The organism is Curtobacterium sp. MCLR17_044 (assembly GCF_003234435.1).
GTDB lineage: Bacteria > Actinomycetota > Actinomycetes > Actinomycetales > Microbacteriaceae > Curtobacterium > Curtobacterium flaccumfaciens.
Map to the genome: position 1 here is coordinate 1 of NZ_QKTC01000024.1, position 46,816 is coordinate 46,816.

The 46,816-nt window shown below is 71.4% G+C and carries 43 protein-coding genes and 2 tRNA genes; 29 read left to right on the plus strand and 16 right to left on the minus strand.

The window, feature by feature from the left end:
- Nucleotides 1-315: 315 nt before the first annotated feature.
- Genes DEJ04_RS15590 through DEJ04_RS15600 form a run of 3 tightly spaced genes read right to left on the minus strand, consistent with a single transcriptional unit; the run spans nucleotide 316 to nucleotide 2,861 of the window.
- Nucleotides 316-555, minus strand: a complete 240-nt coding sequence (locus DEJ04_RS15590; protein WP_111029838.1) for a MoaD/ThiS family protein — start codon at nucleotides 553-555, stop codon at nucleotides 316-318.
- 3 nt (nucleotides 556-558) lie between these two features.
- Nucleotides 559-1,611, minus strand: a complete 1,053-nt coding sequence (moaA, locus tag DEJ04_RS15595) for a GTP 3',8-cyclase MoaA (RefSeq protein ID WP_111047666.1) — start codon at nucleotides 1,609-1,611, stop codon at nucleotides 559-561.
- Nucleotides 1,612-1,616: 5 nt separating this feature from the next.
- Nucleotides 1,617-2,861 (minus strand): glycosyltransferase family 87 protein, encoded by a 1,245-nt coding sequence (locus DEJ04_RS15600; protein ID WP_181437854.1) that lies wholly within the window; start codon nucleotides 2,859-2,861, stop codon nucleotides 1,617-1,619.
- Nucleotides 2,862-2,930: 69 nt separating this feature from the next.
- Here DEJ04_RS15600 and DEJ04_RS15605 point away from each other — a divergent pair, with 69 nt between their 5' ends.
- From DEJ04_RS15605 to pheA, 4 genes are read left to right on the plus strand one after another with little or no spacing between them, the layout of a single operon-like run.
- Nucleotides 2,931-4,526 carry a molybdopterin-dependent oxidoreductase gene (locus DEJ04_RS15605; protein WP_181437855.1) on the plus strand — a complete coding sequence of 532 codons (1,596 nt, stop codon included), beginning with the start codon at nucleotides 2,931-2,933 and terminating at the stop codon, nucleotides 4,524-4,526.
- Entirely contained in the window at nucleotides 4,523-5,002 is a 480-nt protein-coding gene (locus DEJ04_RS15610; protein WP_111047669.1) for a hypothetical protein, read from the plus strand. Before DEJ04_RS15605 ends, DEJ04_RS15610 begins: the two co-directional genes overlap by 4 nt.
- A 28-nt stretch (nucleotides 5,003-5,030) precedes the next feature.
- A complete protein-coding gene (locus DEJ04_RS15615) occupies nucleotides 5,031-5,576 on the plus strand; it encodes a MarR family winged helix-turn-helix transcriptional regulator (RefSeq protein ID WP_017888293.1) in 546 nt (181 codons plus the stop codon).
- Nucleotides 5,577-5,615: 39 nt separating this feature from the next.
- A complete protein-coding gene (pheA, locus tag DEJ04_RS15620) occupies nucleotides 5,616-6,572 on the plus strand; it encodes a prephenate dehydratase (RefSeq protein ID WP_111047670.1) in 957 nt (318 codons plus the stop codon).
- A gap of 18 nt (nucleotides 6,573-6,590) precedes the next feature.
- On the opposite strand, the gene DEJ04_RS15625 is transcribed toward pheA, so the two are convergent.
- Nucleotides 6,591-7,661: a diacylglycerol kinase family protein gene (locus DEJ04_RS15625; protein ID WP_084741463.1), complete on the minus strand. Its 1,071-nt coding sequence runs from the start codon at nucleotides 7,659-7,661 to the stop codon at nucleotides 6,591-6,593.
- A 54-nt stretch (nucleotides 7,662-7,715) separates the two neighbouring features.
- On the opposite strand from DEJ04_RS15625, the gene serS reads away from it, so the two are divergent.
- The 5 genes from serS (at nucleotide 7,716) to DEJ04_RS15650 (ending at nucleotide 11,093) form a co-directional block, all read left to right on the plus strand.
- Complete coding sequence (gene serS, locus DEJ04_RS15630) at nucleotides 7,716-8,978, plus strand: serine--tRNA ligase (RefSeq protein WP_111038292.1); 1,263 nt, start codon at nucleotides 7,716-7,718, stop codon at nucleotides 8,976-8,978.
- Nucleotides 8,975-9,838, plus strand: a complete 864-nt coding sequence (locus DEJ04_RS15635; RefSeq protein WP_084741461.1) for an HAD family hydrolase — start codon at nucleotides 8,975-8,977, stop codon at nucleotides 9,836-9,838. The genes serS and DEJ04_RS15635 overlap by 4 nt, the downstream gene beginning before the upstream one ends.
- Nucleotides 9,839-9,921: 83 nt before the next feature.
- Nucleotides 9,922-10,006 (plus strand) — tRNA-Ser (locus DEJ04_RS15640).
- 14 nt (nucleotides 10,007-10,020) lie between these two features.
- On the plus strand, nucleotides 10,021-10,533 hold the full coding sequence (locus tag DEJ04_RS15645; protein WP_258371397.1) for a GNAT family N-acetyltransferase: 513 nt from the start codon (nucleotides 10,021-10,023) through the stop codon (nucleotides 10,531-10,533).
- Nucleotides 10,530-11,093, plus strand: coding sequence for a GrpB family protein (locus DEJ04_RS15650; RefSeq protein ID WP_111047672.1), 564 nt, complete (start codon nucleotides 10,530-10,532; stop codon nucleotides 11,091-11,093). Before DEJ04_RS15645 ends, DEJ04_RS15650 begins: the two co-directional genes overlap by 4 nt.
- 84 nt (nucleotides 11,094-11,177) lie before the next feature.
- On the opposite strand, the gene DEJ04_RS15655 is transcribed toward DEJ04_RS15650, so the two are convergent.
- Entirely contained in the window at nucleotides 11,178-11,873 is a 696-nt protein-coding gene (locus DEJ04_RS15655; protein ID WP_111047673.1) for an SDR family oxidoreductase, read from the minus strand.
- A gap of 84 nt (nucleotides 11,874-11,957) precedes the next feature.
- Between DEJ04_RS15655 and DEJ04_RS15660 the strand changes: the two genes are divergently transcribed.
- Entirely contained in the window at nucleotides 11,958-12,413 is a 456-nt protein-coding gene (locus DEJ04_RS15660; protein ID WP_111032919.1) for a helix-turn-helix domain-containing protein, read from the plus strand.
- 70 nt (nucleotides 12,414-12,483) lie between these two features.
- Here the strand turns inward: DEJ04_RS15660 and DEJ04_RS15665 are convergent, their stop codons facing one another.
- Both DEJ04_RS15665 and DEJ04_RS15670 read right to left on the minus strand, forming a co-directional pair.
- Nucleotides 12,484-13,497, minus strand: coding sequence for a LacI family DNA-binding transcriptional regulator (locus DEJ04_RS15665; protein ID WP_258371398.1), 1,014 nt, complete (start codon nucleotides 13,495-13,497; stop codon nucleotides 12,484-12,486).
- A 76-nt stretch (nucleotides 13,498-13,573) separates the two neighbouring features.
- Nucleotides 13,574-14,839 carry a Gfo/Idh/MocA family protein gene (locus tag DEJ04_RS15670; RefSeq protein WP_375334739.1) on the minus strand — a complete coding sequence of 422 codons (1,266 nt, stop codon included), beginning with the start codon at nucleotides 14,837-14,839 and terminating at the stop codon, nucleotides 13,574-13,576.
- A gap of 202 nt (nucleotides 14,840-15,041) precedes the next feature.
- On the opposite strand from DEJ04_RS15670, the gene DEJ04_RS15675 reads away from it, so the two are divergent.
- The 5 genes from DEJ04_RS15675 (at nucleotide 15,042) to DEJ04_RS15695 (ending at nucleotide 19,709) form a co-directional block, all read left to right on the plus strand.
- On the plus strand, nucleotides 15,042-16,016 hold the full coding sequence (locus DEJ04_RS15675; RefSeq protein WP_228516654.1) for a carbohydrate ABC transporter permease: 975 nt from the start codon (nucleotides 15,042-15,044) through the stop codon (nucleotides 16,014-16,016).
- Between the two features lie 11 nt (nucleotides 16,017-16,027).
- A complete protein-coding gene (locus DEJ04_RS15680) occupies nucleotides 16,028-16,969 on the plus strand; it encodes a carbohydrate ABC transporter permease (RefSeq protein WP_027466099.1) in 942 nt (313 codons plus the stop codon).
- A gap of 26 nt (nucleotides 16,970-16,995) precedes the next feature.
- Nucleotides 16,996-18,369: a sugar ABC transporter substrate-binding protein gene (locus tag DEJ04_RS15685; protein ID WP_071406555.1), complete on the plus strand. Its 1,374-nt coding sequence runs from the start codon at nucleotides 16,996-16,998 to the stop codon at nucleotides 18,367-18,369.
- 152 nt (nucleotides 18,370-18,521) lie between these two features.
- Nucleotides 18,522-18,992, plus strand: coding sequence for a BLUF domain-containing protein (locus tag DEJ04_RS15690; protein ID WP_051596847.1), 471 nt, complete (start codon nucleotides 18,522-18,524; stop codon nucleotides 18,990-18,992).
- A gap of 108 nt (nucleotides 18,993-19,100) precedes the next feature.
- Nucleotides 19,101-19,709, plus strand: a complete 609-nt coding sequence (locus DEJ04_RS15695; RefSeq protein WP_164941198.1) for a ScbR family autoregulator-binding transcription factor — start codon at nucleotides 19,101-19,103, stop codon at nucleotides 19,707-19,709.
- A 25-nt stretch (nucleotides 19,710-19,734) separates the two neighbouring features.
- On the opposite strand, the gene DEJ04_RS15700 is transcribed toward DEJ04_RS15695, so the two are convergent.
- The 3 genes from DEJ04_RS15700 to DEJ04_RS15710 form a co-directional block, all read right to left on the minus strand.
- The gene (locus DEJ04_RS15700) at nucleotides 19,735-20,163 is read right to left on the minus strand and encodes a BLUF domain-containing protein (protein WP_110865510.1); all 429 of its coding nucleotides are present in this window, start codon (nucleotides 20,161-20,163) and stop codon (nucleotides 19,735-19,737) included.
- A gap of 76 nt (nucleotides 20,164-20,239) precedes the next feature.
- Nucleotides 20,240-21,394, minus strand: coding sequence for an AI-2E family transporter (locus tag DEJ04_RS15705; RefSeq protein ID WP_111047677.1), 1,155 nt, complete (start codon nucleotides 21,392-21,394; stop codon nucleotides 20,240-20,242).
- A 10-nt stretch (nucleotides 21,395-21,404) separates the two neighbouring features.
- The gene (locus tag DEJ04_RS15710; protein ID WP_111047678.1) at nucleotides 21,405-22,622 is read right to left on the minus strand and encodes an MFS transporter; all 1,218 of its coding nucleotides are present in this window, start codon (nucleotides 22,620-22,622) and stop codon (nucleotides 21,405-21,407) included.
- 68 nt (nucleotides 22,623-22,690) lie between these two features.
- Between DEJ04_RS15710 and DEJ04_RS15715 the strand changes: the two genes are divergently transcribed.
- The 3 genes from DEJ04_RS15715 to DEJ04_RS15725 are packed head-to-tail and all read left to right on the plus strand — an operon-like array spanning nucleotide 22,691 to nucleotide 24,774.
- On the plus strand, nucleotides 22,691-23,458 hold the full coding sequence (locus DEJ04_RS15715) for an MSMEG_4193 family putative phosphomutase (RefSeq protein WP_111047679.1): 768 nt from the start codon (nucleotides 22,691-22,693) through the stop codon (nucleotides 23,456-23,458).
- A 33-nt stretch (nucleotides 23,459-23,491) separates the two neighbouring features.
- Nucleotides 23,492-24,019 carry a DUF3090 domain-containing protein gene (locus DEJ04_RS15720; RefSeq protein ID WP_071406497.1) on the plus strand — a complete coding sequence of 176 codons (528 nt, stop codon included), beginning with the start codon at nucleotides 23,492-23,494 and terminating at the stop codon, nucleotides 24,017-24,019.
- Entirely contained in the window at nucleotides 24,016-24,774 is a 759-nt protein-coding gene (locus DEJ04_RS15725) for an SCO1664 family protein (protein WP_111047680.1), read from the plus strand. The genes DEJ04_RS15720 and DEJ04_RS15725 overlap by 4 nt, the downstream gene beginning before the upstream one ends.
- A gap of 70 nt (nucleotides 24,775-24,844) precedes the next feature.
- On the opposite strand, the gene DEJ04_RS15730 is transcribed toward DEJ04_RS15725, so the two are convergent.
- Together DEJ04_RS15730 and DEJ04_RS15735 are read right to left on the minus strand one after the other, a co-directional pair.
- Complete coding sequence (locus tag DEJ04_RS15730) at nucleotides 24,845-26,863, minus strand: VWA domain-containing protein (RefSeq protein WP_111047681.1); 2,019 nt, start codon at nucleotides 26,861-26,863, stop codon at nucleotides 24,845-24,847.
- A complete protein-coding gene (locus DEJ04_RS15735; protein ID WP_111047682.1) occupies nucleotides 26,856-28,241 on the minus strand; it encodes an AAA family ATPase in 1,386 nt (461 codons plus the stop codon). Before DEJ04_RS15735 ends, DEJ04_RS15730 begins: the two co-directional genes overlap by 8 nt.
- Nucleotides 28,242-28,465: 224 nt before the next feature.
- Here DEJ04_RS15735 and DEJ04_RS15740 point away from each other — a divergent pair, with 224 nt between their 5' ends.
- From DEJ04_RS15740 to DEJ04_RS15755, 4 genes are all read left to right on the plus strand, one after another.
- Nucleotides 28,466-29,920, plus strand: a complete 1,455-nt coding sequence (locus tag DEJ04_RS15740) for an MFS transporter (protein WP_309148022.1) — start codon at nucleotides 28,466-28,468, stop codon at nucleotides 29,918-29,920.
- Nucleotides 29,921-30,089: 169 nt separating this feature from the next.
- Complete coding sequence (locus tag DEJ04_RS18620; protein ID WP_220035576.1) at nucleotides 30,090-30,770, plus strand: GntR family transcriptional regulator; 681 nt, start codon at nucleotides 30,090-30,092, stop codon at nucleotides 30,768-30,770.
- A 172-nt stretch (nucleotides 30,771-30,942) separates the two neighbouring features.
- A complete protein-coding gene (locus tag DEJ04_RS15750; protein WP_111047691.1) occupies nucleotides 30,943-32,259 on the plus strand; it encodes an LCP family protein in 1,317 nt (438 codons plus the stop codon).
- Nucleotides 32,260-32,767: 508 nt separating this feature from the next.
- Nucleotides 32,768-32,857, plus strand: a tRNA-Ser gene (locus DEJ04_RS15755).
- A gap of 65 nt (nucleotides 32,858-32,922) precedes the next feature.
- Here the strand turns inward: DEJ04_RS15755 and DEJ04_RS15760 are convergent.
- Nucleotides 32,923-34,113 carry an MFS transporter gene (locus DEJ04_RS15760; RefSeq protein ID WP_111047684.1) on the minus strand — a complete coding sequence of 397 codons (1,191 nt, stop codon included), beginning with the start codon at nucleotides 34,111-34,113 and terminating at the stop codon, nucleotides 32,923-32,925.
- Between the two features lie 127 nt (nucleotides 34,114-34,240).
- Here DEJ04_RS15760 and DEJ04_RS15765 point away from each other — a divergent pair, with 127 nt between their 5' ends.
- Nucleotides 34,241-34,690, plus strand: coding sequence for a MarR family winged helix-turn-helix transcriptional regulator (locus tag DEJ04_RS15765; protein WP_071406491.1), 450 nt, complete (start codon nucleotides 34,241-34,243; stop codon nucleotides 34,688-34,690).
- Nucleotides 34,691-34,768: 78 nt separating this feature from the next.
- Here DEJ04_RS15765 and DEJ04_RS15770 read toward each other — a convergent pair whose 3' ends face one another.
- Entirely contained in the window at nucleotides 34,769-35,773 is a 1,005-nt protein-coding gene (locus DEJ04_RS15770; RefSeq protein WP_111047685.1) for a LacI family DNA-binding transcriptional regulator, read from the minus strand.
- Nucleotides 35,774-35,889: 116 nt separating this feature from the next.
- Here DEJ04_RS15770 and DEJ04_RS15775 point away from each other — a divergent pair, with 116 nt between their 5' ends.
- The 5 genes from DEJ04_RS15775 (at nucleotide 35,890) to DEJ04_RS15795 (ending at nucleotide 43,027) form a co-directional block, all read left to right on the plus strand.
- On the plus strand, nucleotides 35,890-37,131 hold the full coding sequence (locus tag DEJ04_RS15775) for a Gfo/Idh/MocA family protein (protein WP_111047686.1): 1,242 nt from the start codon (nucleotides 35,890-35,892) through the stop codon (nucleotides 37,129-37,131).
- Entirely contained in the window at nucleotides 37,128-38,132 is a 1,005-nt protein-coding gene (locus DEJ04_RS15780) for a sugar phosphate isomerase/epimerase (RefSeq protein ID WP_111047687.1), read from the plus strand. The genes DEJ04_RS15775 and DEJ04_RS15780 overlap by 4 nt, the downstream gene beginning before the upstream one ends.
- A 202-nt stretch (nucleotides 38,133-38,334) precedes the next feature.
- A complete protein-coding gene (locus tag DEJ04_RS15785) occupies nucleotides 38,335-39,339 on the plus strand; it encodes a MoxR family ATPase (RefSeq protein WP_071406487.1) in 1,005 nt (334 codons plus the stop codon).
- Complete coding sequence (locus DEJ04_RS15790; protein WP_111047688.1) at nucleotides 39,339-40,670, plus strand: DUF58 domain-containing protein; 1,332 nt, start codon at nucleotides 39,339-39,341, stop codon at nucleotides 40,668-40,670. Before DEJ04_RS15785 ends, DEJ04_RS15790 begins: the two co-directional genes overlap by 1 nt.
- A 5-nt stretch (nucleotides 40,671-40,675) precedes the next feature.
- Nucleotides 40,676-43,027, plus strand: coding sequence for a DUF3488 and transglutaminase-like domain-containing protein (locus DEJ04_RS15795; protein ID WP_146248742.1), 2,352 nt, complete (start codon nucleotides 40,676-40,678; stop codon nucleotides 43,025-43,027).
- A 503-nt stretch (nucleotides 43,028-43,530) separates the two neighbouring features.
- Here DEJ04_RS15795 and DEJ04_RS15800 read toward each other — a convergent pair.
- Together DEJ04_RS15800 and DEJ04_RS15805 are read right to left on the minus strand one after the other, a co-directional pair.
- The gene (locus tag DEJ04_RS15800; RefSeq protein WP_111029886.1) at nucleotides 43,531-44,133 is read right to left on the minus strand and encodes a TetR/AcrR family transcriptional regulator; all 603 of its coding nucleotides are present in this window, start codon (nucleotides 44,131-44,133) and stop codon (nucleotides 43,531-43,533) included.
- Nucleotides 44,134-44,380: 247 nt separating this feature from the next.
- The gene (locus DEJ04_RS15805) at nucleotides 44,381-45,142 is read right to left on the minus strand and encodes a trimeric intracellular cation channel family protein (RefSeq protein WP_071406483.1); all 762 of its coding nucleotides are present in this window, start codon (nucleotides 45,140-45,142) and stop codon (nucleotides 44,381-44,383) included.
- A 69-nt stretch (nucleotides 45,143-45,211) separates the two neighbouring features.
- On the opposite strand from DEJ04_RS15805, the gene efeU reads away from it, so the two are divergent.
- On the plus strand, nucleotides 45,212-46,816 hold the full coding sequence (gene efeU, locus DEJ04_RS15810; protein WP_111047690.1) for an iron uptake transporter permease EfeU: 1,605 nt from the start codon (nucleotides 45,212-45,214) through the stop codon (nucleotides 46,814-46,816).

A 46,816-nucleotide genomic window follows, 5' to 3' on the forward strand; every position in this document is an offset into this window, starting at 1 on the left:
GGGCGCGGGGGTCGGGCTGGGCTGGCTGCGCCAGGTCGTTCCGGGCGTACCTGGTCGAATCGGGCGTACCTGGTCGGAAGTTCGCACCAGGTATGCCCGGAAACACAAGGCATCGCGGGTGTTCTGGGAAGGAACGGGCGCGCGGCGCGCGGCACGGGGTCGAGTCGGGCGTACCGGGTCGTTCCGGGCGTACCCGATCGAATCGGGCGTACCTGGTCGGAAGTTCGCACCAGGTATGCCCGGAAGCACCAGGTATCGCGGGCGTTCTGGGAGGGAACGGGCGCGCCGCTCAGCCGCCGAACTCAGCCGCCGAACTCAGCCCCCGGCGAAGGGCGGCATGACGTCGACGACCTCGACCCCGTCGAGCGAGGTCGCCCGGTCACGCGTCGTCACTCCGTCGACCAGGTACGAACAGCGCTCCTGCAGCGCACTCCATCGCGCAGGGTCCACGACGTCGATCGCGCCGAGGGCGGCCTCGATGGTGGGGCCCGACGTGGTCAGCGAGTCGACACCCACGGCAGCGCGGGCAGCGGCGAAGAACCGGATCGTGGTCATGCCTCAGCCGCCGATCGCGCTCATGCCGCGCGTCGGGTGCACGAGCTCGTCGCTGTCGTCACCGTGGTCGCGCGGCTTCGCCCACATCGCGAGCCGCCAGAGCTCGGCGACCTGGTCGTCGTCCGCCCCGGAGCGCATCGGCCCGAGCACGTCGGTCTCCTCGTCGGAGAACAGGCAGCTGCGCACGTGCCCGTCGGCGGTCAGCCGCGTGCGGGTGCAGTCCGCGCAGAACGACTCGGTGATGCTCGCGATGATCCCGACGGTGCCGAGGGGCTCGCCGGTGACGACGTCGTGCACGCGGTACCGCTCGGCCGGGGCGCCGTCGCGCGGGGCGTCGTCCGGCGTGAGCACGAACGACGTCGCCAGCAGCGCGCGGGTCTCGGCGGCGGTGATCATCTCGGTGCGGTCCCAGGCGTGGTCGGGGTCGAGGGGCATCTGCTCGATGAACCGCAGCTCGTAGCCACGCTCCAGGCACCAGCGGAGGAGTTCCGGGGCTGCCTCGTCGTTGATGCCGCGCAGCAGCACCGCGTTCACCTTGATGTCGAGTCCGGCGTCGTGCGCGGCCGACAGCCCGGCGATCACCTTGTCGAGGAACGGGCGGCGGGTCACGGTGGTGAAGACGTCGGGGTCGACGGTGTCGAGCGACACGTTCACGCGCCGCAGCCCGGCGTCGTACAGGCCCTGGGCGCGGTGCGCGAGGCCGATCGCGTTCGTGGTGAGCGACAGCTCCGGGGCGTCGGGCAGCGCGGCGCACCGGGCGATCACGTCGACCAGGTCGTGCCGGAGCATCGGCTCCCCGCCGGTGAACCGGACCTTGCGGACGCCGAACCGCGACGAGCCGATCCGGACCAGCCGCTCGATCTCGGTCGCCGTCATCAGGGTCTCGTCGGGGGCGAACGGCAGCCCGGCCGCGGGCATGCAGTACGTGCAGCGGAGGTTGCAGCGCTCGGTCAGCGACACCCGCAGGTCGACGGCGCGACGCCCGAAGCGGTCGACGAGCCCGGCGGGAGCCGGGTCCACGGAGCCGGTCGTGCCGAGCAGGATCGCGGGTGCCATGGTCGTCAGCGTACGTGTTCCACGCGCCGGAACGTCAGCCGCTCCCACCACCGTCGCCACTGCGACCGCTCCGTGCGCAGCAGCGTGACGACCACGATGACCGCCACGGCCGCGAGCAACCACCACCGGTAGGCGTCCGCCGACGGCCACACCCCGCGCAGGGCGATGGCGAGGCCGATCGACAACCACTCCCACCGCCCGGACAGCACCACGAACGGGATGAGCAGCAGCGCGTACCAGGGGTAGCGCGGCGTCACGGCGAGGAACGTCACGCCGATCATCAGGACCTCGCCGGACCACGGCCGCGCCGGGTCGGACAACCGCCACGCCACGAACGCCGCCAGCAGCACCAGGAGCCCCACCACCAGGGTCGCCGCGTCGCCCTTGACCACGAGCGACACCAGCGCGAAGCGGGAGCCGTCCTCGTAGCCCTCCTCGCTCAGGTAGCCGGGCAGGTACCCGAGCACGTCGAGCCCGGTCGTCAGCACGTAGGGCACGTAGAGCAATCCGAACACGGCGATGCCGATGGGGATCGCCCACCACGCCCGACCGCGGCCGAGCAACGGCGGGTACACGATGGCCGGGATGAGCTTCGTCGCGGTCGCGGCCCCGAGCGCGATCCCGCCCCAGATCGGCCGGCCGAACGCGACGAGCACGACACCGGCCGTGGCGAGTGCGGCACCGACGACGTCGACGTGCGAGTTGGTGACCGCCTCGGACGCGACGAGCGGCGACCAGGCCCAGAGCGCCGCCCACCAGGTCGGACGGCCGATCCGGCGGAGCACCAGGACGAGCCCGACGGTCACACCGAGCGACACGAGCAGTCCGGCGACCTGGAACGGCAGGTACTGCGCGGTCGCCGGCACGAAGAACCGCACCGCGGCGAACCACAGCTGCGCCATCGGCGGGTAGATCGTCGTGACGTCCGGCCGGTTGATCGCGGTGCAGTGCCCGTCCGCGCCGTCGCCGAGCCCGCGGAACCGGGGCTTCAGCGGATCGCACGTGCCGTCCACCTTGTCGGGGAACAACCAGTCGGGTCGGAGACCGGACAGTGCCGCGGACTGGGGGGTGTGCGCGTACGGTGAGACACCGGCATGCTGGACGATGCCGTCCCACGCGTACCGAGCGGAGTCGGTGCTCGTGTTCGGCGGGCCGACCAGCGCGGCGATGCCGATCACCACCGCTCCGCCGATGACCACGGTGGTCATCCACCGGACGGGCACGAAACGCACCGCGAGCACGGCGATCACGAAGACGGTCCAAGCGATCAGCGTCCACGCAACGAATGCAGAACGATGGCCCGATCGGAGGAACCCCAGATGCGTGACGCCGACGGCGATGACGCCCGACAGGGCGAGTACTCCCACGACGGCCAGCACCGTGCCGATCCGGGCGGCGGTGCCGTCGGCCAGGGACGGTCGGAAGGCACGCAGTCGGTCGCTCATGGTCCGTCGAGGCTATCCGGCCTCCAGCGCCTGCTGCACGACGGACGAGCAGCTCTGGCGTCCCCCAACCGCAACGCCCGCTCGGCCGTGGTGCTCGGGCGCCTGCTCGGCATCGCGTTCCTGATCTGCTTCGGTACCGGGATCTACAGCCACCTGCTGCAGGAACCGCTCGGCTGGATGCGGTTCCCGACCCGTCCGACACAGCTGTACCAGTTCACGCAGGGCCTGCACATCACGACCGGCATCGCGATCATCCCGCTGCTGCTCGCGAAGCTCAACACCGTCATGCCCGCCCTGGTGCAGGTTCCGCCGGTGCGCGGCGTGCTGCACCTGCTCGAACGGCTGTCGATCGCGGTGCTCGTGTCCGCGTCGATCATCCAGGTCGTCACCGGCCTGCTCAACACGTACCAGTGGTACCCGTGGCCGTTCCCGTTCCGCCAGGTGCACAACGCCCTGGCCTACGTGATCATCGGCTCGCTGGCCATCCACATCGCCGCCAAGCTGCCGGTCATCGCGCGCTACTGGCGGAAGCGCGACTCCTACGACGCGCACGGCCGGTTCATCGCGGACCCCGCGTCCGGCAGTGAGCTGCTTCCTCCTGGCCTGGAGGCCCGTGGTGCGTCCGCCCCGCACGCTGCGGTCGCCGAGACCGCCGGGTCCACCGCCCCCGGCCTGCTGGGCCGCGTGTTCCGCTGGATCGACGGCGTCGACGCCGCCCCCGGCGGCGCCGAGCCCCGTCCCACCGGACCGGACACGGCCCCGGAGACCCGCGAGGTGTCCGAGGAGCCGAGTCCCGCCCCGCCGACGGCCGACGCGCCGGAGGCGAGCCGGGCCTCCAGGCCGACGCCGGAAGCCGCCGGCGGACGACGCCAGCGCATCGCCCGACGCGGGTTCTTCGCCGGCGTGACGGCGGCGACCGTCGGTGTCGTCGCGCTCACGGCGGGGCAGTCCTTGAAGCTCGCGGAACCGTTCAACGTGTTCGGCGCCCGCGGTCGCGGCATCGGCGCGAACGGGCTGCCGGTGAACCGGACCGCGCGGGCGGCCGGCGTCCTCGCCACCGCGACCGCCGCCGACTGGACGCTCACCGTCGTCGGCCACGACGTGAGCCGGACGTTCGTCCGGGCGGAACTCGTCGCGCTCGGCACCGCGCAGGTCGACCTGCCGATCTCGTGCGTCGAGGGGTGGAGTCAGATGGCGACCTGGAAGGGCGTGCGGATGCGCGACCTGCTCGACGCCGTGCAGGCGCCGCAGGGGTCGCACGTGCGCGTGACGAGCCTGGAGCGGCACGGCGGCTACCGGATCATGGACATGGGACCGGAGTACGCCGAGGATCCGACGACGCTCGTCGCCCTCGAGCTGAACGGTGCGACGCTCGACCTGGACCACGGGTTCCCGGCGCGGATCATCGCTCCCGGGCGGCCCGGTGTGCTGCAGACCAAGTGGATCGAGAAGATCGAGGTGCTCCGGTGAAGGCCGCGCGGATCGTGCTCGTGGTGATCGGTGTGCTGGTCATCGCCTTCGGGGCGTACGTGCTCGTGACGTCCGTCAAGCCGAACCGCATCGGCGGGCTCGGGGTCTGGCTGCTCGCGGCGGTGGTGCTGCACGACGCGGTCCTGTCGCCGTTCGTGGTCGGTGCCGGGCTGCTGCTGCGTCGGGCCGGACGCTCGCTGCGGGCCTGGGTGCTCGTCGTCGTGCAGGCGGCGATCGTGCTCGGCAGCGTGCTCGCCCTGGTGGTCCTGCCGGAGATCGCGGCGAAGGACCACGGGCAGAAGAACCCCACCGTGCTGCCGTTCGACTACGGCACGCGGCTGCTGCTCGTCGAGGGGGCGCTGCTCGTCGTCGTGGTGGTCGTGCTCGTCATCGGGGTGGTGCGGTCGCGTCGCGCTGGCGGGCCGTCTGGTTCGGCGGGTTCGTCCGGATCGTCCGCCGTGCGCATCACTGGTTAAAGAGACAACCTTTCGGTATGATCAGGTCATGACCGACGAGACCCCGTGGCTCACCCGCGAGCAGCTGCGCGCGTGGATGAAGCTCGTCGCGGTCATGGAACTCCTGCCGGCCGCGCTCGACCAGCAGCTGCAGCGTGACGCCGACCTGACGCACTTCGACTACATGGTCATCGCGATGCTCTCCGAGACCGACACCCGGACCCTGCGGATGTCGGCGCTCGCCTCGGCCACGAACGCCTCGTTGCCGCGGCTGTCGCACGTGGTGTCCCGCCTCGAGAAGCGCGGGCTCGTGACCCGCTGCCCGTCGACCTCCGACCGCCGTGCCACCGACGTCCGGCTGACCGACGCCGGCTACGCCACCATCGTCGACGCCGCTCCGGACCACGTCCGCACCGCCCGCCGGGTGGTGATCGACGCGCTCTCCGACGAGCAGGTCGCGCAGCTCGACGGCATCGCGGCGTCGCTCCTGACGCGCCTCGACCCCGAGGGGCGGTTCGCGGCGCTGACCTACCCGCGCGAGGACGACGACACCGCGATCTGCGAGCAGCGGCTGACGGGTGCGGCGACGGACTGAGGCCGCCTGGCCTCCGCGTCCCTGCAATAGGCTCGCCGCATGACCCACCCCGCCGCGCCGTCCGACACGTACTCCTACCTCGGACCCGCCGGCACCTTCACCGAGGCGGCCCTGAAGCTCGTCGAGGCCGCCGCCGGCAAGCCCTGGCGGAGTGTCAACAACGTCGGTGAGGCCCTGGACGACGTCATGTCCGGCCGCTCGATCGGGGCCGTCATCGCGATCGAGAACAGCGTCGACGGCGGAGTCAGCGCCACGCAGGACGCCCTGGCCCGGATCCCCGGCGTGCGGATCGTGGGGGAGTACCTGGTCCCCGTCGACTTCGTGCTCGTCGCCCGACCCGGCACGACGCTGGCCGACGTCCGCACCGTGAACGCGCACCCGGTCGCCTACGCGCAGACGCACAACTGGCTCGAGGCGAACCTGCCCGGCCACGGCCACATCCCGGCGTCGTCGAACGTCGCAGCGGCCCTCGCCCTGCTCGAGGAGAACCCCACCGCCGACGCCGCCGTCGCGCCGCCCGGCATCACCGACCACCACGACGTCGTCGTGCTCGCGTCGTCCATCGGGGACAACGCCTCGGCGGTCACCCGGTTCGTGCTCGTGTCGAAGACCCTCGCCCTGCCCGAGCCGACCGGCGCCGACAAGACCAGCGTCATCGTCGAGCTGCCCGCCGACCACCCCGGCGCCCTGGTCGACATGCTCGAGCAGTTCGCGACGCGGGGCATCAACATGGGGCTGCTGTCGTCACGCCCGATCGGTGACGAGCTCGGCCGCTACCGGTTCGTCATCGACCTCGACGGGCACGTGCGCGACGAGCGGGTCGCGGACGCACTGCTCGGCCTGCGTCGGTTCAGCCCGCGCGTGACGTTCCTCGGGTCGTACCCGCGTGCCGACGGTGCCCGCCCCGAGGTGCCCGCGCGCTACTCGGACGCCGCGTTCGTCGAGGCGCGGGACTGGTTGCGCGCGATCGTGTCGGGCGAGCCCGGGGCGCGGTAGCGCCGGAACTGCCCCGGCTCAGGGCACCTGGCGCGAGCCGTGGCGGTCGTCCGCCGGGTCCGGCACGCGCACGGAGAGCCCCATCGGGTCGATGCGCGAACGGAAGGCGATGACCTCGCCCACCGGGTCGCCGTCGATCTCGAACTCGTCGGGCCGCTCGAGCCGCGCCGTGAACTCCTGCCCGCGCAGGTAGCGCAGGGGTCGTTCCTCGCGCGACTTCGAGACGATCTTCTTGCCGACCGCGGTCTTGCCCAGGTTCGACCGGCGGAACGCCCGCAGGATCCCGTTCTCCCAGAACACCCGGGCACCGATCCGCACCCAGCCGAAGAACCCGCGAGGACGCATCACGGCGATGTCGAACACGCCGTCGTCGATCTCGGCGTCCGGGAGCAGGATCGCGCCGGCCTGCAGCATGCCGCAGTTGCCGACGATGAGCGAGTGCGCTCGGAGCGAGTGGTTGCCGTCGTCGTCCAGCTGGTAGCGGAACTCGAACGCGTTGGCGTCGCGCACCGAACGGAACAGCGAGTCGACGTAGGCGAGCCAGCCGACCTTCTTCTTCAGCTCGGGGCGGGTGTTCACGAGCATCCGGGCGTCGAGCCCGAGGCCCGCCATCACCAGGAAGCCGAAGCGTTCGCGCTCGCCGCCGGGTCGCTCGACCTTGAGCATGCCGAAGTCGATCTTGCGGTCGTCGCCGTGGAAGATCGTCCGGACGCTCGCGGCCAGGTCGTCGAGGGGCAGCTTCATGTTGCGCGCGAGCAGGTTGCCGGTGCCGCTCGGCAGCAGCGCCAGCGTCGAACCGGACTCGTGCACGACCTCGGCGACCGCACGGACCGTGCCGTCCCCGCCGGCCGCAGCGACGACGTCGGCACCGGCCTCGATCGCTGCGCGGGCCATGCCGCCGCCCGGGTCTTCTTCGGAGGTCTCGAACCACAGGGTCTCGGCCCAGCCGGCCTGCTGCTGGTGTTCCTGCACCGTGCGCTTGAGGGTCGGCAGGTGGACCTTGACCGGGTTGTAGACCACCGCGGCCGTCCGCTGCTCGGTGGGGAGGGCGTCCTGGTCCGCGGGCGCGGTCTCCGAAGGGGTCGACATGCGTCCACGCTACCGATCGAGGCTGCGTGCGGTTGCCCCGTCTAGGATGGGGCGGTGATCGATCCACAGCTGCTTCGCGACAACCCGGACGTCATCAAGGCTTCACAGCAGGCGCGTGGTGCCTCAGTGGCCGTCGTCGACGAAGCCGTCGCCGCCGATTCCGCCCGCCGCAGTGCGATCACCTCGTTCGAGTCGCTCCGCGCCGAGCAGAACGCGTTCGGCAAGACCGTCGCCAAGGCCCCGAAGGACGAGAAGGCCGCGCTCGTGCAGCAGGCCCAGGCCCTCGCCGCGAAGGTGAAGGAGGCGCAGGCCACCGTCACCGCGGCCGAGGACACCTTCAACACCGTCGTCCGCGGCATCCCCAACGTCGTGCTCCCCGGTGTGCCCGAGGGCGGCGAGGACGACTTCGTCACGCTCCGCACCGTCGGCACCAAGCCCGAGTTCGACTTCGAGCCGAAGGACCACGCCGACCTCGGCGAGCACCTCGGCATCATCGACATCCCCCGCGGCGTGAAGGTCTCCGGCTCGCGCTTCTACTTCCTGCGCGGCATGGGCGCCCGGCTCGAGATCGCGCTGATGTCGCTCGGCCTCGACCGTGCGATCGCCGCCGGCTTCGAGCCGCTCATCACCCCGACGCTCGTCCGCCCCGAGACGATGGCCGGCACCGGGTTCCTCGGTGAGCACGCGGCCGAGGTCTACCGGCTCGAAGCCGACGACCTGTACCTGACCGGCACGAGCGAGGTCGCCCTGGCCGGCTTCCACGCCGACGAGATCCTCGACATCGAGAAGACCGCGCACCGCTACGCCGGCTGGTCGACCTGCTACCGGCGTGAGGCCGGGTCGGCGGGCAAGGACAACCGCGGCATCCTCCGCGTGCACCAGTTCAACAAGCTCGAGATGTTCACCTACGTGCACCCCGACGAGGCCGAGGCCGAGCACGAGAAGCTCGTCGGGTACCAGGAGCAGATGCTGCAGGACCTCGGGCTGCACTACCGCGTGATCGACGTCGCCGGCGGTGACCTCGGCACGAGCGCGGCGAAGAAGTACGACATCGAGGCCTGGGTCCCGACGCAGGGCACGTTCCGCGAGCTCACCTCGACGTCGAACTGCACGACGTACCAGGCCCGCCGCCTCGACATCCGCTACCGCACCGAGAGCGGCAAGACCGCCCCGGTCGCCACCCTGAACGGCACCCTCGCCACCACCCGCTGGATCGTCGCGATCCTCGAGACGCACCAGCAGGCCGACGGTTCCGTCGTCGTGCCGGAGGTCCTGCGCCCCTACCTCGGTGGCGTCGAGGTGATCGAGCCCCGATGAGCACCCAGGGACGGTTCGTGGACGGCACCGAGCAGGGCGCGGGCACCGACGCGCCCGCCCGCACCAAGCGCTGGCTGGTCGCGCTCGACATCGACGGCACCACCATGCGCGAGGACGGTGTCATCACCGAGGCCGTCGTGGCGGCAGTCCGTGACGCCGAGGCCGCCGGGCACGAGGTCATGCTCTCGACCGGCCGCAGCGAGGGCATGACCGTGCCCCTGCTCGAGACCCTCGGCATCCGGCCGAAGTACCTGGTCTGCGCGAACGGTGCGCTCATCCTGGCCCGCCGCGCCGACGGCTCCTACGTGCGCGAACACGTCGAGCGGTTCGACCCGTCCGAGGTGCTGCAGACCATCCACGGCGCGCTCGAGAACGCCGCGTTCGGCGTCGAGGACGAGACCGGTCACTTCCTGCTGTCCGGCAACTTCCCCGACGACACGATGACCGTCGAGGGCGAGCACGTGCCGTTCGAGCAGCTGCTCGGCGTCGAGGCCACCCGCGTCGTCGTCATCTCGCCCGGCCACGACACCGAGGACTTCCTGCAGATCGTCGAGCAGATGGGGCTGCACAAGGTCTCGTACTCCGTCGGCTGGACGTCGTGGCTCGACATCGCTCCGGAGGGCGTGACGAAGGCCACCGCGATGGAGCGCGTCCGCGAGTGGCTCGACATCCCGCGTTCCCGCGTCTTCGCCGCGGGCGACGGCCGCAACGACATCGACATGCTCCGCTGGGCCTCGACCTCCGGTCGCGGCGTCGTCATGGGGCAGGCCCCCGACGACGTCGTCGACGCCGGCAACGAGCTCACCGGCGGCATCACCGACGACGGCCTGGCAGCGGCGCTCGACTCCCTGCCCCGTTAGTCCGCGCTCGCGCGCACCCCTGCCTGGAGGCCCGGGTAGACTTCCCGGGACGCGATCACGTCTCGCCACGTGGTCGCGTCGCTGGAGGGTTGTCCGAGCGGCCGATGGAGCCTGTCTTGAAAACAGGTGGGCAGAGATGTCTCGTGGGTTCGAATCCCACACCCTCCGCGATGGACACACGGTTGCGCCCACTCCGCCTCGACGACGCGGCCGTCCTGGCTGCGGTCATCAGCGAGAACGCCGACCACCTGCGACCGTGGGAACCGGCGCGAGCGCCGTCGTACTACACGGAGTCCGGCCAGCGGGACGTCATCACGCAGGCCCTCGCCACGCAGCGCGCCGGCAACGCCGTGCCGTTCGTCATCGAGTCGACCGACGGGGAACTCCTCGGCCGCATCACGCTGAGCGGCGTCGTCCGCGGCGCCCTGCAGTCGTGCGCGATGGGGTACTGGATCCGCGCTGACCGCACGCGCCAGGGTCATGCGTCCCGCGCTGTCCGCGCGGCGGCCGATCACGCGTTCGACGTGCTCCGTCTGCACCGCGTGCAGGCCGAGACCCTGCCCGAGAACGTCGGCTCGCAGCGCGCGCTCGAGTCGGCGGGCTTCACCCGGTACGGCTTCGCGCCGGAGTACATCAAGATCAACGGGGTCTGGCGCGACCACGTCATGTTCCAGCTCCTCGCGCCGACGCCGTGATCGAGGTCGTCGAGTACCGGTCGTCCTGGCCCGAGCGGTTCCGGCAGCTCCACGACGCGTACGCCGCCGCGCTCGACGGCGCCGACGTGCCGTTCCGGAGCATCGAGCACGTGGGCAGCACGTCCGTGCCCGGCTTGGCAGCGAAGCCCGTGCTCGATGTCGACATCGTGGTGGACGCTGCCGACATCCCGGCTGCAGTGGCGGCGATGGCGACGATCGGCTTCGAGCCGCGCGGTGAACTCGGCGTCCCGGACAGGCAGGCGTTCCGGGCACCGGAGCGGTTCGCCCCGACGAACACCTACGTCGTCACGACCGGGTCGCTCGCGCTGCGGAACCACCTGGCCGTCCGCGACGTGCTGCGGGCGGACCCGGCGCTGCGCGACGAGTACGCCGCCGTGAAACGCCGGGCAGCCACCGAGGCCGAGGACATCGACGACTACATCGAGCGGAAGAGCGAGGTGCTGAGCCGGATCCTGCGCGCCGGCGGCTTGACCGACGACGAGCGCGCCGCCATCACCGCCACGAACCGTCGGATCACCGACCGCGGCGCGGGCGGCTGACGCGATCGGGGCGGGTGACGGTTCTGGTTCACGAACCCGGGTGTTCGTGAACCAGAACCGTCACCGTCCCGACGAGAACCGGCCTCAGGCGCTGGCGAGCATCGGGTAGAGCGCGGTGAGCGGGGCGCTCAGGCCGGCACGGACGTCGCGGCTGACCTGGTCGGCGAGGACCTCGTGCTCGCCGGCCTCGACCGCGTCCCAGATCGACCGGACGATGTCGGCGGGGTCGGACTTCTCGACGTCGAGGTCGGCGATCATGCCGGTGTCGGTGTAGCCGAGGTGGGCGCCGACGACCTGGGTGCCCTGGGGTGCGAGCTCGAGACGCAGGGAGTTCGTGATCGACCAGAACGCGGCCTTCGACGCCGAGTACGCGCCGGCGAGGGCGACCCAGCTCAGGGCGGAGTGCACGTCGATCAGCGCACCGTTGGCGATCGAGGGGGCGAAGGCCTTGGCGACGCGGAGTGCACCGAAGACGTTGGTGGCGAAGATGCGCTCGACCTCTTCGACGGAGACGTCGACGAGCGGGTCGGAGCCGGCGATCCCGGCGTTGTTCACGACGACGGTCACGTCGGCTGCGGTGGGGGCCGCGGCGTCGACGCTCTCCTGGCTCGTGACGTCGAGGGCGAGCGGGACGATGCGCTCGTCGTCCCAGCTGCGGGGGTTGCGGGCGGTCGCGTAGACCTTGGTGGCGCCACGCTCCAGGGCCTGGCGGACGAACTCGGCGCCGAGGCCGCCGTTCGCTCCGGTGACGAGGACGACGGCGTTGGTGAGGTCGGTCATGAGTGCTCCTGAGAAGGGAAGTTGAGTACGAAAATCGAACCTAGCACGTTGTGTCCGGAAATCGAACCCAGCTAGGATGAACACATGCTCGGCATCCTCGGCGGCGACGAGCGCTGCCCCATCGCACGCTCCCTCGACGTCCTCGGCGAGAAGTGGACGCTCATGATCGTCCGCGACGCCGTCGGTGGCTCGACCCGCTTCAGCCAGTTCCAGCAGAGCCTCGGCATCCCGCGCGAGGTCCTGACCGCACGCCTGGCCTCACTCGTCGACGGGGGTGTGCTCGAGCGCACGACCTACAAGCCCGAGGGGGCACGTGCCCGCGAGGAGTACGTCCTGACCGACGCCGGCCGCGACCTGTCGCTCGTGCTGCTCGCCCTCGGCGGCTGGGCCGACCGGCACCGCCCGTCCGAGCGGGCGTCGGACCTGCGCTTCGTCGACGCGGAGACCGGCGAGGCGGTCGAGGCTGCCGCCGTGACCGTGGATGCGCAGGAGCGCATCCCGACCGCGCGCCTCCGCGCCGTCATGGAGCCCGCGTCCTGAACGCGACCGGCTGACGGACAGGAGGCCCGTGGCGGCCCCGTCCCGCGCCTCCAGGCTGTCGGTGGGTACGTCAGCGACGCACGTCGCACCCGCAACTCGCGCCGAGGACCAAATCGGCGGGCACCAGGTCGCGGTGCCACTGGTTGTCGGCGTCGAGGCCGAGCACGCGGTCGACCGCGGCGACCGCCATCGTCTCGATCGGCTGCCGGACCGTGGTGAGCTGCGGGTTCGTGTAGTCCGCCTCGGCCGCGCCGTCGAACGACACGATCGCGACGTCCTCGGGGACGCGCAGACCGAGTTCCCACAGTGCGCGCATCACGCCGATCGCCTGCATGTCGGAGCTGACGAAGACGGCTCGGGGGCCGGTCTCGTCGGCGAACATGCGGAGGCCGGCCTCGTAGCCTCCGCGCCGGGTGAAGTCGGTGCGGACGATGGGGCCGTCGGGCAGGCCGGCCTGGCGCAGGGCCCGCATCCAGCCCTGCTCGCGGAGCTCCATCGAGCCGGTGTGCCCCATCACGAGGCCGATCGAGCGGTAGCCGTGCTCGACCAGGTGCTGCGTGCCGTCGAGAGCGCCACGCAGGGCGTCGACACCGATGCTGGCGTACTCGGGGACCTCGAAGAACGTGTTGAGCAGGACCATCGGCAGGCCGGGGTCGGTGACGGTCGACAGGTCCGGGTGGGTCATGATGCTCGTCACGATGATGCCGTCGACCTGGCGCGCGGACAGGCTGCGGAGCCGCTCGCGCTCCTGGGCGGCATCACCGTCGCTGTTGGCGAGCAGGACGTCGTAGCCGCGTGCGGCGGCGGCGTGGGTGACGGCGACGGCGAGCTCGGACCAGAACGGGTTGTCGAGCTCGGGCACGATCAGGCCGAGCATCTTCGACGAGCCGGTGCGCAGGGCCTGGGCGCTCGCGTTCGGGCGGTAGCCGAGGACGCGGATGGCCTCGCGCACGCGTGCGGCGGTGGCGGCCGCGACGGGGCGCGGTCCGTCGTGCACGACGTAGCTGACGACGGAGGTGCTGACCCCGGCGTAGCGGGCGACGTCCGCACGGGTGACCGCCCTGGGGTTCGTCGGGACGGTCACGGGTGCCACCTTCGTCGGGTCCGGGAGCGTCGTTCGGGTGCCGGCCCACGACGGACCGGCACCCGAACGACACGTGTTACTCGGACGCGATCGTAGCCGACGACGTGCTGGCTGCTGACGTCGGTGCGTTCGCCGTCGCAGCGCTCGTCGTCTCCGGGGCGTCACCGAAGTCCGGCACCTCGAGACGGGCGCCGCCCTGCAGCGCGGACCGGTGGGCGATGATGCCCGGCAGGGTGAAGCGCGCGGCGGTCCAGGCGTTCACCGGCGGCAGGGTCCGGTCGACGACGGCACGGACGAAGTCGTCGGCGAGGAACTGGTGGCTGCCCTCGTGCCCGGTCGGCACACCGTCGTACTCGGCGGGCAGACGGTCGGTGTCGTGCACCTCGGCGTAGCCGGAGACGAACGCGTCGCGCAGGGACGGGTCGACGTCAGCCAGGCGCGGGTCGTCGAGGGACATCGTCGCCTGGGTGTCGATCTTGTCGCTGATGTCGTACGAGTCCTCCTTGTCCTGCCAGACGCTGGTCTTCGCGAGCTGCTCGAAGCTGGCCTCGGTGCCGAAGTAGCGGAAGCGCGACTCACGGATGTGCGACGGGTAGCCGACGCGACGCATCTCGTTGATGCGCATGACCCCGCCGTTGTCGAGCTCGAACAGGGCAGTGGCGTTCGAGAAGTCGTTGTCGAACTGGCTGACGTCCTTGTCGAAGACGCCGTCGCCGCGGTCGTCCTTGACGCCGATGCAGCTGACGCTGACCGCGTGCCCGGGGATCGCACCGAGGACCCCGCCGACCGAGTGCGTCGGGTAGAGCATGGGCGGGTAGCTGGCGGTGCGCTTCCACTCGTCGCCGCCGCTGTACTGGTACGCGGCGTAGAAGCCGAGGTCCATGTCGTGCACGTAGTCGCCCTCGGCGTAGAACACCCGGCCGAAGGCGCCGGCGGCGACCTGCTTGCGGGCGAACACCGTCGCGGGGTTGTAGTAGCTCGTCTCGCCCATCATGTAGGTCAGGCCGGTCTCGCGGACCGCCTGGATGATGTCGCTGATCTCGTCGACGGAGATCGCCATCGGCACGGCGGAGTACACGTGCTTGCCGGCGCGCAGGGCCTTGACCACGAGCGGCCCGTGGGTCCAGCGCTGCGTGAAGATCGCGACGGCGTCGACGTCCGAGGCGAGGACCGCGTCGAAGTCCGGGAACGTGCCGTCGAGGTGCTGCGTCTCGACGAGTTCGGACGCGCGCTCGTCGACGAGGTCCGTGACGTAGACCCGGTCCACGTCGGGGTGGAGCTTGAACAGCTTGGCGAACTGGGGGGCGAACTGGCCCGCGCCGACCATTCCGACAGAGATCATCAGTGACCTTTCCAGGGGTGTGGGATGCGTCGCCGAGCGGGTCGCTCCGATGCGATCGAGCGCCATCCTGACACACCCTGTCTACACGTGACAACCCCCGTCGACAGCCCGGAAAGAGCCTCTTGCCAGCAGTGGTCCCCACGTGTAGATTCCCGGCTCACGGACTGCTGCACGTCAGTCCACCGCAGACGAAGGAGTCGCGATGGCAACCGAGAGCCCTGTGTCGTCACCCTTGACGACCGCCAGCACGAGACGGAGGAGTCGGTCCGCCGACCTCGCCCGTGCCCGCACCACCGCACCACGGCGCCGCCCCAGGAACGACCTGTGGCTCGCGCTCGTCTTCATCGCCCCGGCAGCCGTCGGGTTCGCGGTGTTCCTCGCCTGGCCGACCGTGCGGGGCATCTACCTGAGCTTCACCTCGTACAACCTGCTCACCGAGCCCGAGTTCACCGGCCTGCAGAACTACGCCCGCCTGGTGCAGGACTCGATCTTCTGGCACTCGATGGTGGTGACCGTCGAGTACGTGCTCATCAACATCGTCATCCAGACCGTCGTCGCGCTGTTCATCGCCGTGATGATGCACCGCCTGACCAAGTCGACCTTCGTGCGCGGCATCGTGCTCGCGCCGTACCTGGTGTCGAACGTCGTCGCCGCCCTGGTCTGGCTCTGGATCCTCGACACCCAGCTCGGCATCGGCAACGAGATGCTCGCCGCACTCGGGCTCGACCGCATCCCGTTCCTGCAGAGCGACGTCTGGGGCATCCCCTCGATCGCGCTCATCAACGTCTGGCGGCACGTCGGCTACACGGCACTGCTCATCTTCGCCGGCCTGCAGTCGCTGCCCGAGACCGTGTACGAGGCCGGACGCATCGACGGTGCGAGCGAGTGGAAGATGTTCTGGCGCATCACGGTGCCGCTGCTCCGCCCGATCCTGTCCCTGGTGCTGATCATCACCGTGATCGGGTCGTTCCAGGTGTTCGACACCGTCGCCGTCACCACGCAGGGCGGCCCCGCGAACGCCACGAACGTCGTGCAGAACTACATCTACAACCTGGCGTTCGGCCGGTTCCAGTTCGGCTACGCGTCCGCGGTCTCGGTCGCGCTCCTCATCGTCCTCAGCATCATCACGATCATCCAGTACCGCCTCACCCGCTCGGGTGAGTCCGACCTGGACTGAACGGAAGCGCCATGACCACGACACTCACCCGTTCCGTCACCACGTCCCGTCCGCCGCGGATGGGCGCCGGCCACCGTCGTCGCCCGTCGCTCGGCCGGGTGCTCGCCTGGGTCGCGATGATCCTCGTCATCGTCGTCACCCTGTTCCCGTTCTACTGGATCCTGCGCACCGCGCTGTCGTCGAACACCGCGATCAACTCCGACCCCACCTCGCTGCTGCCCGTCGGGTTCAGCCTGGGCGGGTTCGAGCGGGTCTTCGGCCTGCAGTCCACCGAAGAGGCGTTGGCGCAGGGCGGCTCCGGCGCCGCGCTGAACTTCTGGCGGTACCTGCTCAACTCGATCCTGGTGTCGACGCTCGTCACCGTCGGCCAGGTGTTCTTCTCGGCAGCGGCCGCCTACGCATTCGCCCGGCTGCGCTGGCCCGGTCGCGACAAGGTGTTCGGGGTGTTCCTGGCCGGGCTGATGGTCCCCGCGATCTTCACGCTGCTGCCGAACTTCACCCTCATCAAGCAGCTCGGGCTCGTCGACAACCTGCTCGGCATCGCCCTGCCGACGATGTTCATGACCCCGTTCGCGGTGTTCTTCCTGCGGCAGTTCTTCCTCGGCATCTCGAAGGAGGTCGAAGAGGCGGCGCTCATCGACGGCGCCGGGAAGGTCCGCGTGTTCTTCCGGCTCGTCATCCCGATGGCGGCGGCCCCGATCGCCACCCTCGCCGTGCTGACGTACATCACGAGCTGGAACGACTACTTCTGGCCCCTCATGGTGTCGTACACCGACAGCTCGCGGGTGCTGACCGTCGCGCTCGGCGTCTTCAAGTCGCAGACCCCGCAGTCCGGCACCGACTGGGCCGGGCTCATGGCCGCGACCCTGGTGGCGGCGCTCCCGATGATCCTGCTGTTCGGCGTCTTCGCCAAGCGGATCGTCAACTCCATCGGCTTCTCCGGGATCAAGTGACCCGGCTGTCGGACAGGACGAACACCATGACGAACCAACTGACCCGCCGCACGCTCTTCGCTGGCGGTGCCTCCGCCCTGGCCCTCGGCGCGCTCGCCGCCTGCTCGTCGCCCGGTCGCCGCACGACGAACCGGTCGGGTGCGCGCACCGTGAGCTACTGGCTCTGGGACGCCAACCAGCAGCCCGCGTACCAGGCCGTCGCCGACGCGTTCCACCGCGCGAACCCGGACATCACCGTGAAGATCACCCAGCTCGGGTGGAACGACTACTGGACCAAGCTCACCGCGGGCTTCATCGCCGGCACCGCGCCCGACGTCTTCACCGACCACCTGACGAAGTTCCCGCAGTACGCCGACCTCGACGTGCTCTACAAGCTCGACGAACTCGACGCCACGAAGGGCATCCGGGACGACGACTACCAGTCCGGGCTCGCCGAACTGTGGAAGGGCCAGGACGGCCACCGCTACGGCTCGCCGAAGGACTGGGACACCGTCGCGATGTTCTACGACCGGAAGGCGATGGCGAAGGCCGGGGTCTCCGCCGAGGAACTCGGGTCGCTCGAGTGGAACCCGGAGGACGGCGGCACGTTCGAACGGATGCTCGCGCGGCTGACCGTCGACTCGAAGGGCCGACGCGGCGACGAGGACGGCTTCGACAAGGACGACGTCGCCGTCTACGGGATCTCGTCGAACGGCTCGGGCGGTGACGGCTTCGGCCAGACCCAGTGGTCACCGTTCACCGGATCGGTCGACTGGTTCTACACGAACGAGAACCCGTGGGGCGACAGGTTCCGCTACGACGAGCGGGTCGTGCAGGACACCCTCGCCTGGTACTACCGGCTGGCCGAGAAGGGCTACATGGCGAAGTACGGGGTGTTCTCCACCACGACCGGGCCCGAGGTCCAGCTCGGCGCCGGCAAGTGCGCGCTGTCGTTCAACGGCTCGTGGATGATCGGTTCGTACCTCGGCATGGAGGACCTCGACGTCGCGGTCGCCCCGACCCCGATCGGCCCGTCGGGTCACCGTGCGTCGATGTTCAACGGGCTCGGCGACTCGATCACGAAGCAGGCGAAGGACCCCGAGGCCGCGGCGAAGTGGGTGGCGTTCCTGGGCAGCGACGAGGCCCAGCGGATCGTCGGTGAGAGCGGGATCGTGTTCCCCGCTCGTCCCGCTGGCACCGAGGCTGCCGTGGCGTCGTTCCGGAAGCGCGGGCTCGACGTCTCGGCGTTCACCCGGCAGGTCGAGGAGGACACCACGTTCCTGTTCCCGGTCACGAAGAACCCCGCCGACGTGCAGGCCCTGCTGCAGCCCGCCTTCGACGACGTCTACGCGAACGGCAAGCCGATCTCGACGCTGACCGGGGTCAACGAACAGGTCAACAACCTGCTCGCCCTCACCTGATCGACACCCGAAACCCGAAACCCGAAACCCGAAACCCGAAACCCGAAACGCGAAACCCGACACCCCGCCCGTCGTCCGCATGCCGCACCGTCCGGTGCGGTGTGCGGACGACGCGTTGACCGTGCCGCCGACCACGACCCAGACTGCAGGGGATGACTTCCCTCACCTCCCTCGTCTACATGTCCGTCGCCGTCGACGACCTGACCGACGACCAGCTGGTCGCCATGCTGCGTGAGGCGCGGCTCCGCAACCACGCGCTCGGCGTCTCCGGGCTCCTGCTCGCCAAGGGCGGCCGTTTCATGCAGGTGCTCGAGGGTCCGGTCTGGAGCGTCGAGGACCGCTTCGCCGCGATCGAGCGCGACCCGCGGCACACCGGCGTGAAGTCGCTGTCGCGTGAGTCCATCAGCACGCGTCGGTTCGACGGCTGGGCGATGGCGTTCGGCAGCCCGACCGGGGACGAGCTCCGTGACGAGCCCGGGTTCAGTACCTTCCTCAGCGACCGCACCGGTCTGCCGACCGGGGTGGCGGGCACGCCCGCCGACTGGCTGCTCCGCTGGTTCCGTGGGCGCGACCTGCAGGACCTGCCCGAGGAGCGCATCACGCTCGGCCGGCACGCGGCCTGAGACGCACCACCCCTCGGACTGCCGGCACGCGGCCTGGGCCGCACCACTCCTCGGTCTGGAGGCACGGTGCGGGCCCGCCCCGTGCCTCCAGACTGTGAGACTGGTCCCGTGGAACGACGTGAGCAGATCCTGGTGGCCGCGGCGGAGGAGTTCGACCGCGTCGGCTTCGCCGGCGCGACGATCGCGGGCATCGCCCGCGCGGCGGGCGTCTCGCAGGGAACGCTGCACTTCCACTTCCCGACGAAGCTCGCCCTAGCGCTCGGCGTCATCGGCGAGCAGAACGCCCGCACCTTCGACGTCGTCAGCCACACCGACAGCTCGCCGGTCGCCGCGCTGATCGGGGCGTCGCACGGCATCGCCGACCTGCTCCGGACCGACCCGATCGTGCGGGCCGGGATCCGGCTGTCGCTGGAGCGCGGCGAGTTCCAGACCGCGACGCTGAGCTTCTACGAGCAGTGGATCGGCGGGATCGTCGACGTGTTCCGGTTGGCGGTCGCGAGCGGGGAACTCCGGACGGACCTGACCGCGGAGCAGCTCGGGTCGACGGTGGTGCCCTACTTCACGGGCGTGCAGCTCGTGTCCGACGTCCGGACGCGGCGCACCGACCTGATGCCGGCCGTGGCGACGATGTGGCGCGTGGTGATCGCGGCGACGGCGGACCCGAAGCACCGCGACCGGCTGCTCGGCGTCGTCGAGGACGAGTTCACCGAACGCTGATCCGGCGACGGGGTCCTGGGTCGGTTCAGAGGTCGTGCAGCTCGCGGTCGCGGAACCACTTCAGCAGCCAGGCAGCACTCGTCCGGTCGAACGAGCGCGGGAAGTCCATCGTGCCCGACAGGAAGGGACTGAAGCCCTCCTCGGACCGGATGTCCGAGTCGTCGAGCGCGCGGTAGGCCATCGACCAGCCGTCGAACCGTCGGCGCTCGATGTCCTCGCGCACCAGCGACTTGACCTCGCCGTGCCGTCGGTCCTTCGCGATCACGTCGTACCGGTCCTGCACGCTCCACGCCGGCCCCTCGAGCAGCTGCATGAACCGGCCGCCCTTCGCGAGCAGGAGCCCGGAGACCCCGAGCGCTTCGTTGCGCAGCCGGGACTCCGCGAGCAGCACCGCCATGGCCTGGTCGTCGAAGGGGACGACGGCACGGCTCATGTAGACGATGGAGACGAGCACTCCTCCATCCTGCTGGGTGGAAGGCCGCTGAGCGAAGCGGATGTCCGCAACGCGCCTCACGGATCGGTGCTGCGGATCAGCCCTGCGGCAACTCGTGCGCGGTGACGTCCTCGTTGCGCTTCTTCCGCCACGGACGGGCCGGGGTGTTCGGACCGTCCCACACCAGGATCGCGCCCCAGGCGGCGGCGATCAGCGGCACCGAGATGATCGCGCCGGTGATGCCGGCGAGGACGGTGCCGGCGGTCAGCCCGATCAGGATGACGAGGCCGTGCAGCTTGAGGGTGCGCCCCATCAGGACGGGCTGCAGCAGGTTGCCCTCGAGCTGGTTCACCAGCACCACGATGCCGATCACGATGAGTGCCTGCACCGGACCGAGGGCCACGAGCGCGACCAGGGCGGCGAGGATGCCGGCGGCGGTGGCACCGACGATCGGGATGAACGCGGTGATGAAGACGATGACGGCCAGCGGCAGGGCGAGGGGCACGCCGACGATGGCGATGCCGACTCCGATGCCGATCGCGTCGACCGCCGCGACCGTGGCGGTGCCGCGGACGTACCCGCCGAGGGTCGAGACGACCCGGTCGCCGACGCGACGTGCTCGGGCGTAGCGCTCACCGGTGAAGGGGCGGAGCAGGAATTCCCAGATGCTCGGGCCGTCCTTCAGGAAGAAGAACAGCACGACGATCATCAGGACGAGCCCGGTCAGGAAGTTCGCGGTGGCCGAGGCTCCGGCGAGGGCACCGGAGCCGAACTGCGCGCTCGTGACGAAGTCGGACGCCGACGCGACCGCGTCGTCGATCTGCTTGTCCGAGATCGAGAACGGCAGGTTCTTCGCGAACTCCTGCAGTTGCTGGAACCCGTCGACTGCCGACTTCTGCAGCTGCGCCCACTGGTTCTCGACGGCGACGACGATGAGCCAGCCGATCAGCCCCAGGATCGCGAGGACGCCGATGAGCACCGCGAGGGTGGCCAGCACCGACGGCACCCGGTGCTTGCGGAGCCACGACACCACGGGGTGCATGGCCGACGCGATGATGAGCGCGAGGAGCACGGGGATCGTGACGACGCTCAGGATGTTGCTCGCCCAGACGACGCCGGCGACGACCACCACGACGATGATGAGCTGCAGGCACCGGGTCGCGAAGTGCCCGGCGGAGTCGGACCACGCGGCCTGGACCCTGGACGGAGCGGCTGGGGTGGTCGGGCGCGGGGCGTCGCGGAAGAACGGCATGCCGGAGACGCTACCGACCGGACGGCCGTCGCGCCGGTTCCGACGGCTCGATCGTCCGCCCGGTGTCCTGTCCCCGCGTCGCCGGGGCGACCAGGAACGCCGCGACCAGCAGGACGAGCGGCACGAGCATCGCCGTCTGCAGACCGAGGTGCTCCCCGACGAACCCGAGCAGCGGCGGCCCCACCAGGAAAGCGATGTACCCGGCGGTGGCCACCACCGACACCCGGCGGTCGCCGTCGGTGGGGTGGTCGCCCGCGGCGGAGATCGACAGCGGGAACCCGAGCGCGATGCCCAGACCCCAGACGCCGGCGGCGGCCGCGGTGACGACCGGACTCGGTGACAGCACGACGAGCAGGACCCCCACCGCACCGACCGCGGCACAGACCCGGACGACCGGGGCGCGTCCGAACCGGGCGACGAGCGGGGTGCCGGCCGCACGACCGATGAGCATGGCGAGGGCGAACCCGGTGAACACGAGGGACCCGACGGACTCGGGGGCGTCGTGGTCGGTGGTCATCAGCAGCGGGAGCCAGTCGCTCGCTGCACCCTCGGCGAAGGCCATCGCCAGCGTGATCACGGCGATCATGGCGAGCTGCACGGTGAGGACGGAGCGGCGGGCTCCCCGACGGGTGCCGCGGGCAACGGCAGGCGCATCGGTCGGTGTCTCACGAGGCACCGGCCGCAGGTTCAGCGCCCCGAACACCGCCAGCGTGGCCATCACCGCGGCGCCGACGAGCAGGTGCACCCGGACCGGGGTCCCCGCAGCCGTCATGGCGATGCCGACGACCCCACCCACCACGCTGCCGAGGCTGAAGCACGCGTGCAGCACCGGCACGACCGGTCGCCCGATCTGCCGTTCGACCGCGGCGGCCTCGACGTTCAGCCCGATCTCGGCGACGCCCGCCCCGAAGCCGATCAGGAACAGCCCAGCCCAGACCCCGGCGGCGACCTGCGCCGGGGCGAGCAGCGCGACGAGCACCATGCCGACGACGGGCAGCGCGCCCCCGAGCAAGATCAGCGGGCGGTTGCCGGTCCGTCGCACCAGCGCCCCGGCGCCGAGGATCCCGATCATCGACCCGATCGACAGTCCGAGCAGGACGAGGCCCATCGCCTCGATCGAGGCTCCGAGCTCATCGCGGATCGCGGGCGTCCGGGTGATCCACGTCGCGATCCCGAACCCGGTCACCGTCGACGTGGCGAAGAGTGCGAGTCGATGCCGCCCGGCCATGCCCCCATCTGATCGGTCCCCGGACGGCCCGTCAAGGGCGACCGCGTCCCGCGCTTAGGATCGGGCGCATGGCGACCGTCCTCCTCGTCCGTCACGGACGCACCACTGCGAACGCCACCGGCGTCCTGGCCGGACGCACCGCCGGCGTGCGACTCGACGCCGTCGGCCGCACCCAGGCCGAGCGGACCGCGGAGCGCATCGCCGCGGTGCCCGTCGTCGCCGTGGTGTCGAGTCCGCTCGAGCGCTGCCGGCAGACCGCCCGCGCGATCCTGGACCGACAGACCGACCGGCCGGCCGGGCCACCCGCCTCGCTGATCGAGCGGGCGATCACCGAGGCCGACTACGGGCAGTGGCAGGGCCGGAAGCTCGCCGACCTGGCGAAGGAGCCCCTCTGGCGCACGGTGCAGGCGAACCCGAGCGCCGTCGTGTTCCCCGGCGGTGAGTCCATGCAGACGATGCAGTCCCGGGCCGTCGCAGCCGTCCGGCGCATCGACGCCGAGGTCGAGGCGGAGCACGGACCCGGCGCCGTCTGGGTCGCGGTGAGCCACGGCGACATCATCAAGAGCGTCCTCGCCGACGCCTTCGGCATGCACCTGGACCTGTTCCAGCGCATCGGCGTCGGCCCGGCCTCGGTGTCCGTCGTACGCTACGGCGAGCACCGCCCGGAGGTCGTCGCGACGAACACCGAGTCCGGTGACCTGTCCTGGCTGCGCACCGCCCCGGCACCCAGCGGGGACGCCGCGGTCGGCGGCGGCGCGGGCAACCCGGCACCCGATGCGCACACCGGCACCGGGCGTCCGGCGCCCGACGCGCCCGCGGGTCCTGCCGGACCCTGAACGGCCGGAGCCGAGCGCTCCTACAATGCGGGTATGCCCACCATCGTCCACGGCTTCGACTGGCCGGACCGCCTCGTCGTCGGCACCATCGGCCGTCCGGGTGAGCGCGCCTTCTACATCCAGGCCCGCTCCGGTCGGCGCGTCACCAGCGTCGCGCTCGAGAAGGAGCAGACCGCCGTGCTCGCCGACAAGATCGACGAGCTCCTCGACGAGGTGGCGACCGTCGACGACAACCGCTTCAGTGTGCCGCCGTCGGTGCCCGTCGAACTCCGCGACCCGGAGCCGCTCGACCAGCCCGTCGAGGCCGAGTTCCGCGCCGGGGCCCTGAGCCTGGGCTTCGACCCGTCCACCGCGCAGGTCGTCATCGAGGCGTACCCGATCGACGACGAGGTCGAGATCGTGTCCGAGGAGAGCGAGGACGGCATCGAGATCGAGGCCGTCGTCGAGATCCCCGAGCCCGCCGAGCTGTTCCAGGTGAAGATCCCGGTCGGCACCGCCCGGGCCTTCGTCGAGCGCACGCGCGAGGTCGTCGCCGCCGGTCGTCCGCCCGGCGACGCATGAGCGACGGCTCGCTGTCCGTCCGGGCGCGCATCCGCGAGGCGTCCAACGCCACCTTCCTCGCCGAACTCGACGGCGCGACCGTCGTCTACAAGCCCGTCGAGGGCGAGCGCCCGCTGTGGGACTTCCCGGACGGCACGCTCGCCGGCCGCGAGATCGCCGCGCACCTGGTCTCCGAGGCGTTCGGCTGGGGTGTCGTCCCACCCACGTGGATGGGTGACGGTCCGTTCGGGCCCGGCATGGTGCAGCGCTGGCAGGACGTCGATCCCGAGCAGGACGCCGTCGACCTGGTGGCGCCGGAGCTCGCCGAGGCAGCGGGTTCGCCCTGGCTGCCCGTGCTCGAGGCCATCGACGAACACGACCAGCCCGTGACGCTCGTGCACGAGGACTCCGAGGCCCTGCGCCGGATGGCGGTCTTCGACGTCGTCGTGAACAACGCCGACCGCAAGGGCGGGCACGTGCTCGCGATGCCCGACGGCCACCGCTTCGGCGTGGACCACGGGCTCACCTTCCACGTCGAGCACAAGCTCCGGACGGTCCTGTGGGGCTGGATCGGGGAGCCGCTCGGGCCGGACGAGCTCGAGGGCCTCGACCGGGTGTCCGAAGCCCTGCGCGGCGGTCTCGGCGACGTGCTCGCCGAGCACCTGACGGACGAGGAGATCGACACGCTCCGGGCGCGCTGCGCGGCCCTGCGCGCCGTCGGGATCTTCCCGCCGCCGCCCGGTCACGGCCCCGCGGTGCCCTGGCCGCTGTTCTAGACGCACCCAGGGACGGACGGGAGGCCCGTGGCGGTCTCGCCACGGGCCTCCCGTCCGTCTCGTGTGGGCTTCAGAGCCCCCAGTCGTCGCGGAAGAGCGCGCCGCCGGCCCCGCGACGCGAGCCGAGGTACGAACCGACCACGGCGACCCCGAGGTCGTCGTTCTCCGGTGCCACGACGCTGCCGTCCACCCGCTTCGCCATCGCGTCGATGAACCGGGCGAGCCCCGGGTCCTCGCCGAGCCGGAAGAACGTCGTCTGGGCGCCGAGGCGTCCGGCGTTCTCGAGCTCCCGTACGGTCAGCGCGATCGTCACCGGGTCGGGCGGGTAGTCGAACCAGACCTGCCCGTTCGGCTCGAGGTGCGACGTCGGCTCGCCGTCGGTGACGATGAGGAGCACCGGTTGGGCCGTGGGGTGCTTGCGGAAGTGCCGGTTGGCGAGGAGCAGGGCATGGTGCAGGTTCGTGCCCTTGTCCCACATCGCGTCGAGACCGACGAGCTGTTCGACGTCCATCACCTCGGCCTCGCGACCGAAGGCGATGAGCTGCAGGTCGTCGCCGCGGAACCGGGTCGACACCAGGGTGTGCAGCGCCAGGGCGGTGCGCTTCATCGGCACCCAGCGGTCCTCCATCGCCATCGAGAACGACGTGTCGACGAGCAGCGCGACGCAGGCCTGGGTGCGGGCCTCGGTCTCCTGCACCTCGACGTCCTCGATGCTCAGGCGCACGCCGGCTCCCTGTCGTCCGCTCGCCGCCGTCCGCACGACGGCGTTCGTGATCGTGCGGGGGATGTCCCACGGCTCGGTGTCGCCGAACGCCCACTGCCGCGACGCCCCCGAGGGCTCGCCCGCGGCGCCCGAGCGACGGAGGTCCCGTGCGCCCTGGCGACCGGACATCCGCTGGGCGACGTCCTTGAGCAGGCTCTTGCCGAGCTGCCGCATCGCCTTCGGGGTGAGCCGGAGCTGCCCGTCGGCACCGCGGCGCATCGCCCCGGAGTTCCGGAGCGCCTGCTCGAGGCGCTGCAGGGTCTTCGCGTCGACCGCAGCCTCGTCGCCGAGCTGCCGGGACAGCGCGTCGAGGTCCAGGTCGTCGAGCTCCGAGCCCGGTCCGGACTGGTCGAGCTGGTCGGCGAGGGCGTCGAGGTCCGCGATGTCCTGGAACACCCCGGTGCCGTCGCCCAGCCCGAGCCCCTGTTCACCCTCCATGCGTTCGGATCCGCCCCAGTCCTCGCCGGGACGCAGTGCGCGCAGGGTACGGTCGAGCTGGGACAGCTGCCCCATCAGGTCGGGGGAGCCGAACGCCTGCTGGGCGAGGGCGTCGAGTTCGTCCCGCTGCTCCTGGGTCATCGAGTTGCGCATGCGCTGCGCCGCGGCCGCGCGGGCTGCCAGGTCGTCGAGCAGCTCGTCGACGTTCGCCGGGTTCGACGGGAAGTACTCGCCGTGCTGGTCCATGAAGTCGTCGAACTGCTGCTGGGTGTCCTCGCCGCGGGCATGCGCCTCGAGCAGGGCGTTGAGGTCCTGCATCATCGCGCTGACCGCGGCCCGGTCCTGGTCGGTGGCACCCTCGAGTGCCTGTTTCATGCCGGCGAAGCGCTGGTCGAGCACCTCGCGGCCGAGCAGGTCCTTGATCTCGTCGTACTTCTGCCGCGCGGTCGGGCTCGTCCAGTCGTAGTCGCCGAGTTCCTGCACGGCGGCGGCGGGGGAGGTCGACAGGCTGTCGAGCTGCAGTTCGGCCAGGGCCCGGTCGCCGTCGTCGAGGTCGACGTTGCGGGCGAGCTCCCCCCGCTCGGCGAGCAGCGCCTGGTCGAGGAGCTCGCGCACCTGCTGCAGGGTGCCGTCGAGGTTGTTCTTGCTCGTCAGCTCACGGCGGCGCTCGGCCACCCGTCGGGCCAGGTCGTCGAGACCGCGCTGCGTCCGGCCCCCGCGCCGCAGGAACTCCCGCATCGCGCGCTCGGGCGACGTGCCGCCCATCACGTCCTGCCCGATGGCGTCGAGCGCCTCGGCCAGGTCGACCGGGGCGGCGAGCGGGTCGGGTCCGTCGGTGTACCGGCCGTACCGGGTGTCGCGCGTCAGGCGCCGGTTCTGCCTAGCCATAGACGGCTTCGCCCCCGCCGGACTCCTTGCTGATGCGCCGGGCGAGGAACAGGCCCTCGAGGGCGAGCTCGATCGCGCCGGCGCGTTCGCCGTCGTTCGTGGCACCCATCCGGTCGCACACCTGGTCGTACAGGTCGGACTCGCCGATCGACGGCAGGCCTTCGAGGAACGCCCGGGCGCTGACCTGCTCGCCCGTGGTCACCATCGTGCCGCCGTCGAGCGCGTCCACGAGCACCGCGAAGTCGAGACCCTTGAAGCGGGAGCGCACGGTCTCGGCGGTCGCGGTGCGGAGCAGGTGCTCGAGGACCTCGTCGGCCCGGTCTTCTTCGCCGTTCTCGAACTCGATCTTGCCGCCGAGGACGTCCACCGCGGTCTCGAGGTCGATCGGCCGGGCGACCGCCTCGTCCTCGCCCTGGCGCGCTGCGCGGTGCACCGCGGCGGCGGACACCGTCTCGGCACCGGCGATCGCGAACCGGGCGCTCACACCGCTGCGCTGGTCGACGGCGCTCGAACCACGCAGTGCGCGGGTGAACCGGGCGAGGATCTCGATCAGGGCGTCGGGGACCTCGGCCGTCAGCTGGGCCTCCTGCCGGATGACGGCGATCTCGTCGTCGAGCTCGATCGGGTAGTGCGTGCGGATCTCGGCGCCGAAGCGGTCCTTCAGCGGCGTGATGATCCGGCCGCGGTTCGTGTAGTCCTCGGGGTTCGCGCTCGCCACGACGAGCACGTCGAGCGGCAGCCGCAGCACGTAGCCGCGGATCTGGACGTCGCGCTCCTCCATCACGTTGAGCATCGCGACCTGGATGCGTTCGGCCAGGTCGGGCAGCTCGTTGATCGCGACGATGCCACGGTGCCCGCGGGGGACGAGTCCGAAGTGGATGGTCTCCGGGTCGCCCAGGCTGCGGCCCTCGGCGACCTTCATCGGGTCGACGTCGCCGATCAGGTCGGCGACGCTCGTGTCCGGCGTCGCGAGCTTCTCGACGTAGCGGTCGTCGCGGTGTCGCCAGCTGATCGGCAGGGCGTCGCCGAGGTCGTCGGCGCGCCGGATGCTCGCGGTGGTGATCGGTTCGTACGGGTGCTCGCCGAGCTCGGAGCCGGTGATGACCGGCGTCCACTCGTCGAGCAGGCTCTGCAGGGTGCGGAGCAGCCGGGTCTTGCCCTGGCCGCGCTCGCCGAGCAGGACGACGTCGTGGCCGGCGATCAGGGCGCGTTCGAGCTGGGGGATGACGGTGGTCTCGAAGCCGTGCAGGCCGGGCCACGGATCGGTGCCCTGGCGCAGGGCGGTGAGCAGGTTGTCGCGGATCTCGGCGCGGACCGTCTTCTGGACGTGACCAGAGGTGCGGAGCTCGCCGACCGTGCGGATGTCAGGTCGGGTCACCTCTCCGACGCTACGCCGCGTAGGCGACGGCGACCAGGGTCGGACTGGAGGCGCGTGGCGGGCCCGCACCGTGCCTCCCGTCCGCTTGTGGGTTTCCATCGCACTTGCGATCATTGAGATCCCGGCGACGGAGCCGGATTCGAAGTAGGGGGATCCGGCTCCGCCCCCGGTTGCTCGTTCGGCATCTGAACCACATCGGCGATCTCGGCGTACGGTCCCATTTCGTGAGCAGCGCGAACGCAACCATCAAGAGCCTGGTGCCCGCCAGGATGGACCGCTTGCCGTGGACCCGGTTCCACTGGAGCGTCGTCGTCGGACTCGGCGTGTCCTGGATCCTCGACGGTCTCGAGATCCAGATCGTCTCGAACGCGGGTTTCCAGGCGGACCTGAACCTGTCGACGCAGCAGGTCACCTCACTCGGGACGATCTACCTCATCGGGCAGGTCGTCGGCGCGATCGTGTTCGGTCGGATGTCCGACCGGTTGGGGCGACGGAAGCTCTTCATCCTCACGCTGGCGATCTACCTGATCGGCTCCGGCATCGCTGGGCTCGCCCAGGACTTCTGGTTCCTCGCGGCGTTCCGGTTCGTCGCGGGGCTCGGCATCGGCGGCGAGTACGCGGCGATCAACTCGGCGATCGACGAGCTCATCCCGGCGAAGTACCGCGGGCACGTCGACATCGCCATCAACGGCACGTACTGGGGTGGTGCCGCGCTCGGCGCGTTCGCCAACATCTACCTGCTCGACACGGCCAACTTCGCCGAGAACATCGGCTGGCGCATCGGCTTCTTCCTCGGCCCGGTGCTGGGCATCGCGATCATCTTCCTGCGCCGGCACATCCCGGAGAGTCCGCGGTGGCTCATGACGCACGGACGCGAGGAGGAAGCCGAGGCGACGGTCACACGGATCGAGGAGTCGGTGGAGAAGTCCACCGGGCACCGCCTGCCGGACGTCGACCAGTCCAAGGCGATGACCGTCACCCCGACCGACAACGTCAAGTTCCGGACGATCGTGAAGGTGCTGTTCCGGCAGTACCCGACCCGGACCCTCGTCGGCGCGACGATGATGATCACCCAGGCGTTCCTCTACAACGCGATCTTCTTCACGTACGCCCTGGTGCTCACGAACTTCTTCGGGCTGAAGACGGCCGAGACATCGGTGTACTTCTTCCCGTTCGCGATCGGCAACCTGCTCGGCCCGATCATCCTCGGGCGGTTCTTCGACACCTGGGGTCGTCGGCAGATGATCTTCTCGACGTACCTGGTCTCGGGTCTCGTCCTCGCCACCTCGGCGTTCCTCTTCCAGGCCGACGCGATCTCGGCGACGGTGCAGGTCGCCTTCTGGTGCGTGTCGTTCTTCTTCGCCTCGGCGGGGGCATCGAGCGCCTACCTGACCGTGTCGGAGATCTTCCCGCTCGAGCTGCGGTCGCAAGCCATCTCGTACTTCTTCGCGTTGGCGCAGATCTTCGGTGCCGTCGCCCCGCTGATCTACGGTGCACTCATCGGTGACGGCTCGTCGCGGGAGCCGCTGTTCTGGGGGTACCTGCTCGGATCCGCGGTGATGATCGCCGGTGGGGTCGTGGCGCTGGTGTTCGGGGTCGACGCGGCGCGGAAGGGGCTCGAGGACGTCACCCAACCGCTCTCGGTGCTCACCGGGGACGCGAAGTCAGACCGGAAGTGAGCCCTGTGGCGGCGGCTTGACATTCTGTATTCAGAGTGTTTAGCGCCGCCGTCGCAGCGCTGTCACTGTGCCTGCATGGCACTCCTCCACAGCGCGACACCGGCGACCACGATCCACGGCAGCGACCGCCCTCGCCTCGGGGGTGCCGTCCGTGCGTGAGCCTGGGCTGATGGAGCACACCCCAATCCGAGCCGGCGCCGGCGGACTCGATCCCCACGGCCTGCGCCGCAGCCTGCTGCGCGACGCGGTGTTCCTGCGACTGCTCGACAACGTCCTGCGGGGGGAGTACCGCCGCGGGCAGCGGCTGCGGCTCGACACCCTGGCATCGGACATGCGGGTGTCGCGCACACCGGTGCGCGAAGCCCTCGTGACCCTCGAGTCCCTGCAGCTGGCCAGCGTGCAGCGGTACGTCGGTGTCGTGATCTCGCAGTGGTCGGTCGACCAGATGATCGAGCGGATGCGGATCGCCCAGGCCCTGCTCGTCGATCCGCCGTCGAACTCCGTCAGGTACCACGACCGGTTCGACAAGGTGTGGCTGCGGGAGTGCTGGACCGAAGCCGGTGCCTTCGTCGAGCTCGGCGCCTGGTACCTGCGGCGCCGCGGGTCGTCGGTCAGCGGCGACTGGTTGCTGTCGCAGCGCATCGTGCTCGACATGTTCTTCACCGACGACGTCGCCCTGGCGAACGGGATCGATGCCGTGGTCGACCGGCGACGACGGGTCGAGTTCGTCGAGCGGGCCGTGGCCGCTGCGGAGCGAGACGCCCTCGACGACTGTGCCGCGGCGCTCCTCGACCTGTCGTCCGCCCTGATCGCCCTGCCCGACCGCTTCCGGGTGGTCGTGTCGGCCTGAACCGACCTCGGCTGCGCATCCGCTCAGGTCCGCGCCGACCGCCGTAGATCCGCAGGTCGCGGCACTGAGCAGCGAGTGTCACCGGTGTCCCTCGCACTGGATCGTCAGGCAACGTCGTGGCAGCCTTGACCGGTTGCCGTCCCCGGCGTGTCCACCGACGACAGGAGTGCCCGTGAACGACGTCCGCGATCGATCCCACCGCTTGAACCGAGCGTCCGGGATCGCACGGCACGGACGTCTGCGGCGCTCGAGCCCCTTCGCGACCGCTGCCAAGACGGTCTCCGCCGTCGTCGCAGTGGCCCTGGTGAGTTCGGTCTCGGTCACGGCGATCGCGGCGAAGCAGGTCACGGACGACCTCGGTGACGGCGTCGAGATCCAGGGCCAGCCCGCACCGCAGGCGAAGGGCGGCGCGAAGCCGATCAGCGCCTTCAAGGGCGGGTTCAACATGCTCGTGGTCGGCACCGACAACGACCCCGAGCAGAGCGCAGCCTTCGGGGAGCGCGATGCGACCCTCAACGACGTCAACATCCTGCTGCACGTCTCGGCCGACCACACCAACGCGACCGCGGTGAGCATCCCGCGCGACCTCGTCACGCCGATCCCGGCCTGCAAGAAGACCGACGGCACGGGCACGGCTCCGGCGATGGCGGCGCAGCCGATCAACACCTCGTTCGGCGAGGGCGGCCTGAACTGCGTCACCCAGACCGTTGCCGGGCTGACCGGCCTCGACATCCAGTACTCGGCCGCGGTGTCCTTCAAGGGCGTCATCGAGATGTCGAACGCGATCGGCGGCGTGCCGGTCTGCGTCGCCCAGCCGATCACCGACTCGTACACCGGGCTGAACCTGCCGGCCGGCACCTCGACCCTGCAGGGCGACGAGGCCCTGGCGTTCCTGCGCACCCGGCACGGGGTCGGCGACGGATCGGACCTCGGTCGGATCTCGAGCCAGCAGGTGTTCCTGTCGTCGCTGCTCCGCACCGTGAAGTCGAACGACACCCTCGGTTCTCCGGCCCGCCTGTACAAGCTGGCCCGGGCCGCGGCGTCCAACATGCAGCTCTCCCAGAGCCTGAACGACATCGGGACGATGGTGCAGATGGGCCTGGCGCTGCGCGACCTGCCGCTGGCGCAGGTGAACTTCGTGCAGTACCCGGGCACCACGGGCGGCACCGGTGTCTACGAGGGCAAGGTCGAGCCGACGACGTACCTGGCCGACCGGCTGTTCGCGAAGATCAAGGCCGATCAGTCGTTCTCCCTCGGGGCGGACAGCACGGGCATCGGGTCCGAGACGAACCCGACGCAGCCGAACCCGACGCAGCCGACCGCTGCACCGTCGTCGCAGGCCGCTGCGCCGGAGCCCGCGACCCCCGCGACACCGGCAGCGCCGTCGTCCGCTGCGCCGCGCACCCCCTCGGCGACGCCCGAGACCATCGACGGGCTCGAGGGCCAGTCCGCCGACCAGCAGACCTGCTCCAAGGCGTTCGGGTACTGAGGCGCGGGCGGACGGTCGCTTGCTTGCCGCCTCCCGCCCCTGCCCCTTCCGCGAAAGCGACAGTCTGCCGCCGAACATCCGCGGCACTCTGTCGCCCTGGCACCTGTGACGGCCGAGCTCGGTGGCGCAGTGTCGCTTTCGTGGGCCCGCCGTTGCCGTGCGCGCGCCCGAACGTCAGCAGTGCACCCGCCCCCGAACGCAGAAACGGGGGCGCGGTGGTGGGCCGCGCCCCCAGGGGAAGTCGCTCCCCGCCGGGCGCCACGCGATCGGGCGCGCCGGGCCCGCACGGGGAACGACGTCGGGTGCTGTGTCGCGACGACGGGGACGAGCCCCGGAACGTGATTGCCGCGTCCCGATGATGGTATGCAGTGGGGTACGCCCCGACAACCCCCACGTGTCCCCACTTCGGGGGACCGAGTGTGACGGGTCGTGCCACGCGCGGGTGTGCGTCGGGTCGAGAGTGGCGCGGTCCTCCTGTATGGTGGTCGCAGCGCTCGCGAGAGTGCTTGGAGACGTCGCATAGTCCGGCCGAGTGCACCACCCTGCTAAGGTGGAGTCCCCTTTGAGGGGACCGAGGGTTCAAATCCCTCCGTCTCCGCACGCCGATGAACCCCGGTCCGATCGGACCGGGGTTTCGTCGTTCTCAGGCCCGAAGCGCCCGCGTCAGACGGTCACGATGCTCCCCGTCGTCGTGGTCCGCACTCCCGCACGCCCCCGACGCACCGCGCCCATCGCGACGAGCGTGAGTGCCACGGCCGCCAGGGTGATCCCCGAGCCCGCCCAGATCGGCGACGTGTACCCGAGCCCGCCGGCGATGGTCAGGCCACCGATCCAAGCGCCGAGTGCGTTGCCGAGGTTGAACGCGGCGATGTTCGCCCCGCTCGCCAGGGTCGGCGCATGGTCGGCGTACTGCATCACCCGCGTCTGCAGGGCCGGGACGGTCGCGAACCCGAATGCCCCCATCAGCACGAGGGCGATCACGGTGAGCACCGGCGAGGTCGCGACGAGGGCGAACACCGCGAGCACCACGGTCAGCACGACGAGCACCACGAGCAGCGTGCGGTCGATCGAGCGGGCCGCGAGCTTGCCGCCGGCGAAGTTGCCGACGAACAGCCCGATGCCGAACACGATGAGCAGCCACGGCACCGCCGACGACGGGAAGCCGGACACCGAGGTCAGCGTGTACGCGATGTAGGTGAAGGCGCCGAACATCCCGCCGTAGCCGAGCACGGTCATGCCGAGCGACAGCCAGACCTGCCCGGACCGGAAGGCGCCGAGCTCGCGGGCGAGGGACGGAACCTCGGTGGAGCGGACTGCGGGGACGAGGACGAGCACGCCGATCAGGGCGACGACGCCGATGGCCGCGATCGCCCAGAACGTCGCACGCCAGCCGGCGGCCTGGCCGAGGAAGGTGCCGAACGGCACGCCGAGCACGTTCGACGCGGTGAGCCCGGTGAACATCAGCGCGACGGCCGAGGCGCGCTTGGATCGCTCGACCATGTTCGCGGCGACGACCGAGCCGATGCCGAAGAACGCTCCGTGGCACAGGGCGGCGATGACGCGGCCGGTCATCATCGCGCCGTAGGTCGGGGCGATCGCGGACAGGGTGTTGCCGACGATGAACAGCACGAGCAGCCCGAGCAGGACGGGCTTGCGGGGGAGTCGGGTGGTCGCGGCGGTGAGCCCGAGGGCCCCGACGATGACCGCCAGGGCGTACCCGGTGACGAGCCAGCCGGCGGTGGTCTCGGTGACGCCGTAGTCGGCCGCAACCTCGGGCAGCAGGCCGGTGATGACGAACTCGGTCAGGCCGATGCCGAATCCGCCGAGTGCGAGGGCGATGAGTCCCGCGGGCATGGATGTCCTTCCGTTGTGCAGCTGTGCCGCGTACGCTGGTTGTTGCAGACGCGGGATATCGATAGTTGCACACGCGGGGTATCCGCGCAAGCAACTGTCGCCGTCTGCACCGACCGAAGGAGCCCCGATGTCCGTCGATGACACCTCCACCGCCGTCCGTGCCCACGGCTGGCGCACCCTGGCGGCGCTGCACGGCCTCATCGAGACGCGCCTGGAGCGGGCCCTCCGGCAGGTCGACCTGTCCGTCGTCGAGTTCACGGTGCTCGATGCCCTGCGCCGCCAGGACGGCTTCCACATGCGCATGCAGCAGCTCGCCCGCGCGGCCGCCCTCAGCCCGAGTGCGACCACTCGACTGGTGAACCGGCTCGAGGAGCGTGCCCTGCTGACCCGTGTCCTGTGCGCCGACGACCGTCGCGGGCTCTACACGGAGCTCACGCACGCCGGGCAGGTCCTGCTCGAGCGTGCGACACCGATCCACGCCGAGGCGCTCGAGGGCGCCCTCGCCGAGGCGCACGAGGTCCCCGAGCTCGCCGACCTGGCTGAGTCCGTCGACCGGCTCGAGGGTGCGCGCGTCTGACCTCGGGTCACCTCGCACCCGGCCTGGAGGCCCGGCGCAGCTCCGCCCCGCCGGCGTCGGCCCCAGGGCGGTCACCACTCAGGCGCGCGGCGGCCCCGTCGTCGACCGCACGACGAGCGTCGGCGGCACGAGCGTCCGGATGGGATCCGTCGGCGTCCCCGCTGCGGCGCCGATCCGCTCGACAAGCCGCGCAGCCGCCAGGCGCCCGACCTCGTCGTTGTGCGGGTCGACCGTCGTCAGGCGCAGCAGGGGTGACGCGGCGAGCGGGGTCTCGTCGTTGCCGATCACCGAGACGTCCTGCGGCACGCGGAGTCCGGCTTCCTGCACGGCGGCGATCGCGCCCATCGCCATGACGTCGTTCGCGGCGAACACCGCGGTCAGGTCGGGATGCTCCCGGAGGGCGAGCCGCATGCCCTCGTAGCCGGTCGTCTCCGAGGTCGGCCCGGAGCCGTAGACCAGGGGTTCGATGCCGGATGCGAGCAGCTGCGCAACGGTGGCGTCGCGGCGGAGCGCAGCCGGGCCTCCCGAGCCGGTGACGTGGGCGATGCGGCGGTGACCCAGGCCGATCAGGTGATCCGCTGCCAACCGTCCGCCGGCGGCTTCGTCGGAGGCGACCACGTCGAGTCCGCCGGGGACGTCCTCGCGCGCGCCGGCGACCACGACCGGGGTGTCGGCGGGGATGACGACGTCGGGGAAGCCCTCGGCGGCGAGCACCACGCCGTCGACCCGCAGGGAGACCAGGTCGTCGAACGGGGATGAGTCGAGGTGGGCGTTGGCGCGGGTGTCGGCGAGGGTGAGGCGGAGGCCGTGCGGGGCGAGGGCCTCGCGGATGCCGTCGAGCATCGGGACGTACCAGGGGTTCCGGAAGTCGTCGACGATGACGCCCACGGTGCGGGTCCGGGTGCCGGCGAGGATGGCGGCGGCGCGGTTCGGGCGGTAGCCGAGCTCCGCGACGGCGGCGAGCACCGCGGAGCGGCGGGCGGGGGAGACCCCGGGATCGTCGCGCAGCACCATCGACACCAGGGACTTCGAGACGCCTGCGCGAGCGGCGACGTCGATGATCGTCGGCGGGCGAGGGGTCACGCTGAGCCTTTCCGGCATGGTGCTTGACAGGACATGGGCTGGTGCGGCTACAGTCTACCGACACGTTCTGGAACGTTCCAGAATCGGGATCCAGCGACCTTCTCGAAGGAGAGAACATGAGCGACAGCATCGGCGTCGCCGTCATCGGCGCGGGCATGGCGGGCAAGGCCCACATGGCTGCGTGGCGGAACGCACCCTCCCTCTTCACCTCGACGCTGCCGCCGGTCCGGCTCGTCTCGGTCGGCGACGTCTACGAGCCCCTCGCCGCCGAGGCCGCACGGCGCTTCGGCTACGAGCGGCACGACACCGACTGGCGGGCCATCGCGGCAGCGGACGACATCGACGTGGTGAGCGTCGTCGTCGCGAACACCCTGCACCGCGAGATCGTCGCGGGGCTGCTCGCCGCCGGCAAGCACGTGCTCTGCGAGAAGCCACTGTCCGACTCGCTCGACGATGCCCGCGCGATGGCGTCCGCCGCTGCCGAGGCCGAGCAGCGCGGAGTGCTCGGCCGCATCGGGTTCACCTACCGCCGGGCTCCCGGCCTCGCGGCCATCAAGGAGCTCGTCGAGGACGGCACGCTCGGCCGGGTCCTGCACGTCTCCGGCCGGTACTGGACCGACTACGGCGCCTCGCCCGACGTCCCGTTCTCGTGGCGCTTCGCGGGGGAGCCCGGGTCCGGTGCGCTCGCCGACGTCGGCTCGCACCTGTCCTACGTCGCCGAGTTCCTGGCCGGCCCGGTCCGGAGCGTCAGCGGTGGGACGTTCACCACGTCGATCACCGAGCGCCCCGTGGCCGCCGGACACGCCCTGCGGGGGCAGGCCGTCCCGCTCACCGGAGAGACCGCGGCCGTCGGCAACGACGACTACGCCACGTTCAGCGCACGGTTCGGCGACGGCACGGTCGTCGGGTCGCTCGAGGCCTCCCGCGTCGCGGCCGGGCACCCGAACGGCCTCGTCATCGAGGTGTTCTGCGAGCGCGGCGCCGCCCGCTGGGACCAGGAGCGCGCCTCCGAGATCGGCCTCGCGCTGCAGTCCGACGGTTCGCGTCTGGGTGGGTACCGTCAGGTCGTGCTCGGCCCGGACCACCCCTACGTCGCCGGTGGCATGGCGATGGACGCCCCGGGCGTCGGCTGGGGGCAGAACCAGATGTTCGAGTACCAGGCCCGGGCGTTTCTCGACGAGATCGCGGGGCTGTCCGGCGCCGCGCCCGACGCCCTGCCCGCGAACGCCACGTTCGACGACGGCGTGCACAACATGGAGGTCCTCGACGCGGTGGCACGGTCCGCCGCGGCCGGGGGCACGTCCGTCGACGTTGCCGACGCCGTCGTCCCGACCACGCAGGGTGGTGTCCGCGCATGAAGCTCGGTCTCTACAACGCGATCCTGCACGACCGGCCCCTCGCCGACGCACTCCGGGTCATCGCGGACAACGGGCTCGCCGGCATCGAGCTGAACACCGGCGGGTTCCTGCCCCCGGTGCACGTGCCCGACATCGACGCGATCCTGCAGGACGACGGTGCGCGGGACGCGTTCCTCGCGCAGTTCGCGGGGACCGGCGTCGAGATCGCCGGGCTCAACTGCAACGGCAATCCGCTGCACCCCGACCCGGCGATCGGTCCCGCGCACGCCGAGGACGTCCGGCGGAGCATCCGCCTCGCGGCCCGCCTCGGGCAGGACCGCGTCGTCACGATGTCCGGACTGCCGGCGGGGGAGCCGGGCGGGACGCGGCCGAACTGGATCGTGAACGCCTGGAGCTCGGCTGCGCTCGACGTCCTCGAGCACCAGTGGAGCGTCGCGGTGCCGTTCTGGCAGGAGATCGACGCCCTGGCCCGGGAGCACGGCGTCAAGGTCGCACTCGAGCTGCACCCGCAGAACCTCGTGTTCAACCCGGCGTCGATCCGGGAGCTCGTCGAGCGCGGCGGGCTGACCAACGTGGGGGTGGAGCTCGACGCCTCGCACCTGTTCTGGCAGCAGATGGACCCGGTGGCGGTCGCCCACGACCTCGGCCCGCTCGTGTTCCACGCCGCCGCGAAGGACGTCCGGATCAACCCGCACGCCGCGATCAACGGGGTGCTCGACAACTCGTTCCGCCGGTTGTCGCCGGACGAATCACGGACGAACCTCGGCGGCGACGAGTGGGCGAACGAGTGGCCGAAGCCGTCGGCGTGGGACTTCGTCGCGCTCGGCAAGGGCCACGACGAGGCGTACTGGACGACGTTCCTCGAGGCCCTGCGTGCGATCGACCCGGACATGTGGGTGAACATCGAGCACGAGGACACCGAGCTCGGGCGCGAAGAAGGGGTCGCGGTCGCCGCGCGCGTGCTGCGCGCCGCGGACGCGGCGCTGGCGCCCCGGTCCTGACCGTCCGTCAGCCGACCCGCACACTGCCTGGAGGCCCGTGAACCGTTCCGCGCACCGGGTGACGGATCGGCGTGTGGTGCGCCGTGCCTCCCGGCCACACCACACGCGGATCGGCCACCGGTGCGCGGAACGACCAGTCCGTGCACCCGTACCGGGTGCTGTCACCGGCCCGATGTAGCATGCACGACACCTGTCCCCGACGATGGAGCCCTGCGTGCCGGAGCCGACCCACCCCGCCTTCCCGCTCGAACACGTGCGGGCGGTGGGCGACGACATCGTGGCCTCCGTCGCCACGGTGATCGACGGCAAGGCGGAAGCCATCCGCACGGCCCTGACGGTGATGCTCGCCGAGGGGCACCTGCTCGTCGAGGACGTCCCCGGTGTCGGCAAGACCGTGCTCGCCAAGGCGCTCGGCGCCTCGGTCGGCGGGTCCGTGAACCGCATCCAGTTCACCTCGGACATGCTGCCGTCCGACGTCACGGGCGTGAACATCTTCGACCAGTCGTCCGGCACCTTCCGGTTCTCGCCCGGCCCGGTGTTCGCGAACGTGGTCATCGGCGACGAGATCAACCGCACCAGCCCGAAGACCCAGTCGGCCCTGCTCGAGGCGATGGCGGAGTCGCAGGTCACCGTCGACGGTGTGACGCGTCCGCTCGACCGGCCGTTCATGATCGTCGCGACGCAGAACCCGATCGACATGGAGGGCACGTACCCGCTGCCCGAGGCGCAGCGCGACCGCTTCATGGCCCGCATCGCGATGGGCTACCCGAGCGTCGACGCCGAACGGCAGATGCTCGCGAACCGCGGCGGCAGCGACCCGCTGTCGCGCCTGCGGCCGATCGTCGACGTCACCACGCTGCGGGCGATCATCGAGACCGTCGCCGGGGTGCACATCGCCCCCGACGTCGAGGCGTACATCATCGCGATCGTCCGGTCGACGCGCACTCACCCCGACCTCGTGCTCGGTGCGAGCCCCCGCGCGACGCTGCACCTGGCGCAGGCAGCCCGTGCGCACGCAGCCCTGCTCGGCCGCCCGTTCGTCACCCCCGACGACGTCGCGACGCTCGCCCCGATCGTGCTCGCGCACCGGCTCGTGCCGGTCGCCCGTGGGCTCGGCGGCACCGGCGAGGACACCGTGCGCGAGATCGTCGTCCGCATCGTCTCCGACACCGCCATCCCGTTCACGGCCACCCCCGTCCGCTCCTGATGGCCGGTCCATCGGCACCGCGGTCGCTGCTGCGACGCGTCGGTGCCGCACGGTCCACGGCGGCACGGTTCGGCCGCCGCGGGCTGTCACTGGCACGCCGCACCCCGTTCCCGCGCCCGACGATCCGGGGCTGGACGGTCATCGCCGTCGGCATCGGCCTGGTCGGCGGCGGTCTGGTCGGCACCACGAGCGTCGCCGTCACGGCCGGCCTGCTGCTGCTCGTCCTGGTCGTGCTCGGCATCGTGATGGCGTTCGTCGTCGCCACCCCGCTCCGCGGCAGCCGCAGCACCGCACGGGCGATCGTCCAGGTGGGTGAGGTCTACCGGGAACGCATCACCCTCGGCAGCACCAGCCTGCGGATCGGCCCGCGGGCGACGCTGCTCGTGCGCGAACAGCTCGAGGACGCCTTCGCCAGCCTGGCCGAGGCGGAGACCTACGCCGAGGTCGGGCCGAACCTGCCACCGGCCGTGCTCGACGTCGAGGCGCTCGCGATGCACCGCGGCCGCTCGCTGGTCGGACCCGTGACGATCCGGGTCGAGGACCCGTTCGGCCTGCTCCGCATCGACCGTCCCGTCGTCCCGGCTGAGGAGGTCGTCGTCGTCCCGGCCTCGGCACCCCTCGGGGCGATCGACGCCGGGGCGCTCGCCGGTGCGGTCTCGGCCGACGAGGGCCGGGTCGGACAGGGTGGCTCGGCCGACGACAGCGAACTCCGCCCGTACCGACCGGGTGACCCGATCCGCCGGGTGCACTGGGCCCAGAGCGCACGGCGCGGTGAACTCCACGTCCGCCAGACCACCCAGGCCCAGCCGCCCGAGGCCGTGATCGCCCTCGACGTCCGGCGCGAGTCCTACCAGCGGCTCGGTCGCGAGGACCTCGCCGAGCTCTCCGACCTGGGCGGCGACCAGGCCTTCGAGCACGCCGTCGTGGTGGCAGCCAGTGTCGCCCGGGCGCTCGCCGCCCGGACCTCCCGTGTCGTGCTCGTGTTCGACGGTCCCGAAGGCGCGACCCGGCACGCGGGCGACGTCGGTGGGCTCACCGACGTGCTCGTCGGGCTCGCCGACGTCCGGCTCCGCTCCGACGCCCGCGAAGTCACCGACGTCCTGCCCGAGGTCCGTGGCCGCGACGTGCACGGCATGACCGCCGTCGTGACGGGCACCTGCACCGCGGAGGAAGCCGCCGAGCTCGTCAGCGCGACCAGCGGGTCGAGCCGCGGCATCCTGGCGACGATCGTGCCGCCGGACCCGGCCGTGCGGGGCATCCTCGACCGCGGCGGCTGGCGGACCCTCGTGGTACCGGTCGTCGGCGCGACGCCGTCCGGGGCCGCCCGGTGACCGGGGTGAGCGCGCCGGCGCGTGGCCGTGCCGACGTGCGCGAGATCCTCGACCGCGACGACGACCTGCGTGACGTCCCGAGCGCCTGGGTCGTGGCCCTCGCGCCGGTGCCCGTGCTCCTCGCTGCCCTCGCCATCCGGCCGCTCGTGCAGGGCATCGCCTGGTGGGCATCGGGTGTCGTCGTCGTCGCCGTGCTCGTCGCCGTGATGCTCGCCGTGCGCCGCCAGACGCCCGGCATCCGCTTCGTCGTCCTGGTCGGCACGGTCATCGCCTGCTCGTGCGCCGCCGCCCTGGTCAACGACATCCAACCGCTCGGGTGGCTCGACGCCGACGGGGCCCTCGGGGAGACGCTCGCCGCGATCCGCCTGAACCCCGCACCACTGCCGCAGACCGACGCGATCCGGCTCGTCGTCACCGCGTCGATCGGCTGGGTGGCGGCGGTCTCGCTGTTCCTCGCCGCCATCGCGCGGATCCCGTCGCTCGCCGCGGCTCCGGCCCTCGTCATCCTGATCGTGCCGGGTGTCATCACCGGGCAGCCCGCCGGCACCCCGCTCGTCATCACCACGGCGGTGGCGTTCCTCGCGCTGCTCTGGCTGTCCGTGCGTCCGGTGCAGCGTGCACTGCCAGCCGCGGTCGTCGGGGCGATCGGGCTCGTCGTGGCCATCGGGCTGCCGACGATCGTGCCGCTCAACGCCAGCTGGTTGTCCGGCGTGACCGGTGCGATCCAGTCGCCGATCCAGCCCGGACGGCCCGGCACCCTGCTCGAACTCGGCAACGACCTGCGCCGTCCGAGCGAGCTCGAGGTGTTCCGGTACCGCTCGTCCGACGGGCAGCCCGAGTACCTGAAGCTCGCCGACCTCGACGAGTTCGGCACGGGGGACTGGGTGCCGACCGTGACGAACGCGGCCGAGGCCGACACGGCCGACGAGCAGCAGTGGGCCGAGGGCGTCAACCCGCGCCTGGCGAGCCGCGGCGACGTGACGGTCCGGATCACCGGGCTGTCCAGCACCTACCTGCCGGTGCCGTCGGGTGCGGTGTCGATCGAGTCGCAGTCCACCAACCTCGACCTGTCGCAGTGGCGGTGGATGGGGAACTCGAGCACCGTCCGGTCGACCGGAGCCGCAACCGCCCGCGGCGCGATGTACGAGGTCTACGGGGCCTCGACGTTCGCCAACGACTACCTCGATGCGGTCGCCGCCTCGGGGGTGCTCGCGCGATCCGACGGCCGTGGCTTCCGGGAGCCCAGCCGCCAGCAGCTCCGCACCGACCTCGCCCTGCCCGACGACCTGCCCGCCAACATCTCGACCACCGCGACCCGCGTCGCCGCCGCCGCGACCGACGACTACGGGCGGGCGCGGGCCCTCGAGCAGTGGTTCCGCAGCGACCTGTTCACCTACTCCGAGACCGCTCCCGTCGAGCAGGGCTACGACGGCGACAGCATGGACGTCGTCTCGACGTTCCTGAAGGTCCGCGACGGGTACTGCGTGCACTTCTCGTCCGCGATGGCCGTGATGGCCCGCACGCTCGGCATCCCCTCGCGCATCGCGGTCGGGTACCGTGCCGGGTCGCCGCAGCCCGACGGCGAGTACGCGGTGTCGAACCGGCAGCTGCACTCCTGGCCCGAGCTGTACATCCAGGGCGCAGGATGGGTCGCCTTCGAGCCGACGCCCGACTCCGACGAAGCTGCGCCGTCCGAGGAGCCCTCGGCCTCGCCGACCGCAGTGGCACCGGAGACCCCGCTGCCGGCGCCCGAGCAGACCACCCCGGCGGACGAATCAGCGTCACCGACCCCGTCGGCGTCCCCGGTTCCGGGTGCCACGGGTGCGTCCAGCACCGGCGGCGGCGGAGGACCGGTCGGGCTGCTCGTGGGCCTGCTGCTCGTGCTCGCGGTCCTCGTCGCCCCGGGCCTCGTGCGTGCGGTTCGCCGCCGATCGAGGCTGTCGGCGATCGCTGCCGGGCGCTCACCCGCCGTGCAGGCGTGGCGCGAGTTGCTCGACGACGTCGCCGACCACGGGTACGCCCCGGGCCTCGCGCCGCCGGGTGACGCCGCCGCCGTGGCCCGGACAGCCCGAGCCGTGCTCGGACGCCTGCGTCCCGGGCTGCCGGAGTCGGTCGTACCGCACCTGGAGGCCGCGGTCGACGCGGTCGATCGTGAGCGCTTCGCCGCCGACGGGGCCGCATCGGTGGACACTCCGGCGTTGGAGCGTCACGTCCGCGACGCTCGGGAGGCGCTCGACGCCTCGGTCCCCACGGTGCGCGTCGTCCGGTCGCGCCTGCTGCCGCCGAGCCTGTTGCCGTCGTCCGCCTGGTCCCACGACGGGCCGAAGCCCCGCCGTCGCGATCGCCGCACGGCCTGACGCGGGCGCGTGCCGGCTGGCGGGTGCTGCACGGTGCAGGGTTCGTCGGGTGGTGCGTGGTTGGTGGTTCGGTGCGGGGCTGTAGGCGGGCACCGGGCGGTCGAGCGGGCACGGGGTCGTGAACCCCGCACGGTGCGGGTTCCGTCGGGCGATGGCTCGGCGGGTGCTGCACGGTGCGGGGTTGGTCGGGTGGTGCGTGGTTGGTGGCTCGGTGCGGGGCTGTAGGCGGGCACGGGGCGGTCGAGCGGGCACGGGGTGGCGAACCTCGCACGGTGCGGGCTCCGTTGGGCGTCGGGTCGGAGGGTGGTGCACCGTGCGGGGTTGGTCGGGTGGTGCGTGGTTGGTGGCTCGGTGCGGGGCTGTAGGCGGGCACGGGGCGGTCGAGCGGGCACGGGGTGGCGAACCTCGCACGGTGCGAAGCCCCGACCGCCGCGCCGCGCCTCGCCGCCGCCCGCCGCCCGCGGCGCCCGCAAACCGCCGCCCGCGCCGCGGGGCACCGCGCGTCAGCGCCGGCGGATGACCGCCTCGACCAGGGTCGCGACGAGCTCGCCCGGATCGACCCCGGGCAGCGCCGGCGCGTCGAACACCAGGCCGACGTTCGCCCCGATGAGCACGGTCGCGAACTCCTCCGGGGTCATGCCCACCTCGACCTCGGGGTGGGCACCGAGCCACAGCCGCACCAGCTCGAGCACCCCGTCCTGCAGGATCCGGCGCTGCCGGATGAACTCGGGCAGCAGCTCCGGGTGCCGCACCGCGTACCCGCGGAACGCCGAGAGCAGCGCGAACTGCTCGCTCTGGTCGTTCTGCCCGAACGCGGCGCGCAGGACGTCCCCGACGTCGACGGCGGCGATGTCCGCGTGCACGAGTTCCTGCAGTGAGCCGAGCACGACGTTCGTGGACCGCTGCATGACCTGGGCGAGCAGGTCTTCCTTGGACGAGAAGTTCGAGTAGACCGCACCCTTGCTGAACCCCGCGCGCGCGGCGACGTCGTCGAGCCGTGCGCCGTACACACCCTGTTCGGCGAAGACCGCGGCTCCGGCGGCGAGCAGGCGTTCCCGGACCTCGGCGCGCGGGATGCGCTGGGTGGGGGAAGCGTCGTCGCTCATCGGTTGCTGCTCCGACCTGTGGTGGTGGTCGTCGGGGAGAGCATCGTGGTGGAGACCTGCCGCGCCGCGCGTCTGATCCCGCGCGGCATCAGCGAAGCCCCCATCCCCACGTCTGCTCGGAACCGGCGCGTTCGGGTCGCGTCGGTGCTGTGCGGACAGCGTTCACCGGGACCATCCCCGGCAGAACTGCCAGGACGATACCCGGCGGTACTGATCGTAGCGTCGCGGGGCCGCGGAGGACAGCCCCTCAGTCCTCGTGCTCTTCTCGGACACTGCCGGCACCGGTCCGACGGCCCGGGCGCCGGAGCAACCGGAGCGCGTCCGGCCGCAGGCTCCGACCCCGCCGGAGCAGCGAACCGAGGGTCGACTTCGGCTGCCAGTCACGGCCGTTCGGCAGCCCCCAGCCCCGCCGGACCGCTCCCCAGCGCAGCCCGAGCGACAGGGTGATCGCGAGCAGGATGCCGAGCGACGGTGACCCGAGCGCCGAGGCGATCACCATCACGGCCGACGCGGCGACGGCCACGGTGGCGTACAGCGCGTTCCCGCCGAACACCGCCGGCACCCGCCGCAGCAGCAGGTCACGCATGGCCCCGCCGCCGACCGCGGTGATGGTCCCCATGATGATCGCGGCGGGCCAGTCGAGCCCGGCGTCGTAGGTGCGCTGCACGCCGACCACGGCCCAGAACCCGATCACGGCGGCATCGAGCACGGTGAACAGCCGGTCCCAGGTGAGCTCGGAGAACGACACGAGGAACGCGATGAGCGCCCCGGCGACGGCGACCGGCACGTACAGCGGGTCGACGAGCGCGACGGGTGGTCCGTTCTGCAGCAGGGTGTCGCGGAGCATCCCGCCGCCGAGGCCGGAGACGAACCCGACGACCAGGAAGCCGAACAGGTCGAAGTCCATCGCGCGGGCGATGGAGCCGCCGAGCAGGGCGGACGCGAAGACCCCGGCGAGGTCGAGCACGTTCGTGACCGACGCCAGGCCGTCGACGGACAGCAGGTTCATGAGAACCATCAAACATCACGTCGCACGACTGGCGGGCCGTTCGGCGGTTAGGTTAGCCTCACCTTCGTCATGCTCGCCACTCTCGTCATCGGTCTCCGTGAAGGCCTCGAAGCCACGCTCATCGTCGGCATCATCGCCGCGTTCCTGCGTCGCAACCGCGTCCCGCTCGCCCTGATGTGGTCGGGCGTCGGGCTCGCGGTGCTGCTCAGCATCGCCGTCGGCTTCGGGCTGCAGGCCGTCGAGCAGGCGCTGCCGCAGGCCCAGCAGGAGGGCATGGAGGCGGTCATCGGCATCGTCGCCGTCGTCTTCGTCACGGGCATGATCGTCTGGATGCGCACGCACGCGCGCACCCTGACCGCCGACCTCGAGGCCAGTGCGACCGCTGCCCTCGGCCGCGGCACCGCCTGGGCTCTCGCCGGCATGGCGTTCCTCGCCGTCCTGAAGGAGGGCTTCGAGACCTCGGTGTTCCTCCTCGCCACGTTCCAGGCGTCGTCGGACACCGGCCTCGCCGCCCTCGGTGCTGTGATCGGCATCGCGGCCGCGGTCGTCGTCGGGTTCGGCATCTACACCGGTGGCGTCCGCCTCAACCTGTCGCGGTTCTTCACCGGCACCGGGGTCTTCCTGGTCTTCGTCGCGGGCGGCCTGGTGTTGACCGTCCTCCGCCGCGCGCACGAGGCCGGCTGGATCGTCATCGGCCAGCAGCGCACCGTCGACCTGTCGTGGCTCGCGCCGAACGGTTCGGTGCAGGGGGCCCTGGTCACCGGCGTGCTCGGCATCCCGCCGGACCCGCGGGTCATCGAGGTGCTCGGCTGGGTCCTCTACGTCGTCCCGGTGCTGGCCCTGACGCTCTGGCCGCGCGCCTGGCGTCCGTCGCCGGACCGCGTGCCCCGGGTGCGCGCCGTCGTCGCCGGCGCACTCGCCGTGGCGGCAGCGGCACTCGCGATCGCCGTGCCGACGGGCGGGGTCGACCTGCCCCGCACCACCGCGGTCAGCGGCGACGCCAGCTCCGTCTCCGCCAGCGTCGACGGTGCGTCCGGCGTCCTCCGCGTGGCCGGCACCGGAACCGGCCAGGAGGCCCGACTCACCCTGCCGACGTCGGCCCACCGCCGCGTCACCCGCGCGGGCGTGGCCGCCGACCGGTGGCGCGTCGTGCAGGACGGAACCAGTGAGCAGGGGAGCGGTGCCGACCGTCCGTCGACGCTGACGCTCGACGACCTCGTCACCCTGTTCGGTCGCCTGCCCGTCGGGGTCTCCCCGTCGACGAACCCCGGCCCCTTCGCGGCGCGCTGGGCCGTGCGCGACACGGTGACCCTGTGGACCGTCCGCGGTGGGGTCCTGGACGCGACCCGCGACGAACGCGAGGTGCTGACGCTGAGCGGTGGGGGCCTCCCGTCCGCGCGCACCACGACCCTGGACCGCACCGTCTGGTCCGTCCCCGATGCCCGAGTCGAGCGTTCGGCCGCCTCGGTGGCCGCAGCGGACTCGCGATCAGCCGACCTGCTGCTCTGGAAGGCCTGGCTGCCGATCGCCCTCGGCATCGCTGCCGCCGCGCAGGCGCTGCTGGCCCTCCGTGACCGCCGTCGCCGGCGACTCCCCACCATCCCTGGCTCTTATACACCTCTGACGTGGCCGACGATACGCCTATTGTCGTTCTCGGCATTCTCCGTAACATGA

Coding starts and splice junctions, on each gene's coding strand:
- DEJ04_RS15705 (WP_111047677.1), bottom strand. CDS start 21,394: ATGCCGTTCTTCCGCGACGCCCCGCGCCCGACCACCCCAGCCGCTCCG.
- DEJ04_RS15615 (WP_017888293.1), top strand. CDS start 5,031: ATGACCGACGAGACCCCGTGGCTCACCCGCGAGCAGCTGCGCGCGTGG.
- DEJ04_RS15680 (WP_027466099.1), top strand. CDS start 16,028: ATGACCACGACACTCACCCGTTCCGTCACCACGTCCCGTCCGCCGCGG.
- DEJ04_RS15720 (WP_071406497.1), top strand. CDS start 23,492: ATGCCCACCATCGTCCACGGCTTCGACTGGCCGGACCGCCTCGTCGTC.
- DEJ04_RS15590 (WP_111029838.1), bottom strand. CDS start 555: ATGACCACGATCCGGTTCTTCGCCGCTGCCCGCGCTGCCGTGGGTGTC.
- DEJ04_RS15690 (WP_051596847.1), top strand. CDS start 18,522: ATGACTTCCCTCACCTCCCTCGTCTACATGTCCGTCGCCGTCGACGAC.
- DEJ04_RS15685 (WP_071406555.1), top strand. CDS start 16,996: ATGACGAACCAACTGACCCGCCGCACGCTCTTCGCTGGCGGTGCCTCC.
- DEJ04_RS15725 (WP_111047680.1), top strand. CDS start 24,016: ATGAGCGACGGCTCGCTGTCCGTCCGGGCGCGCATCCGCGAGGCGTCC.
- DEJ04_RS15785 (WP_071406487.1), top strand. CDS start 38,335: ATGGAGCCCTGCGTGCCGGAGCCGACCCACCCCGCCTTCCCGCTCGAA.
- DEJ04_RS15790 (WP_111047688.1), top strand. CDS start 39,339: ATGGCCGGTCCATCGGCACCGCGGTCGCTGCTGCGACGCGTCGGTGCC.
- pheA (WP_111047670.1), top strand. CDS start 5,616: ATGACCCACCCCGCCGCGCCGTCCGACACGTACTCCTACCTCGGACCC.
- DEJ04_RS15655 (WP_111047673.1), bottom strand. CDS start 11,873: ATGACCGACCTCACCAACGCCGTCGTCCTCGTCACCGGAGCGAACGGC.
- DEJ04_RS15780 (WP_111047687.1), top strand. CDS start 37,128: ATGAAGCTCGGTCTCTACAACGCGATCCTGCACGACCGGCCCCTCGCC.
- DEJ04_RS15605 (WP_181437855.1), top strand. CDS start 2,931: ATGCGTGACGCCGACGGCGATGACGCCCGACAGGGCGAGTACTCCCAC.
- DEJ04_RS15760 (WP_111047684.1), bottom strand. CDS start 34,113: ATGCCCGCGGGACTCATCGCCCTCGCACTCGGCGGATTCGGCATCGGC.
- DEJ04_RS15765 (WP_071406491.1), top strand. CDS start 34,241: ATGTCCGTCGATGACACCTCCACCGCCGTCCGTGCCCACGGCTGGCGC.
- DEJ04_RS15660 (WP_111032919.1), top strand. CDS start 11,958: ATGCTCGGCATCCTCGGCGGCGACGAGCGCTGCCCCATCGCACGCTCC.
- DEJ04_RS15730 (WP_111047681.1), bottom strand. CDS start 26,863: ATGGCTAGGCAGAACCGGCGCCTGACGCGCGACACCCGGTACGGCCGG.
- DEJ04_RS15625 (WP_084741463.1), bottom strand. CDS start 7,661: ATGTCGACCCCTTCGGAGACCGCGCCCGCGGACCAGGACGCCCTCCCC.
- efeU (WP_111047690.1), top strand. CDS start 45,212: ATGCTCGCCACTCTCGTCATCGGTCTCCGTGAAGGCCTCGAAGCCACG.
- DEJ04_RS15670 (WP_375334739.1), bottom strand. CDS start 14,839: ATGATCTCTGTCGGAATGGTCGGCGCGGGCCAGTTCGCCCCCCAGTTC.
- DEJ04_RS15635 (WP_084741461.1), top strand. CDS start 8,975: ATGAGCACCCAGGGACGGTTCGTGGACGGCACCGAGCAGGGCGCGGGC.
- DEJ04_RS15710 (WP_111047678.1), bottom strand. CDS start 22,622: ATGGCCGGGCGGCATCGACTCGCACTCTTCGCCACGTCGACGGTGACC.
- DEJ04_RS15775 (WP_111047686.1), top strand. CDS start 35,890: ATGAGCGACAGCATCGGCGTCGCCGTCATCGGCGCGGGCATGGCGGGC.
- DEJ04_RS18620 (WP_220035576.1), top strand. CDS start 30,090: ATGGAGCACACCCCAATCCGAGCCGGCGCCGGCGGACTCGATCCCCAC.
- DEJ04_RS15805 (WP_071406483.1), bottom strand. CDS start 45,142: ATGAACCTGCTGTCCGTCGACGGCCTGGCGTCGGTCACGAACGTGCTC.
- DEJ04_RS15715 (WP_111047679.1), top strand. CDS start 22,691: ATGGCGACCGTCCTCCTCGTCCGTCACGGACGCACCACTGCGAACGCC.
- moaA (WP_111047666.1), bottom strand. CDS start 1,611: ATGGCACCCGCGATCCTGCTCGGCACGACCGGCTCCGTGGACCCGGCT.
- DEJ04_RS15675 (WP_228516654.1), top strand. CDS start 15,042: ATGGCAACCGAGAGCCCTGTGTCGTCACCCTTGACGACCGCCAGCACG.
- DEJ04_RS15800 (WP_111029886.1), bottom strand. CDS start 44,133: ATGAGCGACGACGCTTCCCCCACCCAGCGCATCCCGCGCGCCGAGGTC.